This window comes from Enterobacter sp. WCHEn090032 (assembly GCF_003986875.1).
In the GTDB taxonomy this organism is placed as follows: Bacteria; Pseudomonadota; Gammaproteobacteria; order Enterobacterales; family Enterobacteriaceae; genus Enterobacter; species Enterobacter sichuanensis.
On record NZ_RXRN01000033.1, the window covers coordinates 1 to 50,536 of the forward strand.

45 protein-coding genes, 1 tRNA gene and 1 rRNA gene are annotated in these 50,536 nt (G+C 54.4%); 29 read left to right on the forward strand and 18 right to left on the reverse strand.

Going from position 1 to position 50,536, the window contains the following annotated elements; translation table 11 throughout:
* Positions 1-34: 34 nt before the first annotated feature.
* A complete protein-coding gene (gene zapE, locus EKN83_RS20275) occupies positions 35-1,159 on the reverse strand; it encodes a cell division protein ZapE (RefSeq protein WP_045284729.1) in 1,125 nt (374 codons plus the stop codon).
* Positions 1,160-1,348: 189 nt separating this feature from the next.
* Here zapE and zapG point away from each other — a divergent pair, with 189 nt between their 5' ends.
* From zapG to degS, 3 genes are all read left to right on the forward strand, one after another.
* Positions 1,349-1,747: a Z-ring associated protein ZapG gene (zapG, locus tag EKN83_RS20280; RefSeq protein WP_008502832.1), complete on the forward strand. Its 399-nt coding sequence runs from the start codon at positions 1,349-1,351 to the stop codon at positions 1,745-1,747.
* A 171-nt stretch (positions 1,748-1,918) separates the two neighbouring features.
* Positions 1,919-3,286, forward strand: coding sequence for a serine endoprotease DegQ (degQ, locus tag EKN83_RS20285; protein WP_025756671.1), 1,368 nt, complete (start codon positions 1,919-1,921; stop codon positions 3,284-3,286).
* 92 nt (positions 3,287-3,378) lie between these two features.
* Positions 3,379-4,446, forward strand: a complete 1,068-nt coding sequence (gene degS, locus EKN83_RS20290; protein ID WP_045284728.1) for an outer membrane-stress sensor serine endopeptidase DegS — start codon at positions 3,379-3,381, stop codon at positions 4,444-4,446.
* 89 nt (positions 4,447-4,535) lie between these two features.
* Here the strand turns inward: degS and mdh are convergent, their stop codons facing one another.
* Positions 4,536-5,474, reverse strand: coding sequence for a malate dehydrogenase (mdh, locus tag EKN83_RS20295; RefSeq protein ID WP_025756669.1), 939 nt, complete (start codon positions 5,472-5,474; stop codon positions 4,536-4,538).
* 395 nt (positions 5,475-5,869) lie between these two features.
* On the opposite strand from mdh, the gene argR reads away from it, so the two are divergent.
* The 3 genes from argR (at position 5,870) to yhcN (EKN83_RS20310) (ending at position 7,354) form a co-directional block, all read left to right on the forward strand.
* The gene (gene argR, locus EKN83_RS20300) at positions 5,870-6,340 is read left to right on the forward strand and encodes a transcriptional regulator ArgR (RefSeq protein WP_025756668.1); all 471 of its coding nucleotides are present in this window, start codon (positions 5,870-5,872) and stop codon (positions 6,338-6,340) included.
* A gap of 375 nt (positions 6,341-6,715) precedes the next feature.
* Positions 6,716-6,979 carry a peroxide/acid stress response protein YhcN gene (gene yhcN, locus EKN83_RS20305; RefSeq protein ID WP_025756667.1) on the forward strand — a complete coding sequence of 88 codons (264 nt, stop codon included), beginning with the start codon at positions 6,716-6,718 and terminating at the stop codon, positions 6,977-6,979.
* 108 nt (positions 6,980-7,087) lie between these two features.
* On the forward strand, positions 7,088-7,354 hold the full coding sequence (gene yhcN, locus EKN83_RS20310) for a peroxide/acid stress response protein YhcN (RefSeq protein ID WP_045284727.1): 267 nt from the start codon (positions 7,088-7,090) through the stop codon (positions 7,352-7,354).
* A gap of 66 nt (positions 7,355-7,420) precedes the next feature.
* On the opposite strand, the gene EKN83_RS20315 is transcribed toward yhcN (EKN83_RS20310), so the two are convergent.
* The 5 genes from EKN83_RS20315 to aaeX all read right to left on the reverse strand — a co-directional run bounded on the left by EKN83_RS20315 (position 7,421) and on the right by aaeX (position 12,401).
* Positions 7,421-7,693, reverse strand: a complete 273-nt coding sequence (locus tag EKN83_RS20315) for a barstar family protein (RefSeq protein ID WP_025756665.1) — start codon at positions 7,691-7,693, stop codon at positions 7,421-7,423.
* Between the two features lie 45 nt (positions 7,694-7,738).
* On the reverse strand, positions 7,739-9,193 hold the full coding sequence (locus EKN83_RS20320; protein WP_126801581.1) for an NAD-dependent succinate-semialdehyde dehydrogenase: 1,455 nt from the start codon (positions 9,191-9,193) through the stop codon (positions 7,739-7,741).
* Positions 9,194-9,284: 91 nt separating this feature from the next.
* Entirely contained in the window at positions 9,285-11,252 is a 1,968-nt protein-coding gene (gene aaeB / locus EKN83_RS20325) for a p-hydroxybenzoic acid efflux pump subunit AaeB (protein WP_045284725.1), read from the reverse strand.
* Positions 11,253-11,257: 5 nt separating this feature from the next.
* Positions 11,258-12,190, reverse strand: a complete 933-nt coding sequence (aaeA, locus tag EKN83_RS20330) for a p-hydroxybenzoic acid efflux pump subunit AaeA (protein WP_045284724.1) — start codon at positions 12,188-12,190, stop codon at positions 11,258-11,260.
* Between the two features lie 7 nt (positions 12,191-12,197).
* Positions 12,198-12,401 (reverse strand): p-hydroxybenzoic acid efflux pump operon protein AaeX, encoded by a 204-nt coding sequence (gene aaeX, locus EKN83_RS20335; protein ID WP_003860416.1) that lies wholly within the window; start codon positions 12,399-12,401, stop codon positions 12,198-12,200.
* A gap of 179 nt (positions 12,402-12,580) precedes the next feature.
* Between aaeX and aaeR the strand changes: the two genes are divergently transcribed.
* The gene (gene aaeR, locus EKN83_RS20340; protein ID WP_045284722.1) at positions 12,581-13,507 is read left to right on the forward strand and encodes an HTH-type transcriptional activator AaeR; all 927 of its coding nucleotides are present in this window, start codon (positions 12,581-12,583) and stop codon (positions 13,505-13,507) included.
* Positions 13,508-13,724: 217 nt separating this feature from the next.
* Positions 13,725-14,339, forward strand: coding sequence for a YagU family protein (locus EKN83_RS20345; RefSeq protein WP_126801582.1), 615 nt, complete (start codon positions 13,725-13,727; stop codon positions 14,337-14,339).
* Positions 14,340-14,385: 46 nt separating this feature from the next.
* On the opposite strand, the gene tldD is transcribed toward EKN83_RS20345, so the two are convergent.
* The 8 genes from tldD to csrD form a co-directional block, all read right to left on the reverse strand.
* A complete protein-coding gene (gene tldD / locus EKN83_RS20350) occupies positions 14,386-15,831 on the reverse strand; it encodes a metalloprotease TldD (protein WP_025756662.1) in 1,446 nt (481 codons plus the stop codon).
* Positions 15,832-15,915: 84 nt separating this feature from the next.
* The gene (gene yhdP / locus EKN83_RS20355) at positions 15,916-19,716 is read right to left on the reverse strand and encodes an AsmA2 domain-containing protein YhdP (protein ID WP_126801583.1); all 3,801 of its coding nucleotides are present in this window, start codon (positions 19,714-19,716) and stop codon (positions 15,916-15,918) included.
* A gap of 42 nt (positions 19,717-19,758) precedes the next feature.
* On the reverse strand, positions 19,759-21,228 hold the full coding sequence (rng, locus tag EKN83_RS20360; protein ID WP_025756660.1) for a ribonuclease G: 1,470 nt from the start codon (positions 21,226-21,228) through the stop codon (positions 19,759-19,761).
* Positions 21,218-21,811: a Maf family protein gene (locus EKN83_RS20365; RefSeq protein ID WP_095452370.1), complete on the reverse strand. Its 594-nt coding sequence runs from the start codon at positions 21,809-21,811 to the stop codon at positions 21,218-21,220. Before EKN83_RS20365 ends, rng begins: the two co-directional genes overlap by 11 nt.
* A gap of 9 nt (positions 21,812-21,820) precedes the next feature.
* The gene (mreD, locus tag EKN83_RS20370; protein ID WP_025756658.1) at positions 21,821-22,309 is read right to left on the reverse strand and encodes a rod shape-determining protein MreD; all 489 of its coding nucleotides are present in this window, start codon (positions 22,307-22,309) and stop codon (positions 21,821-21,823) included.
* The gene (mreC, locus tag EKN83_RS20375; protein ID WP_023309400.1) at positions 22,309-23,325 is read right to left on the reverse strand and encodes a rod shape-determining protein MreC; all 1,017 of its coding nucleotides are present in this window, start codon (positions 23,323-23,325) and stop codon (positions 22,309-22,311) included. Before mreC ends, mreD begins: the two co-directional genes overlap by 1 nt.
* Before the next feature lie 62 nt (positions 23,326-23,387).
* Positions 23,388-24,431 carry a rod shape-determining protein MreB gene (gene mreB, locus EKN83_RS20380; RefSeq protein ID WP_000913396.1) on the reverse strand — a complete coding sequence of 348 codons (1,044 nt, stop codon included), beginning with the start codon at positions 24,429-24,431 and terminating at the stop codon, positions 23,388-23,390.
* A gap of 282 nt (positions 24,432-24,713) precedes the next feature.
* Entirely contained in the window at positions 24,714-26,654 is a 1,941-nt protein-coding gene (csrD, locus tag EKN83_RS20385) for an RNase E specificity factor CsrD (protein ID WP_025756657.1), read from the reverse strand.
* 182 nt (positions 26,655-26,836) lie between these two features.
* On the opposite strand from csrD, the gene EKN83_RS20390 reads away from it, so the two are divergent.
* The 14 genes from EKN83_RS20390 (at position 26,837) to EKN83_RS20455 (ending at position 39,751) form a co-directional block, all read left to right on the forward strand.
* Positions 26,837-27,811, forward strand: a complete 975-nt coding sequence (locus EKN83_RS20390) for an MDR family oxidoreductase (RefSeq protein ID WP_126801584.1) — start codon at positions 26,837-26,839, stop codon at positions 27,809-27,811.
* A gap of 77 nt (positions 27,812-27,888) precedes the next feature.
* Positions 27,889-28,890: a protein-methionine-sulfoxide reductase catalytic subunit MsrP gene (msrP, locus tag EKN83_RS20395; protein WP_126801585.1), complete on the forward strand. Its 1,002-nt coding sequence runs from the start codon at positions 27,889-27,891 to the stop codon at positions 28,888-28,890.
* Complete coding sequence (gene msrQ / locus EKN83_RS20400) at positions 28,891-29,490, forward strand: protein-methionine-sulfoxide reductase heme-binding subunit MsrQ (RefSeq protein ID WP_025756654.1); 600 nt, start codon at positions 28,891-28,893, stop codon at positions 29,488-29,490.
* A gap of 233 nt (positions 29,491-29,723) precedes the next feature.
* Positions 29,724-30,176, forward strand: a complete 453-nt coding sequence (aroQ, locus tag EKN83_RS20405) for a type II 3-dehydroquinate dehydratase (protein WP_025756653.1) — start codon at positions 29,724-29,726, stop codon at positions 30,174-30,176.
* A gap of 21 nt (positions 30,177-30,197) precedes the next feature.
* Positions 30,198-30,662, forward strand: coding sequence for an acetyl-CoA carboxylase biotin carboxyl carrier protein (accB, locus tag EKN83_RS20410; protein ID WP_013098992.1), 465 nt, complete (start codon positions 30,198-30,200; stop codon positions 30,660-30,662).
* A 10-nt stretch (positions 30,663-30,672) separates the two neighbouring features.
* Entirely contained in the window at positions 30,673-32,022 is a 1,350-nt protein-coding gene (gene accC / locus EKN83_RS20415; protein ID WP_003860388.1) for an acetyl-CoA carboxylase biotin carboxylase subunit, read from the forward strand.
* Positions 32,023-32,129: 107 nt separating this feature from the next.
* Positions 32,130-32,372, forward strand: coding sequence for a YhdT family protein (locus EKN83_RS20420; RefSeq protein WP_126801586.1), 243 nt, complete (start codon positions 32,130-32,132; stop codon positions 32,370-32,372).
* Positions 32,362-33,810 (forward strand): sodium/pantothenate symporter, encoded by a 1,449-nt coding sequence (panF, locus tag EKN83_RS20425; protein WP_094919376.1) that lies wholly within the window; start codon positions 32,362-32,364, stop codon positions 33,808-33,810. The genes EKN83_RS20420 and panF overlap by 11 nt, the downstream gene beginning before the upstream one ends.
* Before the next feature lie 11 nt (positions 33,811-33,821).
* Positions 33,822-34,703 carry a 50S ribosomal protein L11 methyltransferase gene (gene prmA, locus EKN83_RS20430; RefSeq protein ID WP_025756650.1) on the forward strand — a complete coding sequence of 294 codons (882 nt, stop codon included), beginning with the start codon at positions 33,822-33,824 and terminating at the stop codon, positions 34,701-34,703.
* 129 nt (positions 34,704-34,832) lie between these two features.
* On the forward strand, positions 34,833-35,573 hold the full coding sequence (locus EKN83_RS20435; RefSeq protein ID WP_025756649.1) for a carbonic anhydrase: 741 nt from the start codon (positions 34,833-34,835) through the stop codon (positions 35,571-35,573).
* A 330-nt stretch (positions 35,574-35,903) separates the two neighbouring features.
* Complete coding sequence (gene dusB / locus EKN83_RS20440; RefSeq protein ID WP_025756648.1) at positions 35,904-36,869, forward strand: tRNA dihydrouridine synthase DusB; 966 nt, start codon at positions 35,904-35,906, stop codon at positions 36,867-36,869.
* Between the two features lie 23 nt (positions 36,870-36,892).
* A complete protein-coding gene (gene fis, locus EKN83_RS20445; protein WP_000462905.1) occupies positions 36,893-37,189 on the forward strand; it encodes a DNA-binding transcriptional regulator Fis in 297 nt (98 codons plus the stop codon).
* Positions 37,190-37,365: 176 nt separating this feature from the next.
* Positions 37,366-37,530: a DUF2556 family protein gene (locus EKN83_RS20450; protein ID WP_025756647.1), complete on the forward strand. Its 165-nt coding sequence runs from the start codon at positions 37,366-37,368 to the stop codon at positions 37,528-37,530.
* A 139-nt stretch (positions 37,531-37,669) separates the two neighbouring features.
* Entirely contained in the window at positions 37,670-39,751 is a 2,082-nt protein-coding gene (locus EKN83_RS20455; RefSeq protein WP_126801587.1) for a putative bifunctional diguanylate cyclase/phosphodiesterase, read from the forward strand.
* Here the strand turns inward: EKN83_RS20455 and envR are convergent.
* Positions 39,667-40,383: an acrEF/envCD operon transcriptional regulator gene (gene envR / locus EKN83_RS20460; protein ID WP_088244397.1), complete on the reverse strand. Its 717-nt coding sequence runs from the start codon at positions 40,381-40,383 to the stop codon at positions 39,667-39,669. The genes EKN83_RS20455 and envR overlap by 85 nt on opposite strands.
* Positions 40,384-40,771: 388 nt before the next feature.
* On the opposite strand from envR, the gene EKN83_RS20465 reads away from it, so the two are divergent.
* The 7 genes from EKN83_RS20465 (at position 40,772) to EKN83_RS20495 (ending at position 50,187) form a co-directional block, all read left to right on the forward strand.
* Positions 40,772-41,911, forward strand: a complete 1,140-nt coding sequence (locus EKN83_RS20465; RefSeq protein ID WP_045286782.1) for an efflux RND transporter periplasmic adaptor subunit — start codon at positions 40,772-40,774, stop codon at positions 41,909-41,911.
* An 11-nt stretch (positions 41,912-41,922) separates the two neighbouring features.
* Positions 41,923-45,036 carry an efflux RND transporter permease subunit gene (locus EKN83_RS20470; protein ID WP_047959576.1) on the forward strand — a complete coding sequence of 1,038 codons (3,114 nt, stop codon included), beginning with the start codon at positions 41,923-41,925 and terminating at the stop codon, positions 45,034-45,036.
* A 302-nt stretch (positions 45,037-45,338) separates the two neighbouring features.
* The gene (locus EKN83_RS20475) at positions 45,339-45,560 is read left to right on the forward strand and encodes a lipoprotein (protein ID WP_008502867.1); all 222 of its coding nucleotides are present in this window, start codon (positions 45,339-45,341) and stop codon (positions 45,558-45,560) included.
* A gap of 473 nt (positions 45,561-46,033) precedes the next feature.
* The gene (locus EKN83_RS20480) at positions 46,034-47,059 is read left to right on the forward strand and encodes an amino acid ABC transporter substrate-binding protein (protein WP_025760267.1); all 1,026 of its coding nucleotides are present in this window, start codon (positions 46,034-46,036) and stop codon (positions 47,057-47,059) included.
* A gap of 67 nt (positions 47,060-47,126) precedes the next feature.
* A complete protein-coding gene (locus tag EKN83_RS20485) occupies positions 47,127-48,308 on the forward strand; it encodes an amino acid ABC transporter permease (protein ID WP_095441894.1) in 1,182 nt (393 codons plus the stop codon).
* A gap of 9 nt (positions 48,309-48,317) precedes the next feature.
* Entirely contained in the window at positions 48,318-49,421 is a 1,104-nt protein-coding gene (locus tag EKN83_RS20490) for an amino acid ABC transporter permease (protein WP_095450650.1), read from the forward strand.
* A gap of 7 nt (positions 49,422-49,428) precedes the next feature.
* Positions 49,429-50,187 carry an amino acid ABC transporter ATP-binding protein gene (locus EKN83_RS20495; RefSeq protein ID WP_014171880.1) on the forward strand — a complete coding sequence of 253 codons (759 nt, stop codon included), beginning with the start codon at positions 49,429-49,431 and terminating at the stop codon, positions 50,185-50,187.
* A gap of 105 nt (positions 50,188-50,292) precedes the next feature.
* Here EKN83_RS20495 and rrf read toward each other — a convergent pair.
* A 5S ribosomal RNA gene (rrf, locus tag EKN83_RS20500) occupies positions 50,293-50,408 on the reverse strand.
* Positions 50,409-50,451: 43 nt separating this feature from the next.
* Positions 50,452-50,527: transfer RNA gene (locus EKN83_RS20505), tRNA-Thr, on the reverse strand.
* Between the last annotated feature and the right edge of the window lie 9 nt (positions 50,528-50,536).

The following is a 50,536-nucleotide window of genomic DNA, read 5'->3' on the forward strand; positions in this document are numbered from 1 at the left end:
CAGCCCCTCTCCCACAGGGAGAGGGTGGCATTTATTATGGCATATGCTCAAGCTTCAGGTATTCCTCGCTCTGCATCTCCTGCAGGCGCGAGAGGCAGCGCTGGAACTCAAACTTCAGCCTTTCCCCCTGGTAGATCTCATATAAAGGTACCTCGGCGCTGACCACCAGCTTGACGTGACGCTCATAAAACTCGTCCACCAGCGCAATGAAGCGCCGTGCTTCGCTCTCCATCAGCCGGGTCATCACCGGCACATCCAGCACCATCACGGTGTGGAACAGACGCGAAAGTGCAATGTAGTCATGCTGACTGCGGGCATCAACGCAGAGCGTCGTAAAGGAGACCGCCAGCGTTTGGTTCTCAACACCGAGGGTGGGCAACGGGCGATGGTTAATCTCAAGTTCCGGGGCATGTTCGCGTTTTGCCCCCGCCAGCGCCAGCCACAGTTTGTCCATCTGGCGGGTGGTCTCGGTGTTTAACGGTGAAAGCCACAGGTGCGCCTGGGTCAACGTGCGCAGGCGGTAATCCACCCCGGCATCCACGTTCATGATGTCGCAGTGTTGCTTGATGGCGTCAATCGCAGGCAGGAAGCGAGCCCGCTGCAGGCCATTGCGGTACAGCTCGTCCGGCGGGATATTCGAGGTGGCAACCAGCGTAATCCCGCGGGCAAATAACGCTTTCATCAGGCCGCCTAACAGCATGGCATCGGTGATATCAGAGACAAAAAACTCATCAAAGCAGAGCACGTCCGTTTCCGCCTTGAATCTGTCGGCCACAATCTCCAGGGGATCGCTTTTACCCTGCAGCGCCGTCAGCTCTTCATGCACCCGCAGCATAAAACGATGGAAGTGCAGACGCTGTTTACGCGCCCCCGGCAGGCTCAGATAGAACAGATCCATCAGCCAGGTTTTTCCCCGCCCGACACCGCCCCACATATATAAACCGCGCACCGGCGTGTGCTCTGGTGGTGCTTTTTTACCGAGTAACCGCCCAAACGCCGCCTTTAGCCCACTGCTCTGCTCTGTTTCAGCGGGTCTGGCCGTGAGCGCCTGATAAATCATCTCCAGACGGCTCACCGCCTCACGTTGAACGTCATCCGGCTGATGCGTGCCCTCGTTAAGGGCCAGTTGATATCGTGATGCAGGGGACAGGTTTTGCATAATCTTATTGTTATTCCTTCAATTAACGCTCATCAGCAGGCGTGACTGATGAAAAAAAGGCCGTTCTACACTACGCGATGATACGTCAGGATTCCACTTCTGCGGAAATAGCGGTTATAGTGGCATTATCAGGCACAGGCAGGAGCCGAGCCAACACCCTACGGAACAACAAGACAACGGGAGAAGTTCATGACCTGGGAATATGCGCTAATCGGTTTAGTCGTCGGCATCGTCATTGGTGCTGTGGCCATGCGTTTCGGTAACCGCAAATTGCGTCAGCAGCAGTCACTGCAGTACGAACTGGAAAAGAACAAAGCCGAGCTGGAAGAGTATCGTGAAGAGCTGGTCAGCCACTTTGCCCGTAGCGCCGAGCTGCTGGACAACATGGCGACCGACTATCGTCAGCTGTATCAACATATGGCCAAAAGCTCCAGCAGCCTGCTGCCGGAAATGACGGCGGAAACCAACCCGTTCCGCAACCGTCTGGCAGACTCTGAAGCCGGTAACGATCAGGCCCCTGTCCAGATGCCTCGCGACTATTCAGATGGCGCGTCCGGCCTGCTGCGCGGCGGTGTAAAACGCGATTAATCGCACAACCTGAATTTATTTTACGGGCGCAGCGATTGCGCCCGTCCTTTCTTCATGACCCCAGCTATCATTTAGTTAAACACCTCATTGTTCAGCGGTTTAAAATTCAATAACATCAACGTGTTTTTAGGGCCGTTTTTCCTTTATTCCAGGTTACGAGAGTCAACATCGATGAAGAAAAAAAACCAGCTGTTGAGCGCTATCGCGTTAAGTGTCGGGTTATCTCTCTCGGCGTCCTTCCCCGTAGTGGCCGCCATTCCCTCCCAGGTGCCCGGGCAAGCGGCCGTTCCAAGCCTCGCCCCCATGCTGGAAAAAGTGTTGCCGGCGGTCGTTAGCGTACAGGTTGAAGGCACGGCCGTACAAAGCCAACGCGTCCCTGAAGAACTGAAAAAATATTTTGGCGATGAGGCTCCCGACCAGCAGGCTCAGCCTTTTGAAGGCCTGGGTTCAGGCGTCATTATTGATGCAGCCAAAGGCTATATTCTGACTAACAACCATGTTATCAGCCAGGCTGATAAAATCAGCGTTCTGCTTAATGATGGGCGCGAGTTTGATGCCAAACTGATTGGCGGCGATGACCAGAGCGACATCGCGCTGTTGCAGGTGCAAAACCCCAGTAATCTGACCCAGATTGCCATCGCGGATTCCGACAAACTGCGCGTCGGTGATTTTGCCGTCGCCGTGGGCAACCCCTTTGGTTTAGGGCAGACCGCGACGTCCGGGATCGTCTCGGCGCTGGGCCGCAGCGGCCTGAATCTGGAAGGGCTGGAAAACTTTATCCAGACCGATGCCTCAATCAACCGCGGGAACTCCGGCGGGGCATTGCTCAACCTTAACGGCGAGCTGATTGGAATCAACACTGCGATCCTGGCCCCGGGCGGCGGCAGCATTGGGATCGGTTTTGCTATTCCGAGCAATATGGCCAAAACCCTGGCGCAGCAGCTCATCCAGTTCGGCGAGGTCAAACGTGGGCTGCTGGGTATCAAAGGAATGGAGATGAGCGCGGATATTGCGAAGGCGTTCAATATTAACGTGCAGCGCGGGGCGTTCGTCAGTGAAGTGCTGCCAAACTCCGGCTCGGCAAAAGCGGGCGTGAAGTCGGGGGACGTGATCGTCAGCCTGAACGATAAACCGCTGAGCAGCTTTGCAGAACTGCGCTCGCGGATTGCCACAACCGAACCCGGCGCCAAAGTGAAGCTGGGCCTGATCCGCGACGGCAAGCCGCTCAGTGTTGAAGTGACGCTGGATAAGAGCACCTCTTCCTCCGCCAGTGCGGAGCTTATCGCTCCAGCGCTACAGGGGGCTACGTTGAGCGACGGGCAGTTGAAAGACGGAACGAAGGGGATCACCATCGACACCGTTGAGAAGAGCAGCCCTGCCGCACAGGCCGGATTGCATCAGGATGACGTTATCATTGGTGTAAACCGTAATCGCGTGCAGTCCATTGCTGAACTGCGCAAGCTGCTGGAAAGTAAACCGGCTGTGATTGCCCTGCAGGTTATGCGTGGCAATGAGTCTATCTATATTCTGTTGCGCTAAGCATTTGCGATCCCGGACATCACCGCTGCGTGTGATGTCCGGATAACTCATGTTATGCTGCAAATCGTTCCTTTTTTCACGACACGCGCATCATGCTTTTAAAGCTCTTACGTTCTATTGTCATCGGTTTGATTGTCGCTGGCCTGCTGCTGCTGGCGTTGCCGTCTTTACGTCAGTTCAATAAACTGTCGGCTCCCCAGTTTGATAGCACGGATGAAACACCGGCCACCTATAACCAGGCCGTTCGCCGTGCCGCACCTGCCGTCGTCAACGTCTATAACCGTGGTCTGAATACCTCAGCCCATAACCAGCTGGAGATCCGTACCCTCGGCTCCGGGGTGATTATGGACGAGCGGGGCTACATTATTACCAACAAGCATGTGATTAATGATGCCGATCAGATCATCGTCGCCCTGCAGGATGGCCGCGTGTTTGAGGCGTTACTTGTGGGGTCGGATAGCCTGACCGACCTGGCTGTTCTGAAAATTAACGCTACGGGCGGTTTACCGGTTATCCCGATCAACCGTAAACGTACCCCGCATATTGGTGACGTCGTACTGGCTATCGGCAACCCTTACAACCTGGGCCAGACTATCACCCAGGGGATTATCAGCGCGACCGGTCGTATTGGTCTCAACCCATCGGGACGGCAGAACTTTCTGCAAACCGATGCCTCAATCAACCACGGTAACTCCGGTGGCGCGCTGGTCAACTCGCTGGGTGAGCTGATGGGCATCAATACCCTCTCGTTCGATAAGAGTAACGACGGAGAGACGCCGGAAGGGATCGGCTTTGCCATTCCGTTCCAGCTGGCAACCAAAATTATGGATAAGCTGATCCGCGATGGCCGTGTGATCCGCGGCTATATCGGTATCGGCGGCCGTGAAATTGCGCCTATGCATACCCAGGGCGGCGGTATCGATCAGATTCAGGGCATCGTGGTCAACGAGGTGGCTCCGGGTGGTCCGGCGGCTAACGCGGGAATTCAGGTCAATGATGTCATTGTGTCGGTCAACGGCACGCCAGCGGTTTCTGCGCTGGAGACCATGGACCAGGTGGCAGAAATTCGCCCGGGTTCCATCATCCCTGTTGAAGTCATGCGCAACGATAAGAAACTGACGCTGCATGTGACCATTCAGGAATACCCGGCCACCAACTGACAGCCATAAAAAAACCGAAGCCAGTAAGTGCTTCGGTTTTTTTGCCGGGTGGCGCTAACGCTTACCCGGCCTACAAAAGCGGGTTCGTTTTACTTGTTAACGAACTCTTCGCCCAGGGTGATATCTTTCTTCAGCGTATCCAGCATGCCTTCCATCGCGTGTTGTTCAAACGCGCTCAGCGTGCCAATCGGCTTACGCTCTTCGATACCGTTTTTACCCAGCAGCAGCGGCTGAGAGAAGAAACGAGCGTGTTCGCCATCACCTTCAACGTAAGCGCATTCAACCACGCCTTTCTCGCCCTGCAGCGCACGAACCAGTGACAGACCGAAGCGCGCAGCCGCCTGGCCCATAGACAGAGTTGCAGAACCGCCACCCGCCTTCGCTTCCACCACTTCGGTGCCCGCGTTCTGGATGCGTTTGGTCAGATCAGCCACTTCCTGCTCGGTGAAGCTCACGCCAGGGATCTGTGACAGCAGAGGCAGAATGGTGACGCCAGAGTGTCCGCCAATGACCGGGACTTCAATGTCAGTTGGCTGTTTGCCTTTCAGCTCAGCAACAAACGTGTTGGAGCGGATGATATCCAGCGTGGTCACGCCGAACAGTTTGTTCTTGTCGTAAACACCCGCTTTCTTCAGCACTTCTGCCGCGATAGCAACGGTGGTGTTCACCGGGTTAGTGATGATACCGATGCACGCTTTCGGGCAGACTTCTGCGATCTGCTGCACCAGGTTTTTCACGATGCCCGCGTTGACGTTGAACAGGTCTGAACGATCCATGCCTGGCTTACGCGCCACGCCTGCAGAAATCAGCACCACGTCTGCACCCTGCAGGGCAGGACGCGCGTCTTCACCGGAGAAGCCTTTGATTTTTACAGCGGTCGGGATGTGGCTCAGGTCAACCGCCACACCTGGGGTTACCGGAGCAATATCGTACAGGGAGAGTTCTGAGCCTGAAGGCAGTTGGGTTTTCAGTAGTAGGGCAAGCGCCTGGCCGATACCACCAGCAGCGCCGAGGACTGCGACTTTCATCCTAAACTCCTTATTATGGTTAACTTAAGTATCTGTAAATCCGTTGCGGCGACCATAATTCAGCAAGTGTTTAATTACAATTTTCGTAGCTAAAGAATTTGAGGTCGCGCGACTTTATCTCTCTTCAGATGGCTCTGACGACAGACGGCAACGCATTAAGAGGGGGTTACAATACACCCTGCCCCGCCACCAAAACAACATCATTTTGATAACATTTAATTTACTTTTAAGCTTATTTGCGTGGCGTGACCCAGGCATGTTTTCTGATAACGAAATCTGATAAAATCACTCCCTTTCATAACATTATTTCAGGCTGCTGCCTGGTAGATAATTTGCATAAAAATTCATCCACATGCATAATAATGTTGTTTCTATCGTCATATTCCGGGTGACTTATGCGAAGCTCGTCTAAGCAAGAAGAATTAGTCAAGGCGTTCAAAGCGCTACTCAAAGAAGAGAAATTCAGTTCTCAGGGAGAAATTGTTCAGGCGCTGCAGGAACAAGGCTTCGATAACATCAATCAGTCGAAAGTCTCCCGCATGTTAACCAAGTTTGGTGCGGTACGTACCCGCAATGCCAAAATGGAGATGGTCTATTGCCTGCCTGCGGAACTTGGCGTGCCAACCACCTCCAGCCCGCTCAAGAACCTGGTTCTCGATATCGACTACAACGACGCCGTTGTGGTGATCCACACAAGCCCGGGTGCTGCGCAGCTGATTGCCCGCATGCTGGACTCGTTGGGTAAAACGGAGGGTATTCTCGGCACCATCGCCGGTGATGACACCATCTTTACCACTCCGGCTAATGGATTCTCGGTGAAAGACCTCCACGAAGCGATTCTGGTGCTGTTCGAACAGGAACTGTAATCCTCTCTCCCCGTAGCACCGCTGCGGGGATCGTTCTGCTCCCCCTCTTTTTCTCCCGCTATTCCACTGCCCCTGCTTTGACAAATAGTGCTTTTTACCACCCTTTTACATTCACTTGGTGAATGCTAAATCAAAAAATCGCACAAAATATCAAAATCAAATATCCATATGATTTAATTAGAGATAACCACGCCTGGCGGACGAAAAACAGTCAATCTTATGCGTTTTGGTTATTAAAAAAAGACCGGTTAACACGTAATAACAATAGAAACCATTAGTCTGGTATTAATTTTTTCCGTTATTAGTGTATACTTGATTTTGTGATGAGGGTCACGAAACAAGACCCCACTAAAAAATTCGACGAGGTAAAGAATCATGAAAATCAAAACCACTGTAGCGACGCTGAGCGTCCTGTCTGTCCTGTCATTCGGTGCTTTCGCAGCGGACTCCATCAATGCCGAACAGGCGCAATCCCGCCAGGCAATCGGTACGGTTTCTGTCGGCGCGATCGGCACGTCTCCGATGGACATGCATGAAATGCTGAACAAAAAAGCGGAAGAACAGGGTGCGTCATCCTATCGCATCATTGAAGCGCGTTCAGGTGACCACTGGCACGCTACTGCTGAGCTGTATAAATAAGTTTTAGTAATAACTGAATACGTAAATCTCCACTCAACGGCACCAGGCATAAAAATAGCGGTTCAACCCTTCTCGCCGTTGAGCAAAACCTCTTCAGGAGTAAAGACTATGAAAACTAAATTGATCATCGCAACCCTCGGTCTGGCATCGGTTCTCTCTTTCGGCGCAAGCGCAGCCGTTCAGCAGGTGAACGCAGACCAGGCACAAAATCTGCAGCCTATGGGCAGTGTGTCCGTAACATCCGTTACCGGCTCGCCGATGGATATTCGTTCCGAACTTGCCGCCAAAGCTGAAAAAGCAGGCGCCAGCAGCTATCGTGTCACCGAACTGAATCAGGGTGACCACTGGCATGCTACGGCAGAACTGTACAAATAAACCCTCGTCGTATCTCATCATACGACTTGCCCCTGGCCTCATGGTCAGGGGCTTTTTTTATCTCTTTCAATGCCGCGCGTTAAAACGCAGTTGTCCTTCCAGCTCTTCTTCCGCCTCATCGAACAGTAATATCAGTGCGCCAAAACGTCTGCGCAGCTTATCGGGCAAATGGATGAACTCGATCTCCAGCGGTAGCGGCAACAGGCTACCGGTCACCACATCCCACAGCGTATCCAGATTCGTCACGCTTTGCCGTTCAAGATCAAACACCCGGATAAATTCACGATAGAAGTCTTCCTGACTGTCGATCTCGTCAAAATCAAAGGTATAGGTTTTCATTGCCAGCCACCCAGTCCAGGCGAGCGGCATCTGCCGCCCTGTCTATTATAATCCCCCGATATGCAGGGTTTTCACTTCCAGATACTCTTCCAGCCCCAGTACGGAGCCCTCACGTCCCAGCCCTGACTCTTTGACGCCACCAAATGGCCCCAGCTCCGTGGAGACGGCGCACTCGTTAATGCCAATCATCCCGCTCTCGATGGCCTGCGAAACGCGGAATACCCGCGAGAGGTTCTGGGTGTAGAAGTAAGCCGCCAGCCCATACGGCGTGTTGTTGGCACGCTGTATCACTTCATCTTCCGAGGTGAAACGGAAGCAGGCCGCCACGGGGCCAAACGTCTCTTCTTCCGCCAGTTTCATCCCTTCATGGCAGTCACCCAGTACGGTTGGCATCCAGAAGTTCCCGCCCAGCGGGTGCGGTTTGCCGCCCGCCAGAACGGTCGCGCCCCGGGCAACAGCATCCTCAACGTGCTCGCGTACTTTGTTCACCGCCGAAGGTTCGATCAGCGGGCCAACGACAACCCCCTCCTCCAGGCCATTCCCGACTTTCAGCGCCGTGACCGCATCGGCCAGTTTATTGACAAACTTGTCGTAGACGGTTTCCTGAATATAGAAGCGGTTAACGCTGACGCAGACCTGCCCGGCATTACGGAATTTATTGGCGATGGCCCCTTTAACAGCCGCGTCGATGTCCGCATCCTCAAACACGATATACGCCGCATTTCCCCCCAGCTCCATGGAGACTTTCTTCATGGTTTCTGCGGCGTTACGCACCAGCGTTTTGCCAACGGCGGTCGAACCGGTAAAGGAAATTTTGCGCACCTCCCGGCTTGCCATAATCGCATCGCTGATCTCATGCGTATTCCCGGCCACGGCGTTAAGGACGCCGTCAGGCACACCGGCCTGTTTTGCCAGCGTAAGCAGCGCAAAAGCACTGAGCGGTGTGTTATTTGCCGGTTTGATGACCCCGGTACATCCCGCAGCCAGGGCCGGACCTAACTTGCGAGTGAGCATCGCCATCGGGAAGTTCCACGGCGTAATCGCCGCAACCACACCCACGGGTTCCCGGGTCGCCAGAATGCGCGAGCCGGGTTTGATCGGCGGAATAATTTCCCCGTTTGCGCGCTTGGCTTCTTCAGCAAACCACTGGATAAAGCTGGCAGCGTACTCTACTTCGCCTTCCGCTTCTTTCAGGGGTTTACCCTGCTCGGTCGTCATTAAGCGACCGAGCCAGCTTTTATTCTCAATAATCAGCTCGTACCAACGATAGAGAATGGCAGAGCGCTCCTTCGCGGTTTTGGCGCGCCATGCCGGGAAGGCTTTAGCGGCCGCTGCGATAGCGTCTTCGGTTTCCGCTTTGCCGGCTTTCGCCACTCTGGCGATGACCTCACCGGTCGCGGGGTTCAGCACATCAAACGTTGTGTCCAACGTTTTCCAGATCCCGTTGACCAGATAACCGGTCTGAAAAAGAATGTGGTCCTGTAGCGCCTGGGTCGTCATATGCCCTCCCTTTCTGAAATGTAAGAACATGCTGGAATTAAGTATAGCCACAAAAAAACCGACGCTTTTGGCGTCGGCTTTTTTACTTCAGTCAGTTATCCGTGAGGGCATTCTGGTAGCGATGTAGCATAAAGACCAGCCGTCCTACCGGCTCGGTCACCTGAGGCGGTGCTTCCCAGACCTTAAGCTTCTCCTGGTAGATATCGAGCTCCTCCAGCAGCTGCGTAAAGTAACGACGCCGTTTGTCGTCACTGCTGGCGGACAATACGTGGTCGGCAGTGCGACGCAGCTGACGGTGCCAGGCCGACAGATCGTCGTTAATCGGCACCGGCGCGTTACGCAGGCGCTGGTGTGCAATGATCATGGTCAGCGCCAGGCGGAACTTGGCGATATCGCCCGGGAACTTGTTCAGCAGTAAAAACAGCTGCTGATAGAGTGCGGGCAGGTGGTTCTCTTTCCGACGCGCCGTATTGGTGGTCATGGACGACACGGCAGCCGATACAAACTGGTTCAATAACACGCGTCCCGTTCTTGCCTGTGAGTTATCCCGTACCAGCAGAATAACCATCATCGCCAGGAAACAGCCCACCAGCTGGCCTAACGCGCTGTCGAGAAACTGGCTGAAATGGAAGGTCATCGGGTTATCCAGCACAATAATGTTAATCGTGCTCGCCAGCGCCCCCAGCGATCCGAGACGTCGTTTTTGCACCTCAATGCCGATAAAGAACGCCATCACCGCCAGGCTAATACAGAGCAGCAGCATACTCTGCTGGGTAGACGGAATGATCACCAGGAAGTAAAGCGCACCTATCGGCAATGCGGCGATGGTGCCGTACAGGAAATCAATGGCGACCATACGCGGGTTAGGCAGGCGCATCGCAAGGGCGGTAACGACGGCAATCATCACCATCGCGCCGCTGCCGGAGGTCCAGCCCGTCCACAGCCAGAACAGCGTGCCGAGCATGCAGGCCAGCGTCGTACGCCAGAAGTTGACCATCGCATGATGACGCTCGGCAGATTCCGCCTTGATCACCACTTCCCCCTGCAGTACCTCTTCTTCCGCCGCGCTGATTTTGGTGTTACCGATCACGCCGCGTTTCAGCAACAGGTAGCGCGTCGCAGCGCCGACCCAGGTGTAGATCGTCACGGGCGTATCGCGCTCCCCGGTCCAGGCGATGACCCGGCGCATGCGCTTAAGCTGCTTGTGCACGTCCTGCACCGTTTCCACCGGTTCGGCAAACAATTCGCGGAAGGTATCAGTGACCGCTTCCGGTCGGGTGTTTTGAATGAGGTAGGTTTCGCACGCCTGGGTGATAAGCGTTAATGAGACGGTGTTGAGCGCTTTAAGGCGACGGTTGGCGCGCGCCCAGCGCGACGACTCCATATTGAGGTTGCTGCGCATCCCTTCCAGGGCCTGCGTACGGCGGACCAGACCGCTCCAGGCTTTATCTACCTCTTCACTGTCACCGTGCTTAATGCATAGCTGCATCAGCTGGTACTGGGCCACAATCAGCGCGTCGAGCTCGCGATCTACTTCCTGTTTAATCGAGCGCGGAGAAAAAAGCAGGTCAGCGACAATGGCGCTGACGATACCAATCACAATCTCACTGCAGCGTTCAACCGCAAACTGCGGCGCGAGCAGCGGCTCGGACTGAATGGTGATGACAATAATCAGCGCAGTATAGCCCGCCAGTCCCCAGGCATAGGAGTTCTCGACCTTCACCAGCGAGGAGATCCAGGTACAGAACCCCGCCCAGATGCAGCACACCATCAGCATCAGCAGCGGCGTGCGGATCATCAGAATAATAATGGTGAGCGCCGCGAAACAGCCGATGAACGTCCCGATGATACGCAGCATCCCGCGATAGCGGATCGCGCCTGAATAGGGCTCCCCACCCGCGGCAAAGGCTGGGCCCGCCGCGACAATCGCCGCCGTCAGCACCGCCCAGCGAGGGGTTTCAAGCTGGAAGTGGAAGCCCACAAACAGCGCCAGCACAATGGCACACGCCAGCTTCACAGCGAAGCGAATGTGCTGGCTGGCGATGGAAAAGATACCCATAGCGGTTAACCAAACTCGCGCAGGCGATGGGCAATTTTACGGAAGAATGAGTCCTGGCTGGCGTCCCGGTCTTTTTCCCCGGTGATCACCACCGTCGCCGTGGTACCGGCAGGCCACACATTACCCTGCTGTTCGTCCAGGTGGATACGCACCGGCACACGCTGGGCCAGACGTACCCACTCAAGGTTGGAATCGACGGTCGCCATCCCTTTTGCATCGTTAGAGCTGCTGGAGTTGGTCACCCCTGCCGCGACGCTGTCCACGGTACCTTTAAAGACGCGGTTGCTGCCAAGCGGCGTGATTTCCGCCCTAAAACCGGGACGTACGCCTTCCAGCTTAGTCTCTTCCATATAGGCGAGCACGTAGAAGGAGTTCTGTTTCACCAGCGCCACAGCGGTTGAGCCGCGGGTGATAAATTCTCCGGCATAGACATTCAGGTTGGTCACCCAGCCGTCAGCGGGCGCACGGATCACGGTGCGCTCCAGATCAAGCTTCGCCAGATCGCGCGTCGCCTGCGCTTTCGCCAGCTGGTGCAGTACGGTTTGCAGCACGTTGTTGGACTGATCAATCTCTTCGCGGGACATCGCCTGAACGCCCAGCTGATTACGACGCCCTGCCTCACGACGTTTCTCTGCGGCCAGCGCCTGGTAATAGGCTACGTCCGCTTCCGCTTCTTCCAGCGCTTTCTGGTAACGCGGCTGGTCGATAGTGAACAGCACCTGGTCTTTCTTCACTAACTGGTTATCGTGAACGTTAACCGCCGTGATAAGCCCGGCCACGTCGGGAGCGATCGCCACGACATCCGCGCTGAAACGCGCGTCACGCGTCCACGGCGATTCGGTGTAATAGACCCAGGCGCGAAAAATAGCGATGAACGCGAGGATAACCAGCGCCATGGTGATGGCGGTGCGGGAGATTTTTCTTGTTAGCGTTTTCACATCAACCTCAGACAAACATGCGCGATATCAGGTAAAACAGGCAGCAATACAGCGCGGTATTGAACAATGCAGGATGCCAGACGAAATCGTAGATCCCGGTAGGAACCAGCACCTTGCGCACCAGCCAGAAAATCGCCAGTGATAAAAGCAGCTCGAAAAATATCGGTGGGAACGACAGACCGAACACCACGATAACGGGAAACAGACTCATGTTGACCTTGATAAGCGAGAGTGCAGGCTTCAGAATTTTTTAGCGTACGCCACCGCAGGAGAGCAAGAAACGCCGGGCGGGAATGGCGCAGCCGTTATGTAATTAATAATATATTAACGTAACTGTTATGCTGTTATCTATAATATGTGATCTAAATCACTTTTAAGCCAGAGTGAACAATGGAACGTTTAAAACGCATGTCGGTCTTCGCCAAAGTGGTAGAACTGGGCTCTTTTACCGCGGCGGCACGCCAGCTTCAAATGAGCGTCTCATCCATCAGCCAGACAGTGTCCAAACTGGAAGATGAGCTTCAGGTCAAGCTGCTCAACCGCAGTACCCGCAGCATTGGGCTGACGGAAGCGGGTAAAATTTACTATCAGGGCTGTCGCCGCATGCTGCATGAGGTGCAGGATGTTCACGAGCAACTCTACGCCTTTAACAACACGCCTATTGGCACCCTGCGCATTGGTTGTTCTTCAACTATGGCACAAAATGTTCTCGCCGCCATGACCGCGGATATGCTGAAAGAATACCCGGGGCTGACCGTCAATCTGGTGACGGGTATTCCGGCGCCGGATCTGATTGCCGACGGGCTGGATGTGGTGATCCGCGTCGGTGCATTACAGGATTCCAGCCTGTTCTCGCGTCGGCTGGGCAGCATGCCGATGGTGGTCTGCGCCTCAAAAAGCTATCTGGCGCAGTACGGTGTCCCTGAGAAACCCGCCGATCTCAGCAACCACTCGTGGCTGGAGTACAGCGTACGGCCCGACAATGAATTTGAGCTGATTGCCCCGGAAGGGATCTCCACCCGACTGCTGCCGGAAGGCCGGTTTGTGACCAACGACCCGATGACCATTTCGCGCTGGCTGGTGGCCGGGGCCGGGATCGCCTACGTGCCGCTGATGTGGGTGATCAACGAGATCAACAGCGGCGTGCTGGAGATCCTGTTCCCGCGCTATCAATCCGATCCGCGCCCGGTGTACGCCCTGTATACCGAAAAAGACAAGCTGCCGCTCAAGGTACAGGTATGTATTAACTATCTGACCGACTATTTTGTGGACGTGGCAGAGCTGTTTCAGGGGATGCGGGGAAGAAGAAAGGAATAAGTGATTAATTTCTGAAATATCCACGCCATTAATATTTCAGGATGAAGCAGACCTTCATCCAGGAATATTCTTTTGCCACTATCAGGAATAGCGAATTGACACTGCCGCCGCCTGCCCTTTACCTTAATAACAGTCTGGTATTCAGACTGTTATTAATTTGTTGCTGATTTGAATAATAAAATGTATTCCGCAGGATGACGTTAAACAAGGAAAAGAAATGAATATATTTGAACAAACACCGCCGTCACGCAGGCGCTATGGACTCGCCGCGTTCATCGGTTTGATTGCAGGGATGGTCTCCGCGTTTGTCAAATGGGGTGCCGAGGTCCCCCTCCCGCCACGAAGCCCCACCGATTTATTCACCGCCGCCTGTGGGCCGGAGCAATTAATAAGAGCCGCGGGTCAGATTGATTGCTCCCGTAATTTTTTAAACCCACCCTATGTTTTTTTACGCGACTGGCTGGGCGTCGTTGATCCTAACGCGGCGGTTTATACCTTTGCCGGACATATATTTAACTGGGTTGGTGTAACACATATTATTTTCTCCGTTGTCTTCGCGGTGGGATATTGTGTAGTTGCTGAAGTCTTTCCGAAAATTAAACTCTGGCAGGGTTTGCTGGCGGGTGCATTAGCCCAGCTTTTTGTTCATATGATCTCCTTCCCGCTGATGGGGCTGACACCACCGCTGTTTACACTTCCCTGGTATGAGCACGTGTCAGAGATCGTAGGTCATCTGGTCTGGTTCTGGTCGATCGAGATCATTCGTCGCGATTTACGCAACCGCATCACCCACGAGCCGGATCCGGAGATACCGCTGGGTCACTTACGTTAAAAAAAAGGCGCTACCCGGTAGCGCCTGTTTTTTATGTGAACGCAGGTCAGGCCGTACCGCCCACCGTCAGGTTGTCCACTTTCAGCGTTGGCTGGCCCACGCCAACCGGCAGGCTCTGGCCCTCTTTACCGCAGACGCCGACGCCGTTATCGAGCCTGAGATCGTTTCCGACCATAGAGATCTGCTGCATGGCTTCAATACCGGAGCCAATCAGCGTTGCGCCTTTCACCGCTTTGGTCACTTTGCCTTTCTCGATCAGGTACGCTTCTGACGTGGAGAAGACGAACTTCCCGGAAGTGATGTCCACCTGGCCACCGCCAAAGTTTGGCGCAAAGATACCGTAATCAACGGATTCGATAATCTCCTGTGGCGTCGATTTGCCCGGCAGCATATAGGTATTGGTCATGCGCGGCATTGGCAGGTGCGCATAGGATTCACGACGGCCATTACCCGTTGGCGCAACGCCCATCAGGCGCGCGTTGAGTTTGTCCTGCATGTAGCCTTTCAGCACGCCGTTTTCAATCAGCACATTGTACTGGCCTGGGGTGCCCTCATCGTCGATAGCTACCGAGCCACGACGATCGCGCAGGGTACCGTCATCCACCACGGTGCACAGCTCAGAGGAGACAAGTTGCCCGATCTGACCGCTGAATACGGACGTACCGCGGCGGTTAAAATCGCCTTCCAGACCGTGTCCTACCGCTTCGTGCAACAGCACGCCCGGCCAGCCGGCACCCAGCACCACCGGGAATGACCCCGCCGGTGCTGCGACAGCATTCAGATTCACCAGCGCCATGCGCACGGCTTCTTTTGCCCACGCGTCAGCGCGCGCTTCACCGTCAACATCCCCCAGGAACCAGTCATAGCCGAAACGACCGCCGCCGCCGCTGGAGCCGCGCTCGCGTTTGCCATCATCATCGACCTGCACGCTGATGGAGAGACGCACCAGCGGACGCACATCCGCCGCCAGGGTACCGTCAGTGGCCGCAACCAGAATCAACTCGTACACACCGCTCAGGCTGGCTGAGACCTCCTGCACGCGTTTATCGGCAGCACGCGCCACTTTGTCCACACGGCGCAGGATATCCAGCTTCTCTTCACGGCTCATGCTCTGCAGCGGATCGATGGTGGTATAGAGCGCAGAGTGCGACACTTCACCCAGAGTTTTCACGCGACCATCGCCGGTATCACGCACAATGGTACGCGCGGCCTGCGCGCTCTGCTCAAGTGCGGTCAGGCTAATCTGATCGGCATAGGCAAAACCGGTTTTCTCGCCGCTGACGGCACGAACACCCACGCCCTGATCGATGTTATAAGAGCCATCTTTGATGATGCTGTCTTCTAAAACCCAGGATTCGTGATAGCTCGACTGGAAATAGAGATCGCCGTAGTCGAGACGGCGTTCGGTCAGTTGACCAAGAATGGAGAACAGGTCCTGATGGCTCAGGCCGTTCGCTGCGAGCAAATGTTCACTTACCAGGTTCAGACTCATCGTATTGCTACTCGTTCGTTGCCGCCCGTGGCGGTATAAAGATCGTATTTATTGAGAGTGAGGCAATTACCTGCCCACGTCAAATCATTGCTGTGCATCTTTGCGCGGCTGGCGCAGCACCTCGTTAATCTGCGGTTTATCCACCGGACCGGTAATGCGGTAGCGCAGAATGGAGACCTTGCTCCACAGCGGCCCCAGCACTTTGCTGGCGGCAAACACCGCCGCACCGACAATCGGGTTCACCACAAAGGCCGCCGCCACACCCACGCTGGCGGAAATTTCCGGCGCCACCACGGCTTCCATATCCAGCTCGCGACGCACGAGGTTGACCGAGCCTTTCATGGCGATATCCGCTTCGAGGCCGTCCACCAGCGTGTCGTCCGTATGCATCACGCCGTCCTTGATCCACGCCGTACTGCGGATGGAGTCGTAGTAGAACCCTTCGCTGAAGGTATCGCTGAAATCGAAGCGCAGCTTGCGCAGCAGCGCATCAAAGCTCAGCAGGCGCAGGATCTGCCCTGCACGCCCCGTGCTCACATCAGCAATTTCACCTTTGCCGAAGCGGGTTTTCAGAATGCCGTTCAGCGAAGCCTCATCCGGCTTCCACGGTGCGTCACGCCAGTGAAGATCGTAATCGACGTCAAATGACGAACCGCGCAGCGGTGTACTGATACCAAAGAAATTGGTGGCCGCATCCAGTTTGTTACCTTTAATGTCGCCTTTCAGAGACGTTCGTTGTTCCCCGGGATTATTCACCCATTCCCCTGCGGCGGTCATGCGACCAAAACCGGTATCAACCAGGCCGCCGGAGAGCTTCAGCGTGTTTCCATCAATGGCGAAATCACCGTCGATACGGCCATATTTTTGCCCCCACAGCCAGCACTCCGCACAGCGCAGCTGGAGATCGTGCCAGCCGCTAAAATCAACGCGGGATGTTTTGCTCAACGGCGATGTCTCGGCCGGCGAGTTTTTCCCGCTCGCGCTTGCCGGGTTGTAATAGAGATAGCGGATCGCCGCTTGCCATGGGGCGTTATCACGCATGGTCAGCGTACCGTTGATCTCCCTGCCCTGAGCCTCCACTTTCGAGCCGTTAGCGGTGGGCTGAGACACGATGCTCAGGTTGTTCCACTGCTGCCCGCCCAGCATCAGCGACGGGGTGCGTACGGTAATGGTTTGCGGGAACTGGGCCGATTCATCAACGTTTTGCCCCACACCTTTCTGGAACAGTGCCAGCCATTCTGCACCGTCCATTGGCGGGAGATTAAGCTCAATGCCCGACTGCTGCGGCAGCGGTGGCGTGGAGCGGCTATCCGTCGTCCAGATGGCTTTATCGAGGGTGAGCTTGCGGTTAAGCAGCCAACGGCTGTTGAAGTGGTTCATCCCGCCCGCGTTTCCGGTCAGCTCGAAGCTGTTCAGGTTGCCGTCAACGTTCAGCTTCACCGGCAGCGGCTGTCCGGGCTGTTTATCCAGCGGTGCTGGCAGCTGGCTCTGCAGGTTTTTCAGATCGCCCGTAATGTCGACCTGATAACGCGCCTCCGCGTGATAAGGCAGATCGATTGCAACCTTACCCTGCCAGGCGACCGCGCCATTCACTGACGCCTCAATCGGCTTCGGAAGGACATCCATGCGCGATGGCTGCCAGTTACCGTTCAGATTGACGGCCACCTGATACGCCTTTTCCCCCTCGGTCGTCGAGAAGTCAATATTCACAGGCTGATTAAACCAGCTGGCGGTCAGCGGCTCGCTTTTCAGGTTACCGTTCTCAAAACTGAACTGCCCGCTGAGGTTTTTCAGGGTGCTCTCAAGGGGTTTGATATACAGACTGTTGTTCTTCAGACGGACGTCGCCTTTGGCGGTAGTCATTTCGCCGTCCAGCGGAATATCAAGATGTAAGCGAGCATTCACATCGCCATCAAGCTGGAGCTGCTGCAGCGTCGCCGCCAGCGACGCTTTTAGCGGCGTCTCCTCAAAATAGGGCCCCACGGCTTTACCCGGACCGTTGATGTCGGCATCAATCAGCAGTTTCTCTTTTGAATAGTCGGGGATGTTTGCCGTCAGGTTGCTGGCCGTCACGCCGCCCAGCGCCACGTTGTCTGACTTCATCCACAATCCGTCATTGAGGAAATTAAGCTCAATGTCCAGGTTTTTCAGCGCCGGCCAGCCCGGCTGGAACGCGAAGGTGGCGTTGTGTAACGGCACCAGTACCTGGAACTGACCTTCATTATGTTTGTACGGGAAAAGATGTGGATTGCCACCGTAAACCAGCGTGGCATTATCGGCCTGACCGCCCTGAATGGCACCGCTCAGATAATCTACCAGCGCTTTACCCATCAGGTTTTCCGGGAAATAACGCCAGGCCTGAGAGCCATCATTGGTACTGATCCCCGCCAGGATCCCCAGCCAGGGTTCATCACCTGCTGGCTGCAGATAGCGGAAATCGCCACGGGCATGTACGGCTTTGGCTTTAACGTCGATATGGCGGCCATCAAGCTGGAAACCTTTATCGTTACGGAGCCAGTTAAGCACCGCGTTGCCCTGTTCAATTTCCAGCGGCGCGCGGAACACCGTCTCGTAAGGCATTCTGGCGTCGTGCATATCAACCGTCAGCCGGCCGTCTTCCACGCTGCCTTCCAGCTTGCCGCTAAAGTGTTCCGCCCCCGGCAGCAGCTTCCACTGCTTCCAGGCAAGATCTTTCCACGAGGCCTGAAAACGGGTCTTTTCCGTTGCCTGCAGCGGGATGTCGAGCGCCAGGGCGTCTATCTTCCCGCTCGGCTGCGTGGCCAGCCAAATCTCACCGAGATCCGGGGAGAGCTTTGCGGCCATCGAGCGCAGGCCTTCAATGGCACCGAGATCCAGATTGCTGGCGCGGATGCGCAGTTCATCGCTGCGTTTGTTTGCCACGCCGCCGACATCCTGCTCCGGCATCCAGGCCAGCGTCAGCGCGCCGCGCGGCCAGGCCTTGCCGTCCATGGTGATACGCGTATCCGGAATGGCGAACTGCCACCCCTCTTTCTCCTGGGTTACGTGCGCCGTAAGGTTATCTACGGAAAGCTGGTGCTGCTGGTTTTCACCTTTCCAGCTTGCGCCACCCTGCTTGAGCCAGATATCCCCGCTGGCAAATTCGCCTTTCGTCAGGGTCAGCCAGCCTTCAAGGCTGAAACGGGCGGTTTCCAGCTGCATATTCTGCTGGATCCACTCCCCCAGCCACGGCTTCACATCCACATCGTCAGCCTGCAGCCAGACTTTGCCGTTGTTGAGCAGACCGTCATCATCCCTCAGATCCATGCGTACCTGCATGACGCCGTGCTGACCGTTCAGGCTGGAGAGACTCACCTGCCCTTCAGCGCGGTGCCGGTTTCTGCCATTGAGCCAGGTCAGCTGTGGGATCGCCAGTTCCGCGCGCTGTCCAGAGAGGGTAATAAAGCTCACCTCGCTGTCGCGCAGATCGAAATGATCGAACTGGCGCAGGAAAAGATCGCTAAATCGGTTGGCCTCAAGCCCCTGACTGCTGTCGCCACCCGAGATGGGGGTATTGGTCAGAAACTGGAGCTGATAAAAGGTGAGATCGCGAAACTGCCAGCGCAGATGCAGCAGGCTTTGCCAGACATCGAGCGCCAGGGTCACGCGTTTGATTTTGAGGTGGCCGCCATCTTTCAGGCTGGCATTGATATCCCGGGCATCGAGCGTCGGGCCAAAGTTCTGCCAGCTGGCGCTTATCTGGCTGACGTCCACCGGCACGCCGGTGGTGGATTCGATTTTTGCCAGCAGTTGCGGACGCCAGCTGTCCAGATGCGGTAAAACGAGGCGTAGCCCACTCACGAGCAACGCGACAATCACGACCAGCGTTGCCCCTGTAAGCAATAAAATCCCCGGCAATCGCCTCACGCATCTCTCCTTGTCAGCTTTGGTCACACAGCGAACTGCGTCTTACATCATCACGACGTCGAACTGCTCCTGGTTATAGAGCGGTTCAATTTGTACTTTTACCTGTTTGCCGACAAAAATTTCCACCTCCGCCAGCGCATGTGACTCTTCGCCTTTCAGCGCTTCAGCCACCGCAGGGGAAGCATAGACCAGAAAACGATCGGAGTCGTAGGCATGATGAACGCGGACGATTTCACGCATAATTTCGTAGCAGACGGTCTCAACCGTCTTTACCGTTCCGCGTCCATGGCAGGTTGGGCATTCATTACACAGCACATGCTCCACGCTTTCACGGGTACGCTTACGCGTCATTTCCACCAGCCCCAGCTGTGAGAACCCGTTGATGCTGGTCTTCACGCGATCCTTACTCAGCGCCTGCTCAAGCGAGTGCAGCACGCGGCGGCGATGGTCTTCATTACTCATATCGATAAAGTCGATGATGATAATGCCGCCCAGATTACGCAGACGAAGCTGGCGCGCAATGGCCTGCGTGGCTTCGATGTTGGTGTTAAAGATGGTGTCATCCAGGTTGCGATGGCCGACAAACGCGCCGGTATTGATATCGACGGTGGTCATCGCCTCGGTCTGATCGATGATCAGGTACCCGCCAGATTTCAGCTCGACCTTACGCTCCAGCGCACGCTGGATCTCGTTTTCGACATCATACAGATCGAAGATCGGCTGACGCCCCGTGTAATGCTCCAGCAGGCCTGGCATCTCCGGAATGTACTCGGCGGTAAATTCCAGCAGGGCTTCGTAAGTCAGGCGAGAGTCTACGCGAATGCGGTCAAGCTGCGCATCGGCAAAGTCACGGAGAACACGCTGAGCAAGGGCCAGCTCACCATAGAGCTGGCAGCGGGTCTGATTGCGTTTTTTACGCTCCATCACTTTGGTCCAGACGCGCTTCAGGTACGCCGCGTCGGACGCCAGGTCTTCTTCGCTGATCCCTTCCGCGGCGGTACGGATGATAAATCCGCCCTGTTCATCGCAGTACGCACTGACCACTTTTTTAAGGCGCTCACGCTCGCTTTCGCTCTCAATACGCTGCGAAACGCCCACGTGCGACGCGCCAGGCATAAAGACCAGATAACGGGAAGGTAAGGTGATGTCGGTGGTCAGACGGGCGCCTTTAGTGCCGAGGGGATCTTTCACCACCTGCACCATCAGATCCTGTCCCTGACGCACCAGCTCAGAAATATCGCGCACGGCAAACTGCTTTTGCTCTTCGCCAGCGACGCACTCGGTGTGCGGCATAATATCGGAGGCATGTAAAAATGCCGCCTTATCCAGTCCAATATCTACAAAAGCCGCCTGCATACCCGGTAGTACACGACTGACACGACCTTTGTAGATATTGCCTACTATTCCGCGCCGCGCTTCACGCTCAATATGAATTTCCTGAAGAATGCCACCATCAATGTAGGCCACACGGGTTTCCGATGGCGTTACGTTTACCAACAATTCAGCCGTCATAATTATCCCTTCCCTCACGCAGTGAGTTAAAATTGCTCAGCAACTCATACGTTTCCACCAGCGGTAAGCCGACTACGGCGTGATAGCTGCCATTAATCTTCCTGACAAAACAGCCACCCAGCCCCTGAATACCGTATGCACCTGCCTTATCCATCGGTTCACCGCTGGCAATATAAGCGGCGATCTCGTCGTCGGTAAGTACTCTGAATGTCACATCCGTCACCACCAGGCAATCCAGCACGTGCTGACGGTCAGCCAGCGCGACCGCTGTCATCACCTGATGCGTTTGTCCGGACATTTTGCGCAGCATGCGCGCCGCATGATCGGCGTCGCAGGGTTTCTCAAGCACTTCACCGTTAAGGATAACGATGGTATCTGCTCCCAGCACGGGAAGATCGCGCGGTACACTGGCGACGCCAGCCTGCGCTTTCTCGCGCGCCAGGCGCGACACGTACTGTTGAGCACTTTCGCCCTCGGCACGTTTTTCTTCAATGCCGGTCACGATGCGTTCAAAAGATACCCCTAACTGCGTCAGGAGTTCCTGGCGGCGCGGGGAGCCGGAAGCGAGATACAAAGACGTCATAGAAACCTTTTATTGCACAGCAAACTGCTGGCGAACCTTACGCATCAGCAGGAACAGCCATGGCCAGAGCACACCGTTTACTACACTACTCCAGAACACTTCCGGTCGGAAAGAGACGTTGATCACTAGAAACTCTGCCCAGAAAACAACGATATCCGCAGCGAGCGACAATAACATCACGACCAGAGCCTGTTGCCAGAGCGCAAGGTTACGAAAGAGCTGGAATTTAAGTGCGACGAGGTACGCAATAATACTCATGGACAAGGCGCGCACGCCAAGCGTAGAGCCGCTAATGAGATCCAGTATGGCACCCATCACAAAACCTGTGCCGACATTTACGCGATGCGGCAGGGCAAGGATCCAGTAAAGCAGAATGAGCAATACCCAGTTTGGCCGGAAAACGAGAATCTCATCCGGCCAGGGCATCACCTGCAGTAACAGTGCAATGAGAAACGAGAGCCAGATGACCCAGCGTCCCTGGCTACGATAACTTGCCACTACTGCCCTCCCGAAGAGAGTTTAGGCGGTGGCGGCGCATCCGGCAGCGGCTGCGTTAACCCTGTAGCCGGCGCTGGCACGGGCGCAGGCGGCCCCATGGAATCCGCTGGCGGGAGAACCTGCGGCATCATCTGCATCAGGCGTTCATTCGCCACACGATGCACCTCTTCAGGCGTCATCGGGTTAGCGCCATTCCGATCGGCACCCCACAGCAGCAGCAGATAGCGCAGACGCTGTAAGCCTGCGGTTGGACGCGCCTGGATCACGGTATAGGCCCGTTGCGTATCCAGCTTAACTGACGAGACCACCGCAACCGGATAGCCCTCAGGGAAGCGTCCACCCAGACCGGAGGTCACCAGTACGTCACCAACACGGATATCCGTGTTGGCAGGCAGGTGTTCCAGCTGCAGGTCATCCGTACAGCCGTTACCGGCCGCGATCACGCGAATGTCGTTACGCAGAACCTGGATCGGCAGCGCATGGGTAGCATCACAAATCAGCAGCACGCGACTGGTCAGCTTGGCCACGGCGACCACCTGACCCACCACGCCTTTATCGCTGATAACAGGCTGGCCTTCATACACGCCGTTTACGCTCCCTTTGTCGATCACAACCTGATCGCTGTAAGGGTCGTTCACGGTGGAGATCACCTGCGTGACCATTTTCTGCTCATCCTGACGCAGCGGCGAGCCGAGGAGCTCACGCAGACGCGCGTTTTCCTGCTTGTATTGCCCCAGCATCAGCAGTTCGCTGTTTTTCAGCAGCAGTTCCTGGCGTAATGCCCGGTTTTCGAGTTCGAGTTGGTCACGCGAAGACAGCGTTTGTGAAACGGAGTCGAGGAGTTCACGGGGACCATTTGATACAAAGTAGAAAGGACTGACGGCGGTATCCATGTACGTTCTGATCTGGCTGAACGTACCGAGGCGGCTATCGGCAATAATGACCCCAAGCGCAACCAGAACCGCCAGAATAAGGCGAAACTGTAGCGATGGGCCACGGCTAAAAATTGGCTTCATAGGCTATGCGTATTCTCGCGTCAGAGAGAAAGGGTAGCAAATTGCTACCCTCTCAAACTCGACTACTCTTCGCTGAACAAATCGCCGCCGTGCATGTCGATCATTTCCAGCGCCTTGCCACCACCACGGGCGACGCAAGTCAGTGGATCTTCTGCAACTACGACAGGAATACCTGTCTCTTCCATTAACAGGCGGTCGAGGTTACGCAGCAGCGCACCACCACCGGTCAGAACCATACCGCGCTCGGAGATATCGGACGCCAGTTCTGGTGGGCACTGTTCCAGCGCAACCATTACTGCGCTCACGATGCCCGTCAGTGGTTCCTGCAGTGCTTCCAGAATTTCGTTGGAGTTCAGGGTAAAACCGCGTGGAACACCTTCAGCCAGGTTACGGCCACGCACTTCGATCTCACGCACTTCATCGCCCGGATACGCAGAGCCGATTTCGTGTTTGATACGCTCTGCGGTCGCTTCACCGATCAGAGAGCCGTAGTTACGGCGCACGTAATTAATGATGGCTTCATCGAAGCGATCACCACCGATACGTACGGAAGAGGAGTAGACCACACCGTTCAGAGAGATAACGGCCACTTCAGTGGTACCGCCACCGATATCCACTACCATCGAACCGGTGGCTTCAGAAACAGGCAGACCTGCACCGATTGCCGCCGCCATTGGCTCTTCAATCAGGAACACTTCACGTGCACCTGCACCCTGGGCAGATTCACGGATTGCGCGACGTTCTACCTGGGTTGCGCCAACCGGCACACACACCAGAACACGCGGGCTTGGACGCATGAAGCTGTTGCTGTGAACCTGCTTGATGAAGTGCTGAAGCATTTTTTCAGTCACGAAGAAGTCAGCGATAACGCCGTCTTTCATTGGGCGAATGGCGGCGATGTTGCCAGGGGTACGACCCAGCATCTGCTTCGCGTCATGACCCACTGCAGCGACGCTTTTCGGCGAGCCTGCACGATCCTGACGAATGGCCACAACAGAAGGCTCATTCAATACGATGCCTTGTCCTTTTACATAAATAAGGGTATTCGCGGTACCCAGGTCAATGGACAGGTCATTGGAAAACATGCCACGAAATTTTTTCAACATACTAAGGGATAATCCTGAAAGCTGGGGCGGAAAACAAAATCCGCTTACTTTACCAACCACACGCAGCAGCGACAAGGCGCAAAAATCATCTGCAACGGTGAAAATTTGTGCAGTACGTTTCCTGATGTTACAAATTCATCCCCTGACTCCCTCAGGGCTGAGTAAACAGTAGCGTTCCCCACTGACATTTGTAACCCGTTAAAGGTCGTTCACTGGCTATTTGCTCGACATACTCAAAGCTACAGGCGCGATATTCTACGTGAAAACAGCGTAAACGGCAGGTCAAACAGAGTATCTTTGCAAATATTTTTTCACGTTGGTGTCAAGCGGTTGAGAGGCAGCAAAAAAATCCCCCTGACCACCCATGACACCGCGCTCTGTTAACATCTGCCATTCGCCTCTGGAGCGCACGCCCGTGGCAAAGACTTGTGTCCGCGTTCCCTTGCAGGCTTCAACCAGACTCTGTACCAGCAGCTGGTTTTCCGTTCGCTTCTCAATATTCCTTACCAGGCCTGGATGTAGCTTTAATAACTCCACATCCAGCTCCTTTATCCAGTTGGTACTCACCAGCGTTAAACCGGCCTGCGTCACCGCTATACGCGCGCCGAGCGCATTGATCAAACGTACCACCGGGCGTAACCGGCTGATGTGTTGACCAACATCCGCCTCTGCAAGTTCAAAAATAATGTGTTTGCGTTGCGATTTTTCGCATTGCATTAAGGTATCACGCAGCCAGCGCTGAAAACGCGGGCGTATTAACGACTCCACGGTGACCTGTAACGCCAGGTTTTCTTCAGGCCAGAACGATAAAAACGGAATCAGCCGGGTAATTTGCTGGCGGTCATACTCTTCAGAGAGGCCAAATTGCAGCACCATCGGCAGATATTCCGCTGAGATAACCTCTTCCGTCCCGTCAAAAATACGACACATCAACTCGCGATGATGCACATTGCCATTTTTCATGACCGCGGGTTTTTGATAAATACGTGGTCCGCCGCGGCTAAGCATTTGCTCGATCAGCGTTCGCCAGCGCACGTTGCCGCGCCCTTTTTCCGGTAGCGAGTCATCATACACTGCCCATCCGTTCGCTCCCTGCAGCACGGCGTTGCGGGTGGCGGCTTCGGCATGTTCCATCACCTGTTCAGCCGATTGCCCACCGCGCCAGGCGCAGATCCCCATATGCACCATATCGTCCCTGTCGAGCATTTTGCTCTGCGGCAGCGCATCCACCGCCTTCAGCAGCTGGCTGGCAATGCTTTCCGACTCCTTCAGCGTGCGATGAGGCAACAATACGGCAAAGTCGCTGCGGTGATAGCGGGCCAGTAACGCGCCCGGGTAGCGCATAATAAAGGTGGAGAGCAGGTTAATCAGCGTGAAGAGATTCTCTTCCGCGGCCCGCTGTCCCCAGGTGTCGCGCAGGAGATCGAAATCGGGCAGGCGAATCATCATTACCACCCCGTGTGTCCCTACCTTTTCTGAATCGTCGAGCAGCGTGGCGAGCTGATTATCAAAGAAAAGACGGTTGTTAAGGCCGGTTTTATTATCCTGGGCGGCATAAGAGCGGATCAGCGTGTCCATACGGCTACGCTGATCGCTGGCAAACTGGATTTCGGAGAGCAGCGTATCCAGCGCGCTGCTGGCGCGTGCAGGCCATTCATGGACCGAGCCCCTCACCTGCGGTCCGCGTTCACCGTTGAGGATCCGTACCGAGCGGAGCTCCAGTAGCTCCTGACCAGAGAGCTGGCGCCGCAGCCAGCGGACCGCGAGAAAGATCAGCATGACAATAAACACCACGGAGACGGTGAGCGGCGCAGTGGTCATCATGGAGCGGAAATAGCTGGCCATCGGATCGAGATAGACCATGTGTATAGTCATCCCAGGATTTTTAAGGGAATGTACCGTCACTTCCCGGTACTGGCTCACCACGCCCGCAGGCCGATAACCTCCCTGCCGTTCATGGCTTAATACGCGATGCTTTCCCTGTTGAATATCGATCTGCACAATATCGACAGGGACCATTAACTCATCAAGTTCACGGGAGAGGGCCGGTAACGACGTCGTCACCAGACGCGTATCAATCACCGATGCGACAGACTGTACCCGGTTGACCAGTTTGTCCTGAATGGCGTTATAAAAGCTTAAAGAGCAACCCAGAAGGGTGACAAAAATGGTAAGTCCCGTCAGCAAGGTGATAAAAGCTGAGAACTTCGTCGTTAATCGCATCCTTGAGATTACTCCGTGGGTTGATGGGGTAGCGAGTAAGCGCTAACTTGCATTTCAAATGCGGCATACTACCAAATCGGGTGTATCTGGCAATTTATTGCGTTAAATCGGCATCGCGTTTCATTGAGCGAGTATAGTCTTCAGGACAAATTTTCCAATCATCAGAATAGTGAGGATCCTGTATGCAGGCTTTGATCTTAGAACAGCAGGACGGCAAAACCGTTGCTTCGGTGCAGGCCATTGAAGAGAGCCGACTGCCTGAAGGCGACGTCACTGTCGACATCGACTGGTCCAGTCTGAATTACAAGGATGCGCTGGCCATTACCGGCAAAGGTAAAATCATCCGAAATTTCCCGATGGTACCCGGGATTGATTTCGCGGGCCGGGTTCGCACCAGCGAAGATCCGCGCTTCCATACCGGCCAGCAGGTGCTGCTCACCGGGTGGGGCGTCGGTGAAAATCACTGGGGCGGGCTGGCCACGCAGGCGCGGGTGAAGGGCGACTGGCTGGTGCCGGTGCCGAAAGGTATGGATGGCCGTAAAGCGATGATCATCGGCACCGCAGGCTTTACCGCCATGCTGTGCGTGATGGCGCTGGAAGATGCCGGCATCCGCCCTGAGTCGGGTGAAATTGTCGTCACCGGCGCCAGCGGCGGCGTGGGCAGTACGGCCGTCACGCTGCTGCACACGCTGGGCTATCAGGTCGCAGCGGTTTCGGGTCGCGAAAGCACGCACGACTATCTGCGCCAGCTCGGTGCCAGCCGTATTCTTGGTCGCGACGAGTTTGCCGAAACCCGTCCACTGGAAAAACAGGTCTGGGCAGGGGCGGTGGATACCGTTGGTGATAAGGTGCTGGCAAAAGTGCTGGCACAAATGAACTACGGCGGCTGCGTTGCCGCCTGCGGGCTGGCGGGAGGCTTTGCCCTGCCAACCACCGTGATGCCTTTTATTCTGCGTAACGTACGCCTGCAGGGTGTGGATTCCGTTATGACGCCATCCGCCCGTCGTCAGGAAGCCTGGGAACGGCTGGTGCGCGATCTGCCAGAATCCTTCTATACCCAGAGCGCAACGGAAATCTCGCTCGGCCAGGCGCCGGAGTATGCCAGCAAGATTATGGCAAATCAGTTCCACGGTCGCGCGCTGGTGAAAATCGCCTAATCTTCAAATTTTCGTGACATATTCGCGTGAATCTCTCTCCTCCGTCATGCTTAGAAAAACGCATGACGGAGGATGCCATGAAAAATCGAAAACTGACGGAAGCCGACGTAACGTCCGAGTCTGTCTTTATGTTACAGCGCCGCCAGATCCTGAAAATGCTTGGCATCAGCGCCACCGCGCTCACCCTTTCCCCGGCGGCACACGCCGACCTGCTCGACTGGTTTAAAGGCAACGATCGGCCTAAGGCCCCTTCCGGCGCCCCGCTCACCTTTACGAAACCTGCCGAGTGGCAAAACAAACTGACGCTCACGCCGGAAGATAAAGTCACTGGCTACAATAACTTCTACGAATTTGGCCTCGACAAAGCCGATCCAGCCGCCAACGCTGGAAGCCTCAAAACCGATCCCTGGACGTTGAAGATCGATGGCGAAGTGGCCAAACCCCTGACCCTGGATCATCACGACCTCACCACCCGTTTCCCGTTAGAGGAGCGCATCTATCGTATGCGCTGTGTGGAAGCCTGGTCGATGGTGGTGCCCTGGGTCGGCTTCCCGCTGCATAAATTACTGGCAATGGTTGAGCCCACCAGCAACGCAAAATATGTCGCTTTCCAGACGCGTTACGCGCCGGATGAGATGCCAGGGCAGAAAGACCGGTTTATCGGTGGTGGACTGGACTATCCCTATGTAGAAGGATTACGTCTTGACGAAGCGATGCACCCTCTGACCCTGCTGACCGTCGGCGTTTATGGCAAAGCGCTTCCCCCGCAGAACGGTGCCCCTGTCCGCTTAACCGTGCCGTGGAAATATGGCTTCAAAGGGATTAAATCGATCCTCAGCATTAAGCTGACCCGCGAACGTCCGCCAACCACCTGGAACCTGGCCGCGCCGGACGAATACGGATTCTTCGCGAATGTGAATCCGCATGTGGATCACCCGCGCTGGTCGCAGGCAACCGAGCGTTTTATCGGTTCCGGCGGTGCGCTGGACGTGAAGCGGCAGCCGACGCTGCTGTTTAACGGCTATGCCGATGAGGTGGCGTCTCTCTATCGTGGGCTGAACTTACGGGAGAATTTCTAAGTGCGTTTAACAGCAAAGCAGATTACCTGGCTGAAAGTGCTGCTGCACCTGGCCGGGTTACTTCCTTTTATCTGGCTGTTCTGGGCCGCCAGCCAGGGCCTCTTTAGCGCCGACCCGGCCAAGGATATCCAGCATTTTACGGGTAGGATGGCGCTGAAATTTTTGCTGGCCACCTTGCTCGTGACGCCGCTGGCACGCTACGCTAAACAACCATTATTGATTCGCACCCGTCGGCTTTTGGGGCTATGGTGTTTTGCCTGGGCGACGCTGCACCTTACCAGCTATGCGCTGCTGGAACTGGGGATTAACAATCTGGCGCTGCTGGGCCGCGAACTGGTGACACGTCCTTATCTGACGCTGGGTATTGTGAGCTGGGTGATTTTACTGGCGTTAGCGCTGACCTCCACGCAATATGCGCAGCGTAAACTGGGCAGGCGCTGGCAGTTGCTGCACAACTTCGTCTATCTTGTCGCGATCCTCGCTCCCATTCACTACCTGTGGTCAGTGAAGATCCTCTCGCCTCAGCCCGTTCTGTACGCACTGGCGGCCGCAGTGCTTTTAGCATGGCGTTACAAGAAGTTCCGCCAGTGGTTGCGATAGTTCGCGAAACTGTGCGTTTTCCCGCAGATTCCCCGTCAACCGCAAATCTTTTTCGGATAGCGGTTGATAATCTTCCCTGATAAGACCAGTATTTAGCTGCCAAATGCTACGAAATCGTTATAATGTGCGACTTTGGTTTCCCTGACGGAGTTTTCGGACTCTGATTAGGTGACAATCGCGCGTTGAAGGTATATTTTGTTTTTTACCCGAGATTCGCAGGAGATAGCGGCACAATGGCTGATAAATTCCAGATCTTAGTTTTGAACGGACCGAACCTCAACATGCTCGGCACCCGCGAGCCAGAGAAGTACGGAACGCTGACATTGAGTGAAATTGTTAACCGTCTGGGTACGGAAGCAGCGTCACTGAATGTGGATTTGGACCATTTTCAGTCAAATGCGGAGTACGCACTCATCGACCGTATTCATCAGGCTAAAGACAATGTGGACTATATCCTGATCAATCCGGCCGCGTTTACGCACACCAGTGTTGCTATCCGCGACGCACTACTGGCGGTGAGTATCCCGTTTATCGAGATCCATCTCAGTAACGTGCACGCCCGAGAGCCGTTCCGCCACCATTCGTATCTGTCGGATATCGCCGCTGGCGTTATCTGCGGACTGGGCGCTGACGGTTATTCATACGCTTTACAGACAGCGGTAAAACGCTTGTCACAATCACACTAAACAAGAGTACGGAACCCACTCATGGATATTCGTAAGATTAAAAAACTGATCGAGCTGGTTGAAGAATCAGGCATCTCCGAACTGGAAATTTCTGAAGGCGAAGAGTCTGTACGCATCAGCCGTGCAGCCCCGGCCGCTAGCTTCCCGGTAATGCAGCAGGCTTATGCTGCGCCAGTGCAGCAGCCTGCGCTCTCCGCAGCCGTTGCACCAGCAGCAACTGAAGCCGCACCTGCCGCTGCAGCAGAAATCAGTGGTCACATCGTACGTTCCCCAATGGTTGGTACTTTCTACCGCACCCCGAGCCCGGACGCGAAGGCGTTCATCGAAGTGGGTCAGAAAGTCAACGTAGGCGATACCCTGTGCATCGTTGAAGCGATGAAAATGATGAACCAGATCGAAGCAGACAAATCAGGTACTGTGAAAGCGATTCTGGTCGAAAGTGGTCAGCCGGTTGAATTTGACGAGCCGCTGGTCGTCATCGAGTAACGAGGCGAACATGCTGGATAAAATTGTTATCGCCAACCGCGGCGAGATCGCACTGCGTATTCTTCGTGCCTGTAAAGAGCTGGGCATCAAGACCGTCGCTGTGCACTCAAGCGCGGATCGCGATTTAAAACACGTATTGCTGGCGGATGAGACGGTCTGTATTGGCCCGGCTCCGTCCGTAAAAAGCTATCTGAACATCCCGGCTATCATCAGCGCCGCTGAAATCACCGGCGCGGTGGCAATTCATCCGGGTTACGGCTTCCTCTCTGAGAACGCCAACTTTGCTGAGCAGGTTGAACGCTCTGGCTTTATCTTCATCGGTCCGAAAGCTGACACCATCCGCCTGATGGGCGACAAAGTGTCCGCGATCACCGCGATGAAGAAAGCCGGTGTTCCAACTGTACCAGGCTCTGACGGCCCTCTGACCGACGACATGGATGCTAACCGTGCTCATGCGAAACGCATTGGCTACCCGGTTATTATCAAAGCGTCCGGCGGCGGCGGCGGTCGCGGTATGCGCGTTGTGCGCAGCGATGCTGAACTGGCGCAGTCCATCTCCATGACCAAAGCTGAAGCGAAAGCCGCGTTCAGCAATGACATGGTATACATGGAAAAATACCTGGAAAACCCACGCCACATCGAAATTCAGGTGCTGGCTGACGGTCAGGGTAACGCTATCTATCTGGCAGAACGTGACTGTTCCATGCAGCGTCGTCACCAGAAAGTGGTCGAAGAAGCACCCGCACCGGGCATCACCCCGGAACTGCGTCGCTACATCGGCGAGCGTTGCGCCAAAGCGTGTGTCGATATCGGCTATCGCGGTGCGGGTACCTTCGAGTTCCTGTTCGAAAACGGCGAGTTCTACTTCATTGAGATGAACACCCGTATTCAGGTTGAACACCCGGTTACCGAAATGATCACCGGCGTTGACCTGATCAAAGAGCAGCTGCGTATTGCTGCCGGCCAGCCGCTGTCCATCAAGCAGGAAGAAGTTGTGGTGAAAGGCCATGCGGTCGAGTGCCGTATCAACGCCGAAGACCCGAACACCTTCCTGCCAAGCCCGGGTAAAATCACGCGTTTCCACGCGCCGGGTGGCTTTGGTGTGCGTTGGGAGTCTCATATCTACGCCGGTTACACTGTACCGCCGTACTATGACTCGATGATCGGCAAGCTTATCTGCTACGGTGAAAACCGTGACGTGGCGATTGCCCGCATGAAGAACGCCCTGCAGGAACTGATCATCGACGGTATCAAAACCAACGTTGATCTGCAGATGCGTATCATGAGCGATGAGCACTTCCAGAATGGTGGTACCAACATCCACTATCTGGAGAAAAAACTCGGTCTGAACGAGAAGTAATAAAGCAGCGTTGCAAAAAGGCCGGATTTCCGGCCTTTTTTATTTCTGGGGCCTGGAAAGCCTCATCATGTACAATCCCCGCTTTCTTCATCCACAAGGGACAAACAATGGACAAACGTTTTGTTCAGGCCCATAAAGAAGCGCGCTGGGCGCTGTGGCTGACCCTTCTCTATCTTGCTGCATGGTTAGTAACTGCTTACTTACCTGACTCCAGTATCGGTATTACCGGCCTGCCGCACTGGTTTGAAATGGCCTGCCTGCTCGTACCGCTGATCTTCATCCTCCTTTGCTGGGCAATAGTGAAGTTCATTTATCGCGATATTCCCCTGGAGGACGACGATGCAGCTTGAAGTCATTCTGCCACTGATCGCTTACTTACTGGTCGTATTTGGCTTGTCCGTGTATGCCATGCGTAAAAGGAGCACCGGCACCTTTCTGAACGAATATTTCCTCGGCAGCCGTTCGATGGGGGGCATTGTTTTAGCGATGACCCTGACAGCCACCTATATCAGTGCCAGTTCGTTTATAGGCGGTCCCGGTGCCGCCTACAAATACGGATTAGGCTGGGTGCTGCTGGCGATGATCCAGCTTCCGGCCGTCTGGCTCTCTCTGGGAATACTCGGCAAGAAGTTTGCCATCCTGGCGCGTCGCTATAACGCCGTGACGCTGAACGACATGCTGTTTGCCCGTTACCGCAGCCGGTTACTGGTTTGGCTGGCAAGTCTCAGCCTGCTGGTCGCCTTTATTGGCGCAATGACGGTGCAGTTTATCGGCGGAGCCCGTCTGCTGGAGACCGCAGCAGGGATCCCGTACGAAACGGGCCTGCTTATCTTCGGCATCAGTATCGCGCTCTATACGGCGTTTGGTGGATTCCGCGCCAGCGTGCTGAACGACACCATGCAGGGCCTGGTGATGCTCATCGGAACCATCGTGCTGCTGGTGGGGGTTGTCCATGCAGCTGGAGGGCTGAGCCACGCGGTGGAAACCCTTGAAGCGATTGACCCGAAACTGGTCGCTCCGGAGGGCGCAGATGACATTCTTTCGCCAACCTTTATGACCTCGTTCTGGGTGCTGGTCTGCTTCGGGGTTATTGGTCTGCCGCATACCGCCGTACGCTGTATCTCATATAAGGACAGTAAAGCGGTCCACCGCGGGATTATTATCGGGACCATTGTGGTGGCGATACTGATGCTGGGAATGCATCTGGCAGGGGCACTGGGCCGGGCCGTGATTCCGGACCTCACCGTGCCCGATCTGGTGATCCCAACCCTGATGGTGAAAGTGCTGCCACCATTTGCTGCCGGGATTTTCCTTGCCGCGCCGATGGCTGCCATTATGTCGACCATCAACGCTCAGCTGCTGCAAAGTTCCGCTACGATTATCAAAGATCTCTATCTGAATTTGCGTCCTGAGCAAATGGAAAACGAACGACGCTTAAAGCGCATGTCTGCCGTAATTACGCTGGTATTAGGCGCGCTGTTGCTGCTTGCCGCATGGCGTCCGCCGGAGATGATCATCTGGCTGAATCTTTTGGCGTTTGGCGGCCTCGAAGCCGTTTTCCTCTGGCCGCTGGTGTTAGGGCTCTACTGGGAACGGGCGAATGCTGCGGGCGCTTTGAGCGGCATGATTGTCGGCGGTGTGCTGTATGCCGTTCTCGCAACGTTTAAAATTCAGTACCTGGGCTTCCATCCGATTGTGCCTTCGTTACTGCTAAGTTTACTGGCGTTTGTGGTGGGGAACCGTTTTGGTCAGCCCGTCCCACAACCTGTGATTTCTACTGATAAATAAAGAGTTTTGCCATGCCGTGGATCCAACTAAAACTGAACACAACCGGCGCTAACGCCGAGGAACTGAGCGATGCGCTGATGGAGGCCGGCTCGGTCTCTATCACCTTCCAGGACACGCATGACACGCCAGTCTTTGAGCCACTGCCGGGCGAAACCCGCCTGTGGGGCGACACCGACGTTATTGGCCTGTTTGATGCCGAAACTGACATGAAAGAAGTGGTCGCCATTCTGGAAAACCATCCGCTGCTGGGCGCGGGTTTTGCTCACAAGATCGAACAGCTGGAAGACAAAGACTGGGAACGCGAGTGGATGGATAACTTCCACCCGATGCAGTTCGGCAAACGTCTGTGGATCTGTCCAAGCTGGCGTGAAGTCCCTGATGAAAACGCCGTTAACGTGATGCTCGATCCGGGCCTGGCGTTTGGTACAGGCACCCATCCAACCACGTCCCTGTGCCTGCAGTGGCTGGATGGCCTGGATCTTGACGGTAAGACAGTGATCGACTTCGGGTGCGGATCCGGGATCCTCGCCATTGCCGCACTGAAACTGGGCGCGGCAAAAGCCATCGGGATCGATATCGATCCACAGGCAATTCAGGCCAGCCGCGATAATGCTGAGCGCAACGGCGTCTCCGATCGTCTGGAGCTGTATCTCCCGGACGCGCAACCAGACGCCATGAAAGCCGATGTGGTAGTCGCAAACATTCTGGCGGGTCCACTGCGCGAGCTGGCGCCGTTAATCAGCGTGCTGCCCGTTGAGGGCGGTCTGCTGGGGCTCTCCGGCATTCTGGCAAGCCAGGCTGACAGCGTATGCGAAGCCTATGCCGATCTCTTCACTCTCGACCCGGTGGTGGAAAAAGAAGAGTGGTGCCGTATCACCGGCCGTAAAAAATAAGCCTTTGGCGTGGTCATCTGACCACGCCGCTTTCCCTGCCGATCGGCTTCATTTCCCTACTCTTTATCCGGTAAAGTAACCATACAAATCATGTTGATTTGTATTACAAAAATTCACCGGAAGAATATGATGAAACACATTACAGGCAAGGCAGCGCTGCTGGCGCTGAGCATGGTTACGGCTTCAGCATTCGCATCACACTGGGGCTACGAAGGGAAGGAATCACCGGAACACTGGGGCGAACTGGACGAGGCATACAAGACCTGTCAGAAAGGAATGAACCAGTCGCCGATTAATATTGATTCGACCCTGGACGCCCATCTCTCCCCGCTCCAAACGCACTACATTGATGGCCCCGTGACGCTGACGAACAATGGCCACACCATTCAGGCAAGTGAACCGGCTGACACCCGCGATACGATCACGCTGGATAAGCAAACCTGGACGTTACAACAGTTCCATTTCCACTCTCCGAGCGAAAACACCGTTCACGGCAAGAAATATGCAATGGAAATGCACCTGGTTCATAAAAATGCCGCAGGGGAGCTGACGGTGGTTGCGGTGATGTTCGATAAAGGCGCCGCAAACCCGGAGCTTGAAAAGCTGTGGAGCGTGATGCCTCAGTTGGCCGAGCAGAACGTCTCCATCAAAGGAGATCTCAATCTGAATACGCTGCTGCCGGAAGATAAAACGTACTTCCGCTTTAGTGGTTCACTGACCACCCCTCCGTGTTCAGAAGGTGTCACCTGGATTGTGCTTAAGCACCCGATGACAGTCTCCGCAGAACAGCTCGATAAGTTTACCCATACCATGCATCATGATAATAACCGTCCGGTACAGTCTCTGCATGGACGTGTAGTGGTCGAATAACAGGCATTTCTCGCAATACGATCATCTTCTAAAATGCGACGCAGATCGCAAAGAAGCGGGATAAACTGCTGCTAAAAACAGCAGAATATCCCGCTTCAGTGACGCTTTTATTCAGAAATGACGAGAAGTTACGGTAAATTGTAAGCGTCCATAAAATAACCATCCCCGCCTAACATAATGATTTAAATAGTGAATAATTTTGAACGGAAAGACAGAGCGGCGATTCCATGATCTATAACAGTGGATTGTTCAAAGTTTGGCCTTTCATCTCGTGCAAAAAATGCGTAATATACGCCGCCTTGCAGTCACAGTATGGTCATTTCTTAACTCATGCGCATCGGACACCACCAGCTTAGAAATCGCCTGATCGCAGCCCCAATGGCAGGTATAACAGACCGGCCGTTCAGGACGCTGTGTTATGAGATGGGAGCCGGTTTAACCGTATCCGAGATGATGTCGTCTAACCCGCAGGTCTGGGAAAGCGATAAATCCCGCCTTCGGATGGTGCACATTGATGAACCAGGTATCCGCACCGTGCAAATTGCCGGAAGCGTGCCTGAAGAGATGGCAGATGCCGCGCGGATTAACGTGGAAAGTGGTGCCCAGATTATTGATATCAATATGGGGTGCCCGGCCAAAAAGGTGAATCGCAAGCTTGCAGGTTCAGCCCTTCTGCAATACCCCGATCAGGTGAAATCTATCCTGACGGCGGTTGTCAGCGCAGTGGACGTTCCTGTTACGTTGAAGATTCGCACGGGTTGGTCGCCGGAACACCGTAACTGTGTAGAAATTGCCCAACTGGCCGAAGACTGTGGCATTCAGGCCCTGACCATTCATGGACGCACTCGCGCCTGTTTGTTCAACGGTGAAGCTGAATACGACAGCATTCGGGCAGTTAAGCAGAAAGTTTCCATTCCGATTATCGCGAATGGCGACATAACTGACCCGCTTAAAGCCAGAGCTGTGCTCGACTATACGGGAGCTGATGCTCTGATGATAGGACGTGCCGCTCAGGGAAGACCCTGGATCTTCCGGGAAATCCAGCATTATCTGGACACTGGGGAGCTGCTTGCCCCCCTGCCACTGGCAGAGGTTAAGCGCTTGCTTTGTTCGCATGTTCGGGAATTGCATGACTTTTATGGTCAGGCAAAAGGGTACCGAATTGCGCGTAAACACGTCTCCTGGTATCTCCAGGAGCATGCTCCAGATGACCAGTTTCGGCGCACATTCAACGCCATAGAGGATGCCAGCGTACAGCTGGAGGCGTTGGAGGCATACTTCGAAAATCTTGCGTAATGAAATAAAGAGCTGACAGAACTATGTTCGAACAACGCGTAAATTCTGACGTACTGACCGTTTCTACCGTTAACTCTCAGGACCAGGTAACTCAAAAGCCCCTGCGTGACTCGGTTAAACAGGCACTGAAGAACTATTTTGCTCAACTGAATGGTCAGGATGTTAATGACCTGTATGAGCTGGTACTGGCTGAAGTTGAACAGCCACTGTTGGACATGGTGATGCAATACACCCGCGGTAACCAAACCCGCGCTGCGCTGATGATGGGTATCAACCGTGGTACTCTGCGTAAGAAACTGAAAAAATACGGCATGAACTAATTTCGGTTAGCAAATGCTTGTTTAAAAAGGCGCTACCTGGCATGGGGATGCGCCTTTTTTATTACTTTCTCTTCTCCGTCAACGCTGTGTAAACCTTCGTTTATCCCGCTTTTAAAGCTCGGTTTTTCGTGTATATTTCACCCACCCTACTGGCGCTCTTCTCGCGGAATGACACAATGATTCGTAAATACTGGTGGCTGGTTGTCTTTGCAATCTCCGTTTTCATTTTCGATACACTGCTGATGCAGTGGATTGAGCTGATGAGCACCGAAACCGATAAGTGTCGCAATATGAACTCCGTGAATCCGCTCAAGTTAGTGAACTGCTCAGAACTCGACTGACCGCGCGATTGCGCAAACCACCCTGCTATTACCCAGTAAAAACGGGGATTTAAATCCCTTTGAGCCGTTACCTTACGGTGATAATGTCTCGCCCTTCTCAACCGCTCTGGCGTAACTTCACACTCGAGTAGAACCGACCATGCTGGTTAGCCAATACAACTCAATCCTTGTTGTCCTCTCCTTTGTTGTTGCCATCCTTGCGGCGTATACCGCCCTGAATATGGCTGCACGTGTCGCCGGGAGTCAGGGCGTCGCCGCACGCGTCTGGCTGGCTGGCGGGGGCATTGCAATGGGCATTGGCGTGTGGGCCATGCATTTTATTGGCATGCTGGCGATGGACCTCTCCATGAGCATGAGCTACAACGCCACCCTGACGGTGTTATCCATGGTTATCGCCGTGGGATCGTCACTGTTTGCGCTGTGGCTTGTCAGCTGCGAACAATTGCGCTTGCGTCGTCTGCTGCCAGGCGCGCTGGTGATGGGTGGCGGTATTGTTGCCATGCATTACACCGGCATGGCAGCGCTGGAAGTGATGCCCGGGATTATCTGGGACACGTTCTGGGTCGCCATTTCGGTTGTGATTGCCCTTGCCGCTTCACTCGCGGCACTCTGGCTAACCTTCCGCCTGCGCCACGAAGCCGCGCAGGTCGTACTGATGCGCATGGGTGCCGCCATCACCATGGGGATTGCCATTGCCGGTATGCACTACGCCGGGATGAAAGCCGCGCAGTTCCCGATGTCCACCATGGTTCATCATGACGGTATAAACGGGAGCTGGCTGGCGGTGCTGGTCAGCGTCGTCGCGCTCTCTATTCTTGGGATCACCCTGCTGGTGTCGATGCTGGATGCCCGTCTCCAGGCACGTACCGCCCTTCTGGCCTCATCGCTTGCAGAAGCGAATCGGGAACTCGCACAACTGGCCCTGCATGATACCCTGACGCGGCTGCCCAACCGTATTCTTCTGGAAGACAGACTCGATCAGGCCATCAGCAAAGCCGATCGTGAAGGCACCCGTTTTGCGCTGATGTTCATGGATCTCGACGGTTTTAAAGCCGTCAATGATGCCTACGGCCATGATGTCGGCGACAGGCTGCTGGTCGCCGTCACGCAGCGTCTGCTGCTTCTCCTGAAAGGCCAGTTCACCCTTGCGCGTATCGGCGGTGATGAGTTTGTTCTGCTGGCAGAGGGTGAAGGTCCCGACGATGCGGCCTCGCTGGCAAATTCGCTGGTGCACGCCATCGATAGCCCGTTCAATCTCGACCCCTATGAACTGGTGGTGACCCTCAGTATTGGCATCGCACTTTATCCTCATGACGGCAAAACCGAGCGCGAGCTGATGTTTAATGCCGATGCTGCGATGTATCACACGAAGCATATGGGCCGGAACGGTTACCACTTTTTCCAGCCCTCCATGAATACCCTGGCGCAGACCCATCTTCAGCTAATGAACGATCTGTGGATGGCGATCGATCGCCATGAGCTACGCCTGCTGTATCAGCCAAAATTTCACGCTCCCGCAGGGCCGGTTCTCGGCTTTGAGGCGTTATTACGCTGGCAACATCCAAAGCAGGGATTACTGACTCCGGATCTCTTCCTGCCGCTGGCGGAAAAAACGGGGCTGATCATCCCCATTGGCAACTGGGTCATTAATGAAGCCTGCCGCCAGCTGCGGGAATGGCATCTTCAGGGACATCAAAGCTGGTCAATGGCAGTCAACCTGTCAACGTTGCAGTTCGAACAACCTTCGCTGGTTAAAACGGTTCTCGACTGCCTGGCGCGTCATCATGTGCCGCCGGAAATGTTGATCCTGGAAGTGACGGAGACCACGGCAATGAGCAACCCGGATGAAAGTGTGCGGGTGCTGACAGAGCTGACGGATGCAGGTGTGAAGGCCTCTATTGATGATTTTGGCACCGGATATTCAAGCCTGCTCTATCTCAAGCGTTTGCCGGCCTGCGAACTCAAGATCGACAGGGCATTTGTGAAAGAGTTAAGCGGTGAGAGCGAGGATGCCACCATTGTTTCGGCGATTGTGGCCCTCGCAAAAACGCTTAACCTGAAAGTTGTGGCGGAAGGGGTGGAAACCGAAGCACAGCAAAACTTTTTGACCGAGCTTGGCTGTAACACCCTTCAGGGTTATCTGTTAGGTAAACCTGTCAGCGCACAGACCGTAGAGGCACTGTGTGCCCGGGGAGAAATGTTACCTGGCGCGGAGCTGTAATCATCATGAGGCGATACGCGAACGATCGGGAGTGTCGCCAGAATGCTATCGACGAGGGCGGGCGCCTGCTGGTAGAGATTAAAACTGTCGTTATTCATTAACCAGTTTTTAATGATTCCGCTAAAAAAACCGTGAAATACGATCAATGTGAGGTCCACATTCATCCTGGGTGAAATAATCCCCCGCGAAATACAGCCCTCCAGCGTGACACGTAACGCGTCATCATTGAACCCAATACGCTTTCTGATTTCACTTTCTGAAATCATATCGCTGCTAAATTCACACTTATGATACAGAATTTGTAAAAGCGCACATTGCCGCGGCTCATGGGCAATATACTGCAATGCTGTAATAAACTGCTCACGAAGCATTAACAACGGATCGTCATTTTCGGAAAGGGAAAGCCGGTCGCGAATAATGTCGCGAAGCGGTAATTGCTGTTCCCAGATGGCATTAAAAATTTCAGATTTACTGGTGAAGTGCCAGTAGATCGCGCCGCGCGTCACCCTGGCGGCATCCGCGATATCCGTCAGCGTCGTATTGGCTACGCCACGTGTTGCAAACTGTCCGATAGCCGCCTCAATCAGCTGCTGTCGGGTCTGTTGAGCCTCTTCTTTCTTTTTACGCGCCATAGACGACTACTCGTTATACACAAGGTTTATAGATATTGCTGCGTTCATAAAAATGAAAGTATTCACCAATTTCCGTTTTCATTTTGCACAAAAAAAGTCAACGCACATAATTTATCATTAATACAAATACATCAAGCTAATTAAATTCATGACCTGAATGATTGGATAACCTTAAACGCGGTTTATCTGATAATTATGCCAGACGTATATTACCGTAAACCTCAGGCCCGATTCTGATTTTGTCTTCAGGCCAGCTCATTCGCACTTATAAATTAAAAAACATTAAATACCCTCATTATTATACGCAGCTACATTTTATTTTTTATCCCTCTGCCCCAACTACCGGTTCATGACATATATCGGTTAATGGGTATTTAAAGGAACAGTAATGACGAATCATTTCAGACGCTTACCCTTATCCGGTTTCATTGTCTGCGCGGTACTGCTCACTGGATGCGATGGTCAGGAAAAACAACAACAACCCCCGCAGGCACCTCAGGTCAGCGTGCATATCGTGAAAAGCGCGCCTCTGGCTGTTACCACTGAACTCCCGGGCAGAACCGATGCATTTCGGGTTGCGGAGGTTCGTCCTCAGGTTAGCGGCATCATCCTGCGTCGCAACTTCACGGAAGGGAGTGATGTTAAAGCGGGTGAGTCACTTTATCAGATTGATCCCGCGACCTATCAGGCAGCCTATGACAGCGCGAGAGGCGAGCTGGCGAAGGCCCAGGCGGCAGCCAGTATTGCGCACCTGACCGTGAAACGTTATCTCCCACTGGTGGGCACACAGTATGTCAGCAAGCAGGAGTATGACCAGGCTGTAGCAACGGCTCAGCAGGCAGACGCCAGCGTCGTTGCTGCCAAAGCCGGTGTTGAAAGCGCGCGTATTAACCTTGCGTACACCAAAGTTACATCGCCTGTCGATGGCCGCATCGGTAAATCCAGCGTAACCGAAGGGGCTCTCGTCACCAACGGACAAGCCACAGCCCTGGCAACGGTCCAGCAGCTTGATCCGATTTATGTCGATGTCACCCAGTCCAGTAATGAGTTTATGCGTCTGAAACAGACGAGTCTGCAGAAAGGCGAGTCCGCCAGTACCGTTGAGCTGCTGATGGAGAATGGGCAGCCCTACCCACTGAAAGGCACTTTGCAGTTCTCTGACGTCACGGTCGATGAGAGTACCGGCTCGATAACCCTGCGTGCCATTTTCCCGAATCCGCAACATCTGCTGTTACCCGGCATGTTCGTTCGTGCCCGCATTGATGAAGGCACGCAGCCGGATGCGATCCTGGTTCCACAGCAGGGGGTGACCCGTACGCCACGAGGCGATGCAACCGTTATGGTGGTGAATGATAAAAACCAGGTTGAGGCACGTACCGTCGTCGCCCCACAGGCAATTGGCGATCGCTGGCTGGTAACAGAAGGGCTGAAAAACGGTGACCGCGTTATTGTCAGCGGGTTACAGAAAGTCAGACCGGGGGCAACCGTGGTCGCCACGCCTGATACCACCACCGCTCCAGCCAGTTAAGGGACGACAACATGGCTAATTTCTTTATTCAGCGGCCGGTTTTCGCCTGGGTACTTGCCATCATTTTAATGATTGCCGGCGGGCTGGCCATTCTCAAACTTCCCGTCGCCCAGTATCCGACCATTGCGCCTCCTGCGGTGGCGATATCCGCAACCTACCCGGGTGCTGATGCCCAAACGGTGCAGGATACCGTGACCCAGGTTATCGAACAGAACATGAACGGTATCGATAACCTGATGTATATGTCTTCCACCAGCGACTCGGCAGGTAACGTCACGATCACCCTCACCTTCGAGTCAGGGACCGATCCGGACATCGCCCAGGTGCAGGTTCAGAACAAACTGCAGCTCGCCATGCCGCTGCTGCCGCAAGAGGTACAGCAACAAGGGATTGGCGTTGAGAAGTCCAGCAGCAGCTTCCTGCTGGTCGCAGGTTTTGTTTCAGATAACAAACATCTCACGCAGGATGACATCTCCGACTATGTCGCCTCAAACGTCAAAGATGCCATCAGCCGAACGTCTGGCGTCGGCGACGTCCAGCTGTTTGGTGCCCAGTATGCGATGCGCATCTGGCTCGACAGCAATGCGATGAACAAATATCAGCTGACGCCGCTGGATATTATCAACCAGTTGAAAACGCAGAATGACCAGATAGCGGCAGGCCAGTTGGGTGGAACGCCGTCCATTCCCGGGCAGCAGCTGAACGCCTCGATCATCGCGCAAACCCGCCTGAAATCGCCGGAAGAGTTTGGCCGGGTCACGCTCAAAGTGAATCAGGATGGCTCAATGGTGCATCTGAAAGATGTGGCTCGCATTGAGCTGGGCGGCGAAAACTACAACATGGTGACCAAAATCAACGGGCAGGCGGCAACCGGCCTGGGGATTAAGCTGGCGACCGGGGCAAATGCGCTGGACACGGCGGCAGCCATCAAGAGCAAACTGGCGCAACTGCAGCAGTTCTTCCCGCAGGGGCTGAAGGTTGTCTACCCCTATGACACCACACCTTTTGTGAAAATCTCCATTCACGAAGTGGTGAAGACCCTGTTTGAAGCGATTATTCTCGTCTTCCTGGTCATGTACCTGTTCCTGCAAAACCTGCGGGCGACGCTCATCCCGACTATCGCGGTTCCGGTCGTTCTGCTGGGGACCTTCGCGGTTCTGGCGGCGTTCGGTTTCTCCATCAATACCCTGACCATGTTCGGCATGGTGCTGGCGATAGGTCTGTTGGTGGATGACGCCATCGTGGTCGTCGAGAACGTTGAACGCGTCATGGTAGAAGACAAGCTGCCGCCGAAAGAGGCCACGCAGAAATCGATGGGGCAAATCCAGGGGGCGCTGGTGGGGATCGCCATGGTGCTCTCGGCGGTCTTTATTCCAATGGCCTTTTTTGGCGGTTCAACGGGGGCAATCTATCGCCAGTTCTCACTGACGATCGTTTCCGCTATGGCGCTCTCCGTACTGGTTGCGCTCATCCTGACGCCCGCACTCTGTGCAACGTTGCTCAAGCCCGTCTCCGGCGACCATCATGCGCAGAAAGGGGGGTTCTTCGGCTGGTTTAATGCGCGTTTTGATAAAAGTGTGGAGCACTACAGCAACAGCGTGAGCGGTATTTTGCGTAAGACCGGCCGCTATCTGGTGGTGTACGTCATTATTGTCGGCGGGATGGCGGTGCTCTTCCTTCGTTTACCGACCTCCTTCCTGCCCGAAGAGGATCAGGGGGTGTTTATGACGATGGTTCAGCTCCCGGCGGGGGCAACCCAGACGCGCACTCAGCAGGTCCTCGACCAGGTTCAGGATTACTATCTGAACAAAGAGAAGGCGAATGTGGAATCCGTCTTTACCGTTAACGGCTTTAGCTTTAGCGGCCAGGGTCAGAACTCCGGCATTGCCTTCATCAGCCTGAAGCCCTGGGAGGAGCGTCCGGGGGCGGAAAATGGCGTCGAAGCCATTGTGGGTCGCGCGACCAAAGCCTTCAGTCAGATTAAAGATGGTCTCGTGTTCCCGTTTAACCTGCCTGCAATTATTGAACTGGGTACCGCCACGGGCTTCGACTTTGAGCTGATTGACCAGGCTAACCTGGGGCATACCCAGCTGACGCAGGCGCGTAACCAACTGCTCGGCATGGTGAAAGAGCACCCTGATCTGCTGGTTCGCGTGCGTCCTAACGGTCTTGAAGATACGCCTCAGTTCAAGCTGGATGTCGATCAGGAGAAAGCGCAGGCGCTGGGTGTCAGTATTTCTGACGTTAACCAGACGATCTCGACGGCGTTAGGTGGCACCTATGTGAATGACTTTATCGATCACGGACGCGTGAAAAAGGTCTACGTCCAGGCCGACGCAAAATTCCGTATGCTGCCAGGCGATATTAACAACCTCTACGTGCGCAGCGCGAATGGGGAAATGGTCCCGTTCTCAGCCTTTAGCAACGCGCACTGGGTCTATGGTTCACCTCGCCTGGAGCGCTACAACGGGATGCCATCAATGGAGATCCTCGGTGAATCAGCCCCGGGGAAAAGTACCGGTGAGGCGATGGTGATGATGGAAAGCCTCGCGGCAAAACTGCCTTCCGGCATCGGCTATGACTGGACGGGAATGTCTTATCAGGAGCGGCTTTCGGGTAACCAGGCGCCGGCGCTGTACGCCATTTCACTGATTGTGGTGTTCCTGTGTCTGGCGGCCCTGTATGAAAGCTGGTCCATTCCGTTCTCAGTCATGCTGGTGGTGCCGCTGGGTGTCATTGGAGCGCTGCTTGCAGCGTCGCTGCGCGGGTTAAACAATGACGTCTATTTCCAGGTCGGCCTGTTGACGACGATTGGTTTATCGGCGAAAAACGCCATCCTGATCGTCGAGTTTGCCAAAGACCTGATGGAGAAAGAAGGTAAAGGTATTATTGAAGCTACACTGGAAGCGTCAAGGATGCGCCTTCGCCCCATCCTGATGACCTCCCTGGCCTTTATTCTCGGCGTCATGCCGCTGGTGATCAGCACCGGGGCCGGGAGCGGCGCGCAAAACGCCGTGGGTACGGGCGTGATGGGAGGGATGCTTTCCGCAACGCTTCTGGCCATTTTCTTCGTGCCCGTTTTCTTTGTGGTTGTCCGCCGACGATTCACCCGCCATAAAGAGTAATGTTTTCCTGAAAGGCACCTTTGGTGCCTTTTTATTTTTAACATAAACAACGAATTAGACTTTACAAAATAGCAGCGTTAAAACCAGGGTAGTTTGCATTAAGTAAAAACAGCCTATTGCAACTTCATAATTCCTCCATTAATTCTTCCTGAAACCGACTTTTCTCCACGATTTTTACAAACGACATAAATTGAGATTATTCCTCGTGTAACACGGTCTTACCCCGGTGGTAAAATAACCTCCAGTTCGCTAATTGCCCTCCTGGCTTTATAGCGGACGAGAAATAATACTGAGGTAACATCATGAAAAGATTCATTTCCGTTGCACTCCTCGCTGCGTTGCTTGCTGGTTGCGCGCACGACTCTCCATGTGTACCGGTTTACGATGACCAGGGCCGACTGGTTCATACCAATACCTGTATGAAAGGCACCACCCAGGATAACTGGGAAACCGCGGGTGCTATCGCCGGTGGTGCAGCCGCTGTGGCGGGTTTGACGTTGGGTATCGTTGCCCTGACCAAATAACATCTGTTCAGAAGCGCGGCTCCGGCCGCGCTTTTGCATTTAAAGAGTGCAGTGTTTTCAAATAAGTAAAAAAATAGCCCCGTATTTATTCAAATAATTAATTGCAGCCAGAAGCCAGTCACAACTTTTCCGTATACTCATTAAAATTTCATATTCTATCGTGATGATTTTCACACATTATTCCTATTGAATACCCTGCCAATATTCACTCTGGAAACTATCTCTTCATTTCCTCTGACTCTCGTTAAAACTTTTGCTCCGATTTGTGGCACAGGTTGTAATTTCGCACCGTTTCGGGGCGCTCGTTTTATTTAAGCCTGTCTACACTCAGCATTAAGCGTTCACTTCTCACTTATTTTGTCGAACGCAAAACTGGCATTACGTTTGCTTTATAAACGTTGGCCAACGCCACAGACAGGTAAAGCGTTTTTAAAACGCCTCTATAACGATAAATTCGCCACACAGGATGCATTATGAAAAAGACGATGATAGCCAGCCTGGCCGCTGCAGGCATGTTGTTTGCCGTAGCCGGTCAAGCCCATGCGGGAACGACACTGGATGCCGTTAAAAAGAAAGGTTTTGTTCAATGTGGTATCAGTGACGGTTTGCCTGGCTTCTCCTATGCCGATGCGAACGGCAAATTTACCGGTATTGATGTGGATGTCTGCCGTGGCGTCGCAGCTGCCGTTTTTGGTGATGACAGCAAAGTAAAATACACCCCGCTGACGGCGAAAGAGCGCTTTACGGCGCTGCAGTCCGGCGAGGTTGACATGCTCTCCCGTAATACCACCTGGACCTCCTCCCGCGACGCGGGTATGGGAATGTCATTTACCGGCGTGACCTATTATGACGGCATCGGCTTCCTGACCCATAACAAAGCGGGCCTGAAAAGCGCGAAAGAACTGGATGGTGCCACCGTCTGTATCCAGGCTGGTACTGATACCGAGCTGAACGTCGCAGACTATTTCAAAGCCAATAACATGAAGTACACCCCTGTGACATTTGACCGCTCGGATGAATCGGCTAAAGCGCTGGAGTCCGGTCGTTGTGACACCCTGGCTTCTGACCAGTCACAGCTGTATGCCTTACGTATTAAGCTGAGCAACCCGGCTGAGTGGATTGTCCTGCCTGAAGTGATCTCAAAAGAACCTCTCGGACCTGTGGTACGCCGTGGCGATGAAGACTGGTTCTCCATTGTTCGCTGGACATTGTTTGCCATGCTGAACGCAGAAGAGATGGGCATCAACTCGAAAAACGTGGATGAGAAAGCCGCGAATCCATCCAACCCGGATATGGCGCACCTGCTCGGTAAAGAGGGTGATTTCGGTAAAGATCTGAAGCTGGATAACAAGTGGGCTTACAACATCATCAAACAGGTGGGCAACTACTCTGAGATCTTTGAGCGCAACGTGGGATCGGATAGCCCGCTGAAGATCAAACGCGGCCAGAACAATCTCTGGAATAACGGCGGTATTCAGTACGCGCCACCAGTACGTTAAGTCATAGCTGTAACGGGCACTGCTCAGGCGGTGCCCACTCCAGAGTCATGGTTATTGAGGTTTCTTTATGTCCCATCGCCGCTCAGCCGTAAAAGGATCGCTATCCTTTTCTCATCCCGCGGTCCGCGCCTGGCTATTCCAGATTATTGCTATCGTTGCGGTTGTTCTCATCGCCGTGTATCTCATCCACAACACGATCACCAACCTGAATAACCGCGGCATTACCTCCGGTTTTGCGTTTTTGGATCGCAGCGCGGGGTTTGGCATTGTTCAGCACCTTATTGATTACCAGGAAGGAGACACCTACGGACGCGTGTTCGTCGTCGGTTTATTGAATACGCTGTTGGTCTCGGCGCTGTGTATCGTCTTCGCGTCGATACTGGGGTTCTTTATCGGCCTGGCGCGTCTCTCTGAAAACTGGCTCCTGCGGAAACTGTCGACTGTTTATATCGAGACGTTCCGTAATATCCCACCACTGCTGCAGATCTTCTTCTGGTATTTCGCCGTGCTGCGTAACCTTCCGGGTCCCCGTCAGGCCGTCGACGCGTTTGAGCTGTTTTTCCTCAGTAACCGAGGGTTGTCCATTCCTTCTCCTCTGCCAGGTGATGGACTGTACGCTTTTATCGGAGCGATTGTGATAGCGCTTGCTCTCTCTGCTGGAGTATTCCGTTTTAATCGCAAGCATCAGATCAAAACCGGGCAGCTTCGCAGAACCTGGCCCACGGCGGCTGTCCTGATTGTTTGCCTGCCGCTGCTGGCACACTGGCTGTTCGGAGCAGCGCTGCACTGGGATATTCCGCATCTGCGTGGCTTTAACTTTCAGGGCGGGATGGTATTAATTCCTGAGCTGGCCGCACTGACGCTGGCGCTGTCGATTTATACGTCCGCGTTTATCGCTGAGATTATCCGTGCAGGGATCCAGGCTGTACCTCACGGACAGCACGAGGCGGCACGCTCTCTGGGTTTGCCCCATACCGTGACGCTTCGCCAGGTCATCATTCCGCAGGCTTTACGGGTCATTATTCCTCCCCTGACCAGCCAGTATCTGAACATTGTCAAAAACTCGTCGCTGGCCGCAGCCATAGGCTACCCCGATATGGTGTCACTCTTCGCCGGAACCGTGCTTAACCAGACCGGACAAGCCATTGAAACCATCGCGATCACCATGTCTGTCTATCTGATCATCAGCCTGGTGATTTCATTGCTGATGAACCTTTATAACCGTCGTATAGCACTGGTCGAGCGCTAAGGAACTATGATGACAAAAGCGATACTGTCGCACGCCTCGCGCCCTGCCAACTCGACAGGTGGACGCTTTATTCTGTGGGCGCGTAAGAATCTGTTCTCCAGCTGGAGTAATAGCCTGCTGACGATCGTCTGCCTGTGGCTGATGTGGGAATTGATCCCGCCTCTGCTGAACTGGGCGTTTTTACAGGCTAACTGGGTCGGTTCCACCCGGGCAGACTGCACCAAGGCTGGCGCTTGCTGGGTGTTTATTCATGAGCGTTTCGGTCAGTTCATGTATGGATTGTATCCACATGAACAGCGCTGGCGGATAAATCTGGCGTTGGTCATCGGCCTGCTCTCTGTCGCGGTCATGTTCTGGAAAAAGCTGCCTCATCGTGGACGCTACATTGCCGGCTGGGCGGTGGTTTATCCCATCATTGTCTGGATACTACTGTATGGCGGTTTCCTGGGGCTGGAACGCGTAGAAACACGCCAGTGGGGCGGACTGACGCTGACGCTGATTATCGCTTCGGTGGGGATAGCCGGCGCGCTGCCGTGGGGGATTTTACTTGCCCTGGGACGGCGTTCAAAAATGCCGATCGTACGCGTGCTCTCCGTTATCTTCATTGAGTTCTGGCGCGGCGTGCCGCTTATCACCGTTCTGTTTATGTCTTCGGTCATGCTGCCGCTGTTTATGGCAGAAGGCACCACGATAGACAAACTGATCCGTGCGCTGGTTGGGGTGATTCTCTTCCAGTCAGCCTATGTTGCTGAAGTTGTACGAGGTGGGCTGCAGGCGTTACCTAAAGGCCAGTACGAAGCGGCGGAATCACTGGCGCTCGGTTACTGGAAAACGCAGGGGCTGGTCATTCTTCCACAAGCTCTCAAGCTGGTTATCCCGGGACTGGTCAACACAATCATTGCCCTCTTCAAAGATACCAGCCTGGTGATCATCATCGGGTTGTTCGATCTCTTTAGCAGCGTGCAACAGGCCACCGTGGACCCTGTCTGGCTGGGCATGTCCACAGAAGGATATGTCTTTGCAGCCCTTATCTACTGGATCTTTTGTTTTAGCATGTCGCGCTACAGCCAGCATCTGGAAAAGCGCTTTAACACCGGGCGTACACCGCACTGAGGAAATTATGAGCCAAATAACTATGACACCCGCCGACGCGATGATTACGCTGGAAAATGTGAATAAATGGTACGGACAGTTCCATGTCCTGAAAGACATTAATCTCAAGGTAAAGCAGGGGGAACGCATCGTTCTTTGCGGCCCTTCCGGCTCCGGGAAATCCACAACCATTCGCTGTATTAACCATCTTGAAGAACATCAGCAAGGACGCATTGTGGTTGATGGTATCGAGCTGAATGAAGATATCCGCAACATTGAACGCGTGCGTCAGGAAGTGGGAATGGTATTCCAGCACTTTAATCTGTTTCCACACCTGACCGTTCTGCAGAACTGTACGCTTGCGCCAATTTGGGTACGAAAGATGCCTAAAAAGGAAGCGGAGGCGCTGGCAATGCACTACCTCGAACGCGTACGTATTGCAGAGCATGCCAATAAATTTCCTGGTCAGATATCGGGTGGCCAACAGCAGCGCGTGGCTATCGCCCGCTCGCTGTGTATGAAGCCGAAAATTATGCTGTTTGATGAACCGACGTCAGCCCTGGATCCTGAGATGGTGAAAGAGGTGCTGGATACCATGATTGGGCTGGCACAATCCGGCATGACCATGCTGTGTGTGACACATGAAATGGGATTCGCGAGAACCGTGGCCGACCGGGTGATCTTTATGGATCGCGGGGAGATTGTTGAGCAGGCACCACCGGATGAGTTCTTTGCCCATCCTAAGTCAGAACGCACGCGAGCCTTCCTGTCGCAGGTGATTCATTAATCTGCTCTCTTGCCCGGAGGCGCGTTGCCTGCCGGGCCTACGGTTTTCACGGCAATCATAACGCAAAAAGGCCATCCTTTCGGATGGCCTTTTCACTTGTTTGATGTCTGGCAGTTCCCTACTCTCACATGGGGAGACCCCACACTACCATCGGCGCTACGGCGTTTCACTTCTGAGTTCGGCATGGGGTCAGGTGGGACCACCGCGCTAAAGCCGCCAGACAAATTCTTTTACTTCTTGCCGAAATTTAACCTAAGTATAAAGTGGTGCTGATACCCAGAGTCGAACTGGGGACCTCACCCTTACCAAGGGTGCGCTCTACCAACTGAGCCATATCAGCACGCTAAAT

Bases quoted from the DNA above. Each gene is read 5' to 3' on its own strand.
- zapE (WP_045284729.1), bottom strand. From the start codon at position 1,159: ATGCAAAACCTGTCCCCTGCATCACGATATCAACTGGCCCTTAACGAG.
- aroQ (WP_025756653.1), top strand. From the start codon at position 29,724: ATGGCTGATAAATTCCAGATCTTAGTTTTGAACGGACCGAACCTCAAC.
- prmA (WP_025756650.1), top strand. From the start codon at position 33,822: ATGCCGTGGATCCAACTAAAACTGAACACAACCGGCGCTAACGCCGAG.
- EKN83_RS20390 (WP_126801584.1), top strand. From the start codon at position 26,837: ATGCAGGCTTTGATCTTAGAACAGCAGGACGGCAAAACCGTTGCTTCG.
- fis (WP_000462905.1), top strand. From the start codon at position 36,893: ATGTTCGAACAACGCGTAAATTCTGACGTACTGACCGTTTCTACCGTT.
- yhcN (WP_025756667.1), top strand. From the start codon at position 6,716: ATGAAAATCAAAACCACTGTAGCGACGCTGAGCGTCCTGTCTGTCCTG.
- EKN83_RS20480 (WP_025760267.1), top strand. From the start codon at position 46,034: ATGAAAAAGACGATGATAGCCAGCCTGGCCGCTGCAGGCATGTTGTTT.
- EKN83_RS20455 (WP_126801587.1), top strand. From the start codon at position 37,670: ATGCTGGTTAGCCAATACAACTCAATCCTTGTTGTCCTCTCCTTTGTT.
- EKN83_RS20435 (WP_025756649.1), top strand. From the start codon at position 34,833: ATGAAACACATTACAGGCAAGGCAGCGCTGCTGGCGCTGAGCATGGTT.
- EKN83_RS20320 (WP_126801581.1), bottom strand. From the start codon at position 9,193: ATGACGACCCAGGCGCTACAGGACCACATTCTTTTTCAGACCGGTTAT.
- mreC (WP_023309400.1), bottom strand. From the start codon at position 23,325: ATGAAGCCAATTTTTAGCCGTGGCCCATCGCTACAGTTTCGCCTTATT.
- EKN83_RS20470 (WP_047959576.1), top strand. From the start codon at position 41,923: ATGGCTAATTTCTTTATTCAGCGGCCGGTTTTCGCCTGGGTACTTGCC.
- EKN83_RS20315 (WP_025756665.1), bottom strand. From the start codon at position 7,693: ATGAAAACCTATACCTTTGATTTTGACGAGATCGACAGTCAGGAAGAC.
- EKN83_RS20485 (WP_095441894.1), top strand. From the start codon at position 47,127: ATGTCCCATCGCCGCTCAGCCGTAAAAGGATCGCTATCCTTTTCTCAT.
- degQ (WP_025756671.1), top strand. From the start codon at position 1,919: ATGAAGAAAAAAAACCAGCTGTTGAGCGCTATCGCGTTAAGTGTCGGG.
- EKN83_RS20495 (WP_014171880.1), top strand. From the start codon at position 49,429: ATGAGCCAAATAACTATGACACCCGCCGACGCGATGATTACGCTGGAA.
- EKN83_RS20345 (WP_126801582.1), top strand. From the start codon at position 13,725: ATGAATATATTTGAACAAACACCGCCGTCACGCAGGCGCTATGGACTC.
- envR (WP_088244397.1), bottom strand. From the start codon at position 40,383: ATGGCGCGTAAAAAGAAAGAAGAGGCTCAACAGACCCGACAGCAGCTG.
- degS (WP_045284728.1), top strand. From the start codon at position 3,379: ATGCTTTTAAAGCTCTTACGTTCTATTGTCATCGGTTTGATTGTCGCT.
- zapG (WP_008502832.1), top strand. From the start codon at position 1,349: ATGACCTGGGAATATGCGCTAATCGGTTTAGTCGTCGGCATCGTCATT.
- rng (WP_025756660.1), bottom strand. From the start codon at position 21,228: ATGACGGCTGAATTGTTGGTAAACGTAACGCCATCGGAAACCCGTGTG.
- aaeX (WP_003860416.1), bottom strand. From the start codon at position 12,401: ATGAGTCTGTTTCCCGTTATCGTGGTGTTCGGTCTGTCGTTCCCACCG.
- EKN83_RS20365 (WP_095452370.1), bottom strand. From the start codon at position 21,811: ATGACGTCTTTGTATCTCGCTTCCGGCTCCCCGCGCCGCCAGGAACTC.
- dusB (WP_025756648.1), top strand. From the start codon at position 35,904: ATGCGCATCGGACACCACCAGCTTAGAAATCGCCTGATCGCAGCCCCA.
- aaeB (WP_045284725.1), bottom strand. From the start codon at position 11,252: ATGGGTATCTTTTCCATCGCCAGCCAGCACATTCGCTTCGCTGTGAAG.
- EKN83_RS20420 (WP_126801586.1), top strand. From the start codon at position 32,130: ATGGACAAACGTTTTGTTCAGGCCCATAAAGAAGCGCGCTGGGCGCTG.
- csrD (WP_025756657.1), bottom strand. From the start codon at position 26,654: ATGCGATTAACGACGAAGTTCTCAGCTTTTATCACCTTGCTGACGGGA.
- accB (WP_013098992.1), top strand. From the start codon at position 30,198: ATGGATATTCGTAAGATTAAAAAACTGATCGAGCTGGTTGAAGAATCA.
- panF (WP_094919376.1), top strand. From the start codon at position 32,362: ATGCAGCTTGAAGTCATTCTGCCACTGATCGCTTACTTACTGGTCGTA.
- aaeR (WP_045284722.1), top strand. From the start codon at position 12,581: ATGGAACGTTTAAAACGCATGTCGGTCTTCGCCAAAGTGGTAGAACTG.
- EKN83_RS20490 (WP_095450650.1), top strand. From the start codon at position 48,318: ATGACAAAAGCGATACTGTCGCACGCCTCGCGCCCTGCCAACTCGACA.
- tldD (WP_025756662.1), bottom strand. From the start codon at position 15,831: ATGAGTCTGAACCTGGTAAGTGAACATTTGCTCGCAGCGAACGGCCTG.
- EKN83_RS20465 (WP_045286782.1), top strand. From the start codon at position 40,772: ATGACGAATCATTTCAGACGCTTACCCTTATCCGGTTTCATTGTCTGC.
- mdh (WP_025756669.1), bottom strand. From the start codon at position 5,474: ATGAAAGTCGCAGTCCTCGGCGCTGCTGGTGGTATCGGCCAGGCGCTT.
- argR (WP_025756668.1), top strand. From the start codon at position 5,870: ATGCGAAGCTCGTCTAAGCAAGAAGAATTAGTCAAGGCGTTCAAAGCG.
- EKN83_RS20450 (WP_025756647.1), top strand. From the start codon at position 37,366: ATGATTCGTAAATACTGGTGGCTGGTTGTCTTTGCAATCTCCGTTTTC.
- EKN83_RS20475 (WP_008502867.1), top strand. From the start codon at position 45,339: ATGAAAAGATTCATTTCCGTTGCACTCCTCGCTGCGTTGCTTGCTGGT.
- msrP (WP_126801585.1), top strand. From the start codon at position 27,889: ATGAAAAATCGAAAACTGACGGAAGCCGACGTAACGTCCGAGTCTGTC.
- accC (WP_003860388.1), top strand. From the start codon at position 30,673: ATGCTGGATAAAATTGTTATCGCCAACCGCGGCGAGATCGCACTGCGT.
- yhcN (WP_045284727.1), top strand. From the start codon at position 7,088: ATGAAAACTAAATTGATCATCGCAACCCTCGGTCTGGCATCGGTTCTC.
- mreB (WP_000913396.1), bottom strand. From the start codon at position 24,431: ATGTTGAAAAAATTTCGTGGCATGTTTTCCAATGACCTGTCCATTGAC.